At 70.9% G+C, this 57,671-nt stretch carries 48 protein-coding genes, 1 pseudogene and 1 riboswitch (1 of these 50 running past the window's edge); of the genes and pseudogenes, 29 read left to right on the top strand and 20 right to left on the bottom strand.

The window, feature by feature from the left end; genetic code table 11:
• The 3 genes from ACZ5XS_RS17480 to ACZ5XS_RS17470 all read right to left on the bottom strand — a co-directional run.
• On the bottom strand, positions 1–63 hold the beginning of the coding sequence (locus ACZ5XS_RS17480; RefSeq protein ID WP_468652146.1) for a helix-turn-helix transcriptional regulator. It extends 915 nt beyond the left edge of the window; only the first 63 of its 978 coding nucleotides appear in the window; its start codon is at positions 61–63; its stop codon lies beyond the left edge, outside the window.
• 84 nt (positions 64–147) lie between these two features.
• Entirely contained in the window at positions 148–2,859 is a 2,712-nt protein-coding gene (gene aceE, locus ACZ5XS_RS17475) for a pyruvate dehydrogenase (acetyl-transferring), homodimeric type (protein WP_468652144.1), read from the bottom strand.
• A 309-nt stretch (positions 2,860–3,168) separates the two neighbouring features.
• On the bottom strand, positions 3,169–3,792 hold the full coding sequence (locus ACZ5XS_RS17470) for a GntR family transcriptional regulator (protein WP_217237153.1): 624 nt from the start codon (positions 3,790–3,792) through the stop codon (positions 3,169–3,171).
• Positions 3,793–4,388: 596 nt separating this feature from the next.
• Between ACZ5XS_RS17470 and ACZ5XS_RS17465 the strand changes: the two genes are divergently transcribed.
• Positions 4,389–4,553: a hypothetical protein gene (locus ACZ5XS_RS17465; RefSeq protein ID WP_468652142.1), complete on the top strand. Its 165-nt coding sequence runs from the start codon at positions 4,389–4,391 to the stop codon at positions 4,551–4,553.
• 72 nt (positions 4,554–4,625) lie between these two features.
• On the opposite strand, the gene sucB is transcribed toward ACZ5XS_RS17465, so the two are convergent.
• From sucB to ACZ5XS_RS17445, 4 genes are all read right to left on the bottom strand, one after another.
• Entirely contained in the window at positions 4,626–6,428 is a 1,803-nt protein-coding gene (sucB, locus tag ACZ5XS_RS17460) for a 2-oxoglutarate dehydrogenase, E2 component, dihydrolipoamide succinyltransferase (RefSeq protein WP_468652140.1), read from the bottom strand.
• A 59-nt stretch (positions 6,429–6,487) separates the two neighbouring features.
• A complete protein-coding gene (gene lpdA / locus ACZ5XS_RS17455) occupies positions 6,488–7,876 on the bottom strand; it encodes a dihydrolipoyl dehydrogenase (RefSeq protein ID WP_468652138.1) in 1,389 nt (462 codons plus the stop codon).
• Between the two features lie 280 nt (positions 7,877–8,156).
• Positions 8,157–9,686 (bottom strand): leucyl aminopeptidase, encoded by a 1,530-nt coding sequence (locus tag ACZ5XS_RS17450; RefSeq protein ID WP_468652136.1) that lies wholly within the window; start codon positions 9,684–9,686, stop codon positions 8,157–8,159.
• Positions 9,687–9,995: 309 nt separating this feature from the next.
• Positions 9,996–10,787 (bottom strand): adenosylcobinamide-GDP ribazoletransferase, encoded by a 792-nt coding sequence (locus ACZ5XS_RS17445; RefSeq protein ID WP_468652414.1) that lies wholly within the window; start codon positions 10,785–10,787, stop codon positions 9,996–9,998.
• A gap of 66 nt (positions 10,788–10,853) precedes the next feature.
• On the opposite strand from ACZ5XS_RS17445, the gene ACZ5XS_RS17440 reads away from it, so the two are divergent.
• Positions 10,854–11,618 carry a hypothetical protein gene (locus tag ACZ5XS_RS17440; protein ID WP_468652134.1) on the top strand — a complete coding sequence of 255 codons (765 nt, stop codon included), beginning with the start codon at positions 10,854–10,856 and terminating at the stop codon, positions 11,616–11,618.
• Here ACZ5XS_RS17440 and ACZ5XS_RS17435 read toward each other — a convergent pair.
• Together ACZ5XS_RS17435 and cobT are read right to left on the bottom strand one after the other, a co-directional pair.
• A pseudogene (locus tag ACZ5XS_RS17435) lies at positions 11,558–12,189 on the bottom strand (hypothetical protein). The gene ACZ5XS_RS17440 and the pseudogene ACZ5XS_RS17435 overlap by 61 nt on opposite strands.
• A gap of 231 nt (positions 12,190–12,420) precedes the next feature.
• On the bottom strand, positions 12,421–13,710 hold the full coding sequence (cobT, locus tag ACZ5XS_RS17430) for a nicotinate-nucleotide--dimethylbenzimidazole phosphoribosyltransferase (RefSeq protein WP_468652133.1): 1,290 nt from the start codon (positions 13,708–13,710) through the stop codon (positions 12,421–12,423).
• A gap of 137 nt (positions 13,711–13,847) precedes the next feature.
• Between cobT and ACZ5XS_RS17425 the strand changes: the two genes are divergently transcribed.
• Positions 13,848–14,630, top strand: coding sequence for a class I SAM-dependent methyltransferase (locus ACZ5XS_RS17425; protein ID WP_468652131.1), 783 nt, complete (start codon positions 13,848–13,850; stop codon positions 14,628–14,630).
• Here ACZ5XS_RS17425 and ACZ5XS_RS17420 read toward each other — a convergent pair.
• The gene (locus ACZ5XS_RS17420) at positions 14,554–15,756 is read right to left on the bottom strand and encodes a bifunctional adenosylcobinamide kinase/adenosylcobinamide-phosphate guanylyltransferase (RefSeq protein ID WP_468652129.1); all 1,203 of its coding nucleotides are present in this window, start codon (positions 15,754–15,756) and stop codon (positions 14,554–14,556) included. The two genes, ACZ5XS_RS17425 and ACZ5XS_RS17420, sit on opposite strands and share 77 nt — an antisense overlap.
• Before the next feature lie 212 nt (positions 15,757–15,968).
• Here ACZ5XS_RS17420 and ACZ5XS_RS17415 point away from each other — a divergent pair, with 212 nt between their 5' ends.
• Positions 15,969–16,181, top strand: coding sequence for a hypothetical protein (locus ACZ5XS_RS17415; protein WP_217237162.1), 213 nt, complete (start codon positions 15,969–15,971; stop codon positions 16,179–16,181).
• 57 nt (positions 16,182–16,238) lie between these two features.
• Here ACZ5XS_RS17415 and ACZ5XS_RS17410 read toward each other — a convergent pair whose 3' ends face one another.
• Both ACZ5XS_RS17410 and ACZ5XS_RS17405 read right to left on the bottom strand, forming a co-directional pair.
• Positions 16,239–16,940, bottom strand: coding sequence for a methyltransferase domain-containing protein (locus tag ACZ5XS_RS17410; RefSeq protein WP_468652127.1), 702 nt, complete (start codon positions 16,938–16,940; stop codon positions 16,239–16,241).
• 80 nt (positions 16,941–17,020) lie between these two features.
• Entirely contained in the window at positions 17,021–17,650 is a 630-nt protein-coding gene (locus ACZ5XS_RS17405) for a DUF3043 domain-containing protein (RefSeq protein ID WP_217237164.1), read from the bottom strand.
• 283 nt (positions 17,651–17,933) lie between these two features.
• On the opposite strand from ACZ5XS_RS17405, the gene ACZ5XS_RS17400 reads away from it, so the two are divergent.
• The 6 genes from ACZ5XS_RS17400 to ACZ5XS_RS17375 all read left to right on the top strand — a co-directional run bounded on the left by ACZ5XS_RS17400 (position 17,934) and on the right by ACZ5XS_RS17375 (position 26,643).
• A complete protein-coding gene (locus ACZ5XS_RS17400; RefSeq protein WP_468652412.1) occupies positions 17,934–18,701 on the top strand; it encodes a PspA/IM30 family protein in 768 nt (255 codons plus the stop codon).
• A gap of 32 nt (positions 18,702–18,733) precedes the next feature.
• Positions 18,734–19,012 (top strand): PspA-associated protein PspAA, encoded by a 279-nt coding sequence (gene pspAA, locus ACZ5XS_RS17395; protein ID WP_217237166.1) that lies wholly within the window; start codon positions 18,734–18,736, stop codon positions 19,010–19,012.
• A gap of 66 nt (positions 19,013–19,078) precedes the next feature.
• On the top strand, positions 19,079–20,308 hold the full coding sequence (locus ACZ5XS_RS17390; RefSeq protein WP_468652124.1) for a sensor histidine kinase: 1,230 nt from the start codon (positions 19,079–19,081) through the stop codon (positions 20,306–20,308).
• Complete coding sequence (locus ACZ5XS_RS17385) at positions 20,305–20,988, top strand: response regulator (RefSeq protein WP_468652122.1); 684 nt, start codon at positions 20,305–20,307, stop codon at positions 20,986–20,988. Before ACZ5XS_RS17390 ends, ACZ5XS_RS17385 begins: the two co-directional genes overlap by 4 nt.
• Positions 20,989–21,150: 162 nt before the next feature.
• Positions 21,151–24,282, top strand: a complete 3,132-nt coding sequence (locus tag ACZ5XS_RS17380; protein WP_468652120.1) for an efflux RND transporter permease subunit — start codon at positions 21,151–21,153, stop codon at positions 24,280–24,282.
• A 111-nt stretch (positions 24,283–24,393) separates the two neighbouring features.
• Positions 24,394–26,643: a protein kinase domain-containing protein gene (locus tag ACZ5XS_RS17375; RefSeq protein WP_468652118.1), complete on the top strand. Its 2,250-nt coding sequence runs from the start codon at positions 24,394–24,396 to the stop codon at positions 26,641–26,643.
• Positions 26,644–26,661: 18 nt separating this feature from the next.
• On the opposite strand, the gene nadA is transcribed toward ACZ5XS_RS17375, so the two are convergent.
• A complete protein-coding gene (gene nadA, locus ACZ5XS_RS17370) occupies positions 26,662–27,846 on the bottom strand; it encodes a quinolinate synthase NadA (RefSeq protein ID WP_468652116.1) in 1,185 nt (394 codons plus the stop codon).
• A gap of 254 nt (positions 27,847–28,100) precedes the next feature.
• Between nadA and erpA the strand changes: the two genes are divergently transcribed.
• Positions 28,101–28,457, top strand: coding sequence for an iron-sulfur cluster insertion protein ErpA (gene erpA, locus ACZ5XS_RS17365; RefSeq protein WP_030039301.1), 357 nt, complete (start codon positions 28,101–28,103; stop codon positions 28,455–28,457).
• An 83-nt stretch (positions 28,458–28,540) separates the two neighbouring features.
• Here erpA and ACZ5XS_RS17360 read toward each other — a convergent pair whose 3' ends face one another.
• Entirely contained in the window at positions 28,541–30,469 is a 1,929-nt protein-coding gene (locus ACZ5XS_RS17360; RefSeq protein ID WP_468652114.1) for a hypothetical protein, read from the bottom strand.
• Positions 30,470–30,619: 150 nt separating this feature from the next.
• Complete coding sequence (locus ACZ5XS_RS17355; RefSeq protein ID WP_468652112.1) at positions 30,620–30,829, bottom strand: hypothetical protein; 210 nt, start codon at positions 30,827–30,829, stop codon at positions 30,620–30,622.
• A gap of 159 nt (positions 30,830–30,988) precedes the next feature.
• Here ACZ5XS_RS17355 and ACZ5XS_RS17350 point away from each other — a divergent pair, with 159 nt between their 5' ends.
• A complete protein-coding gene (locus ACZ5XS_RS17350; RefSeq protein WP_468652110.1) occupies positions 30,989–31,963 on the top strand; it encodes a carbohydrate kinase family protein in 975 nt (324 codons plus the stop codon).
• Between the two features lies 1 nt (position 31,964).
• On the opposite strand, the gene ACZ5XS_RS17345 is transcribed toward ACZ5XS_RS17350, so the two are convergent.
• A complete protein-coding gene (locus ACZ5XS_RS17345; protein WP_468652108.1) occupies positions 31,965–33,341 on the bottom strand; it encodes an aminotransferase class V-fold PLP-dependent enzyme in 1,377 nt (458 codons plus the stop codon).
• A 301-nt stretch (positions 33,342–33,642) separates the two neighbouring features.
• Here ACZ5XS_RS17345 and ctaC point away from each other — a divergent pair, with 301 nt between their 5' ends.
• From ctaC to ACZ5XS_RS17325, 4 genes are all read left to right on the top strand, one after another.
• Positions 33,643–34,602 carry an aa3-type cytochrome oxidase subunit II gene (gene ctaC, locus ACZ5XS_RS17340; protein WP_468652106.1) on the top strand — a complete coding sequence of 320 codons (960 nt, stop codon included), beginning with the start codon at positions 33,643–33,645 and terminating at the stop codon, positions 34,600–34,602.
• Complete coding sequence (gene ctaD, locus ACZ5XS_RS17335) at positions 34,599–36,341, top strand: aa3-type cytochrome oxidase subunit I (RefSeq protein WP_217237176.1); 1,743 nt, start codon at positions 34,599–34,601, stop codon at positions 36,339–36,341. Before ctaC ends, ctaD begins: the two co-directional genes overlap by 4 nt.
• The gene (locus tag ACZ5XS_RS17330; RefSeq protein WP_468652104.1) at positions 36,338–36,736 is read left to right on the top strand and encodes a cytochrome c oxidase subunit 4; all 399 of its coding nucleotides are present in this window, start codon (positions 36,338–36,340) and stop codon (positions 36,734–36,736) included. Before ctaD ends, ACZ5XS_RS17330 begins: the two co-directional genes overlap by 4 nt.
• Before the next feature lie 130 nt (positions 36,737–36,866).
• Positions 36,867–38,129 carry a L,D-transpeptidase gene (locus ACZ5XS_RS17325; RefSeq protein ID WP_468652102.1) on the top strand — a complete coding sequence of 421 codons (1,263 nt, stop codon included), beginning with the start codon at positions 36,867–36,869 and terminating at the stop codon, positions 38,127–38,129.
• An 11-nt stretch (positions 38,130–38,140) separates the two neighbouring features.
• On the opposite strand, the gene ACZ5XS_RS17320 is transcribed toward ACZ5XS_RS17325, so the two are convergent.
• Positions 38,141–38,542, bottom strand: coding sequence for a DNA-binding transcriptional response regulator (locus tag ACZ5XS_RS17320; RefSeq protein ID WP_217237179.1), 402 nt, complete (start codon positions 38,540–38,542; stop codon positions 38,141–38,143).
• A 178-nt stretch (positions 38,543–38,720) separates the two neighbouring features.
• Here ACZ5XS_RS17320 and ctaE point away from each other — a divergent pair, with 178 nt between their 5' ends.
• The 7 genes from ctaE (at position 38,721) to ACZ5XS_RS17285 (ending at position 48,058) form a co-directional block, all read left to right on the top strand.
• Positions 38,721–39,341: an aa3-type cytochrome oxidase subunit III gene (ctaE, locus tag ACZ5XS_RS17315; RefSeq protein WP_217237180.1), complete on the top strand. Its 621-nt coding sequence runs from the start codon at positions 38,721–38,723 to the stop codon at positions 39,339–39,341.
• Between the two features lie 63 nt (positions 39,342–39,404).
• Positions 39,405–40,214 carry a cytochrome bc1 complex diheme cytochrome c subunit gene (gene qcrC, locus ACZ5XS_RS17310; RefSeq protein ID WP_468652100.1) on the top strand — a complete coding sequence of 270 codons (810 nt, stop codon included), beginning with the start codon at positions 39,405–39,407 and terminating at the stop codon, positions 40,212–40,214.
• On the top strand, positions 40,211–41,269 hold the full coding sequence (gene qcrA, locus ACZ5XS_RS17305; RefSeq protein WP_468652098.1) for a cytochrome bc1 complex Rieske iron-sulfur subunit: 1,059 nt from the start codon (positions 40,211–40,213) through the stop codon (positions 41,267–41,269). Before qcrC ends, qcrA begins: the two co-directional genes overlap by 4 nt.
• Positions 41,266–42,906 (top strand): cytochrome bc1 complex cytochrome b subunit, encoded by a 1,641-nt coding sequence (gene qcrB / locus ACZ5XS_RS17300; RefSeq protein ID WP_468652096.1) that lies wholly within the window; start codon positions 41,266–41,268, stop codon positions 42,904–42,906. Before qcrA ends, qcrB begins: the two co-directional genes overlap by 4 nt.
• A gap of 135 nt (positions 42,907–43,041) precedes the next feature.
• Entirely contained in the window at positions 43,042–44,106 is a 1,065-nt protein-coding gene (gene trpD, locus ACZ5XS_RS17295) for an anthranilate phosphoribosyltransferase (RefSeq protein ID WP_468652094.1), read from the top strand.
• 86 nt (positions 44,107–44,192) lie between these two features.
• Positions 44,193–44,309, top strand: a riboswitch (SAM riboswitch).
• Between the two features lie 181 nt (positions 44,310–44,490).
• Positions 44,491–45,849 (top strand): aminotransferase class V-fold PLP-dependent enzyme, encoded by a 1,359-nt coding sequence (locus ACZ5XS_RS17290; RefSeq protein WP_468652092.1) that lies wholly within the window; start codon positions 44,491–44,493, stop codon positions 45,847–45,849.
• A 67-nt stretch (positions 45,850–45,916) separates the two neighbouring features.
• Positions 45,917–48,058: a protein kinase domain-containing protein gene (locus tag ACZ5XS_RS17285; RefSeq protein ID WP_468652090.1), complete on the top strand. Its 2,142-nt coding sequence runs from the start codon at positions 45,917–45,919 to the stop codon at positions 48,056–48,058.
• On the opposite strand, the gene ACZ5XS_RS17280 is transcribed toward ACZ5XS_RS17285, so the two are convergent.
• Positions 48,055–48,336, bottom strand: a complete 282-nt coding sequence (locus ACZ5XS_RS17280; RefSeq protein WP_217237187.1) for an Lrp/AsnC family transcriptional regulator — start codon at positions 48,334–48,336, stop codon at positions 48,055–48,057. The genes ACZ5XS_RS17285 and ACZ5XS_RS17280 overlap by 4 nt on opposite strands.
• Positions 48,333–49,076: a rhomboid family intramembrane serine protease gene (locus tag ACZ5XS_RS17275; protein WP_468652087.1), complete on the bottom strand. Its 744-nt coding sequence runs from the start codon at positions 49,074–49,076 to the stop codon at positions 48,333–48,335. The genes ACZ5XS_RS17280 and ACZ5XS_RS17275 overlap by 4 nt, the downstream gene beginning before the upstream one ends.
• A gap of 167 nt (positions 49,077–49,243) precedes the next feature.
• Between ACZ5XS_RS17275 and ACZ5XS_RS17270 the strand changes: the two genes are divergently transcribed.
• From ACZ5XS_RS17270 to ACZ5XS_RS17250, 5 genes are all read left to right on the top strand, one after another.
• A complete protein-coding gene (locus ACZ5XS_RS17270; RefSeq protein ID WP_030039328.1) occupies positions 49,244–49,483 on the top strand; it encodes a hypothetical protein in 240 nt (79 codons plus the stop codon).
• Between the two features lie 33 nt (positions 49,484–49,516).
• Positions 49,517–50,860, top strand: coding sequence for an NYN domain-containing protein (locus ACZ5XS_RS17265; RefSeq protein ID WP_468652086.1), 1,344 nt, complete (start codon positions 49,517–49,519; stop codon positions 50,858–50,860).
• 209 nt (positions 50,861–51,069) lie between these two features.
• Positions 51,070–52,104, top strand: coding sequence for a C40 family peptidase (locus tag ACZ5XS_RS17260; RefSeq protein ID WP_468652085.1), 1,035 nt, complete (start codon positions 51,070–51,072; stop codon positions 52,102–52,104).
• Positions 52,105–52,344: 240 nt separating this feature from the next.
• The gene (locus ACZ5XS_RS17255) at positions 52,345–53,367 is read left to right on the top strand and encodes a C40 family peptidase (protein ID WP_468652084.1); all 1,023 of its coding nucleotides are present in this window, start codon (positions 52,345–52,347) and stop codon (positions 53,365–53,367) included.
• 34 nt (positions 53,368–53,401) lie between these two features.
• Entirely contained in the window at positions 53,402–54,595 is a 1,194-nt protein-coding gene (locus tag ACZ5XS_RS17250) for a hypothetical protein (protein ID WP_468652083.1), read from the top strand.
• A gap of 387 nt (positions 54,596–54,982) precedes the next feature.
• On the opposite strand, the gene ACZ5XS_RS17245 is transcribed toward ACZ5XS_RS17250, so the two are convergent.
• Complete coding sequence (locus ACZ5XS_RS17245; RefSeq protein WP_468652081.1) at positions 54,983–56,221, bottom strand: glycosyltransferase 87 family protein; 1,239 nt, start codon at positions 56,219–56,221, stop codon at positions 54,983–54,985.
• A gap of 121 nt (positions 56,222–56,342) precedes the next feature.
• Here ACZ5XS_RS17245 and ACZ5XS_RS17240 point away from each other — a divergent pair, with 121 nt between their 5' ends.
• Entirely contained in the window at positions 56,343–57,485 is a 1,143-nt protein-coding gene (locus ACZ5XS_RS17240) for a glycosyltransferase family 4 protein (protein WP_468652079.1), read from the top strand.
• The last annotated feature ends 186 nt before the right edge of the window (positions 57,486–57,671 follow it).

Below are 57,671 nucleotides of genomic sequence, written 5' to 3'. Positions count from 1 at the left end.
GGCGGTCATGGACGGCCGGGACTGCAGCAACAGCACCATTTTGATCAGACGGGCAGCACGCATACGGCCATGATGCCGGGCCCCACCGACAACGAAGGGGCACGGCGGCAGCCGTACCCCTTCGTCGGTGTCATCTGACCTCAGGTCCTACAGGCCGTACTTCTCCCGCGCTTCCTTCACCGCGGTCGCCTTGACCTCGCCCCGCCTCGCGAGCTGGGCCAGGGCCGCGACGACGATCGACTCGGCGTCGACACCGAAGTGACGGCGGGCCGCCTCACGGGTGTCCGACAGGCCGAAGCCGTCGGCGCCCAGCGAGGAGTAGTCCTGCTCGACCCACTGCGCGATCTGGTCGGGGACCTGGCGCATGTAGTCGGAGACCGCGAGCACCGGGCCCTCGGCGCCGTGCAGCGCCTGACGGACGTACGGCACCCGCTCCTCGCCCTGCAGCAGGGCGGCGTCGGCCTCCAGCGCGTCGCGGCGCAGCTCGGTCCAGGAGGTCGCGGACCACACGTCGGCGGCCACGCCCCAGTCCTCCGCGAGCAGTTTCTGCGCCTTGATCGCCCAGTGGATGGCCGTGCCGGAGCCCAGCAGCTGAATGCGCGGGGCGTTGGCGACGGGGGACAGGCCCGCCGACTCCGCCGTGCTGAACCGGTACAGACCCTTGACGATGCCCTCGTCGATGCCGAGGCCCGACGGCTTCGCGGGCTGCGGCAGCGGCTCGTTGTAGACGGTCAGGTAGTAGAAGACGTTCGGGTCCTCACCCGGGGCCGCCTCGCCGTACATGCGGCGCAGACCGTCCTTGACGATCGCCGCCACCTCGTACGCGAACGCAGGGTCGTACGTCAGCGCGGCGGGGTTGGTCGCCGCGATCACCGGCGAGTGGCCGTCGGCGTGCTGCAGGCCCTCGCCCGTCAGGGTCGTGCGGCCCGCCGTGGCGCCGACGAGGAAACCGCGGCCGAGCTGGTCGCCGAGCTGCCACATCTGGTCGGCCGTGCGCTGCCAGCCGAACATCGAGTAGAAGATGTAGAACGGGATCATCGCTTCGCCGTGCGTGGAGTACGCGGTGGACGCGGCGATGAAGTCGGCCATCGAACCGGCCTCGGTGATCCCCTCGTTGAGGATCTGGCCGTTCTCGGCCTCCTTGTAGTACATCAGCTGGTCGCGGTCGACCGGCTCGTACGTCTGGCCCTTGGGCGAGTAGATGCCCAGAGAGGGGAACAGGCTCTCCATGCCGAAGGTGCGCGCCTCGTCGGGGACGATCGGCACCCAGCGCTTGCCGGACTCCTTGTCGCGGACCAGGTCCTTGACGAGCCGGACGAAGGCCATCGTGGTGGCCACGTTCTGCGTGCCGGAGCCCTTGTCGAAGGAGGCGAACGTCTTCTCCGCCGGGGCCGGCAGCGGGGCCAGCGGCTGCGTGCGGCGGGCCGGGGCCGGGCCGCCGAGGGCCGCGCGGCGCTCCTGGAGGTAGCGGACCTCGGGGGAGTCGGCGCCGGGGTGGCCGTAGGGCACGACCCCGTCGACGAACTGGCTGTCCGAGATCGGCAGCTCCAGCAGGTCGCGCATCGTCTTGAACTCGTCCACCGAGAGCTTCTTCATCTGGTGGTTGGCGTTCTTCGACGCGAAGCCCTCGCCGAGGGTGTGGCCCTTGACCGTCTGGGCCAGGATGACCGTCGGAGCGCCCTTGAACTCCACGGCAGCCTTGTAGGCCGCGTACACCTTGCGCGCCTCGTGGCCACCGCGGGAGAGGTGGAAACACTCGAGGATCTTGTCGTCGCTCAGCAGCTTCGCCATCTCGGCGAGCGCCGGGTCCTTGCCGAAGAAGTCCTCGCGGATGTAGGCGGCGCCACGGGTCTGGTACGTCTGCACCTGGGCGTCGGGTACCTCGCGCAGGCGGCGTACCAGCGCGCCCGTGGTGTCGAGCTGGAACAGCTCGTCCCAGGCGGTGCCCCACAGGGTCTTGATGACGTTCCAGCCGGCCCCTCTGAACTGGGCCTCCAGCTCCTGCACGATCTTGAAGTTCGCGCGGACCGGGCCGTCGAGGCGCTGCAGGTTGCAGTTGATGACGAAGGTCAGGTTGTCCAGACCCTCGCGGGAGGCCAGCCCGAGGGCGGCCGTCGACTCCGGCTCGTCCATCTCGCCGTCGCCCAGGAAGGCCCAGACGTGGGACGAGGAGACGTCCTTGATGCCGCGGTTGGTCAGATAGCGGTTGAAGCGCGCCTGGTAGATCGCCGACAGCGGGCCCAGGCCCATCGACACCGTCGGGAACTCCCACAGCCAGGGCAGGCGGCGGGGGTGCGGGTACGACGGGAGGCCGCCGCCGGCGGACTCGCGGCGGAAGTTGTCGAGGTGGTCCTCGCCGATCCGGCCGTCGAGGAAGGCGCGGGCGTAGATACCGGGGGAGGCGTGGCCCTGGATGTACAGCTGGTCGCCGGAGCCGGGCGATTCCTGGGATTCCTTGCCCTTGAAGAAGTGGTTGAAGCCGGTCTCGTACAGCCAGGCCGCGGAGGCGAAGGTGGCGATGTGCCCGCCGACGCCGTATTTGCTGCCCCGGCTGACCATCGCCGCCGCGTTCCAGCGGTTCCAGGCGGTGATCCGGGCTTCCATCGCCTCGTCACCGGGCGCGGACGGCTCGGCGGCGGTCGGGATGGTGTTGACGTAGTCGGTCTCGAGAAGCTTGGGCAGCGCGATGCCGGTGCCCTCGGCACGCTCCAGCGTGCGACGCATCAGGTACGCCGCGCGGTGCGGCCCGGCCGCCTTGGCGACCGCGTCCAGTGAGGCCTGCCATTCGGCCGTCTCCTCGGGGTCACGGTCCGGGAGCTGGTCGAGCGCGCTCGGCTGGATGGCTTCGGGGTCGGTCATGTCGCCGCCTTCCTCAGTCGAAGGGGGGTTCCCAATGAGGGTGTCAGGGGTGCCCTTGGTCTTTGGCAGGACAGGGCTGGGGCCTCGGTGGAAGCCCGTCGGCGACTCTAACTCCCTGATCGATGATCGATCAAAGGGTTGAGAGGCAAAACCTCTTGATCACGAGAAAATAGGCACGCGGTGCCTCCGGCAGCGGCACAGGGTGTCGTATCCGGCCGCGATTTTCGCAGGTCGGGCGGCGTTTGAGCGAGGGCTCGCTCCGGTGTACGGGGTGGGGGACCCGAGTGTTCCGCTCAGCGCGCCCGCGCCTCAGGGTCGCGGCGCGCACCCCAGCACATGGGCCTTCACGATGTCGGCGATGCGCGGGTCACGGCGGCGGAACGCGGCCACCAGCTCCTCGTGCTCCTCCGCGTACGACTGCTGGACCGTCCCCAGCCAGCGGATGGACAGCGCGGTGAAGACCTCGATGCCCAGGCCCTCCCAGGTGTGCAGCAGCACCGAGTTGCCAGCCGCCCGGACCAGCTCCCGGTGGAAACCCACCGTGTGCCGAACCTGCCCCGTCCCGTCCGACTCGCGGTCGGCCTCGTACAGCGCGGCGACATGCGGCTCCAGGGCCGAGCAGTCCTCCGCCAGCCGCGCCGCCGCCAGCTCCGCCGCGATCGCCTCCAGACCGGCCCGGACCGGGTAGCTCTCCTCCAGGTCGGCCGCGGTCAGGTTCCGCACCCGGACGCCTTTGTTCGGCGCCGACTCGATCAGCCGCAGCGACTCCAGCTCCCGCAGCGCCTCCCGCACCGGCGTCTGACTGACCTCCAGCTCGGTCGCGATCCGGCGCTCCACGATCCGCTCGCCCGGCTTCCAGCGCCCGCTGACGATCCCCTCCACGATGTGCTCGCGGATCTGCTCGCGCAGCGAGTGGACGACGGGCGCGGTCATGAGGGCTCCTTAAGGAGGGGCCGCCCATCGGCCCCGGGGGCGTTTGACGTTTAGACAATAAGGCCGCGGGCCCTTCGGGCAGGGGCGCACGGGGGCGCTTTCGCGCAGGTGAGACGAGGCTTACACGCTCTCAGTTCGGCGCCTTCTGTCAAGACACGGAACCCCGGAGGCTCGTTCGGTGTCGCGGTCGGCAGACGGGTTCCCGACCGGGGCACCCCTCGTCATGACGGAGGGCGGCATGGACATCGGGGATGGCGGTGGCCGCTGTACCGGATGGTCGCGGCGGCCGTGATCGGCTCGCTCGTCAGCGGGACGGGCCGCAGGCAGACGCCCACCGGGCGGAGGAATACCGGCCGGCATGGCTACGGAAGGGATCGCGGGCAGGGCGGGCGCGGCCCGGGGCGGGCGCGGCCCGGCGGCGCCCGCGCCTTCGTCGAGCCGGACGGGCGCAGCGCTTCGGCCACGTCGGCCGGGGCTTCCGCGTCACCGGTACCGATGGCCGGGTGTACGGCGCGGTCGAGAACGCGGGCGGCAGGCTGTAGACCCCGCCGGGCGGCGGCATCGGCGCCTGGCACGCGGAGGGGACGTACGCGCGCATGCTCACCGAGATGTCCCGGGACGCGGACCATCCGGGCAGGTCGGGGCGCCCGTACAGCCGTTACGGCTGCACCTCGTCCGCGACGGGTGACGTGCCGGCGGCCCGGACGATGAGCCCTGTCGTCGCCGAGCGGAGCCTCCTCGTGGGCGTCGACCCCGACTGACGCCCCGATGAGACACCGGTGCCCCCGTCCGGAAAGGTCCGGACGGGGGCACCGTACAAGCGGGAAGCCGGATTACAGGCCGAGCTCGACCTCGAACTCGCCCGCCTCCAGGATCGCCTTGACCGCGGTCAGGTAACGGGCCGCGTCGGCGCCGTCCACCAGACGGTGGTCGTAGGACAGGGTCAGGTACGTCATGTCACGGATACCGATGACCGTGCCCTCCTCCGTCTCGATGACGGCCGGACGCTTGACCGTGGCACCGATACCGAGGATCGCGACCTGGCCCGGCGGCACGATGATCGTGTCGAAGAGCGCGCCGCGCGACCCGGTGTTGCTGATGGTGAAGGTCGCGCCGGACAGTTCGTCCGGGGTGATCTTGTTGGCGCGGACCTTGCCCGCGAGCTCCGCCGTGGCCTTGGCGATACCGGCGAGGTTGAGGTCACCGGCGTGCTTGATGACCGGGGTCATCAGGCCCTTCTCGGAGTCCACCGCGATACCGATGCTCTCGGTGTCGAAGTAGGTGATCGTGCCCTCGGCCTCGTTGATCTTGGCGTTGACGGGCGCGTGGGCCTTCAGCGCCTGGGCCGCCGCCTTGACGAAGAACGGCATCGGGGAGAGCTTGACGCCCTCACGGGCCGCGAACGCGTCCTTGGCCCGGGCCCGCAGCTTCATCAGGCGGGTGACGTCGACCTCGACGACCGAGGACAGCTGGGCCTGCTCGTGCAGGGCCTTGACCATGTTGTCGCCGATGACCTTGCGGATGCGCGGCATCTTGACGGTCTGGCCACGCAGCGGGGAGGCCTCCAGGACGGGGGCCTTCCTCGCGGCGGCCGGAGCCGCGGCGGCAGGAGCCGCGGCCGGAGCGGCGGCGGCGGCCTTCGCGGCCTCGGCGGCGGCGGTGACGTCCTGCTTGCGGATACGACCGCCCACGCCGGTGCCCTTGACGGAGGCCAGGTCGACGCCGTTCTCGGCGGCGAGCTTGCGCACCAGCGGGGTCACGTAGGCGCCGTCGTCACCGGAGGTGGCGGCGGGCGCGGCGGCCGGGGTGACCGGAGCCGGGGCGGGCGCCGGAGCAGCCGGGGCCGGCTCGGGAGCCGGGGTGGTCTGCTGCTGCGGGGCCGGAGCCGTGGGCGCCTGCGGAGCCGGAGCCGGAGCGGCCGGAGCCGCGGGGGCGGGCGCCGGAGCCGGGGCCGGGGCCTCGGCGGCCGGGGCCGGGGCGGCGGGGGCCGGAGCAGCGGCCGGAGCCGCGCCCGGGGCGCCGATGACGGCCAGCTTGGCGCCGACCTCGGCGGTCTCGTCCTCGCCGACCGTGATCTCGAGCAGCACACCGGAGGTGGGCGCCGGGATCTCGGTGTCGACCTTGTCCGTGGAGACCTCGAGCAGCGGCTCGTCGGCCTCGACGGAGTCGCCGACCGACTTCAGCCAGCGGGTGACGGTGCCCTCGGTGACGGACTCGCCGAGCGCGGGCAGGACGACGTCCGTGCCCTCGGCGCTGCCGCCGCCGGAGGCGGCCTCGGCGGTCGGAGCAGGGGCCGGGGCGGCCTGCTCGGTGGACGGGGTGGCCTGCGGGGCCGGCTCGGGAGCGGGCTCGGGAGCGGGCTCTGCGGCCGGGGCCGGGGCGGCAGCGGGTGCGCCCGTGCCGTCGTCGATGACGGCCAGCTCGGCGCCGACCTCAACGGTCTCGTCCTCGGCGACCTTGATGGACGCCAGGACACCGGCTGCGGGCGAGGGGATCTCGGTGTCGACCTTGTCGGTCGACACCTCGAGCAGCGGCTCGTCGGCCTCGACGCGCTCTCCCTCGGCCTTCAGCCAGCGAGTGACAGTGCCCTCGGTGACGCTCTCGCCGAGCGCCGGAAGGGTTACGGAAACCGCCATGGTTTCGGTTGCTCCTTACAAGTGCGGAAGTCTGTGTCGTCGCGTTCGTCGACCGAGGGTCAGTCGTGCGAGTGGAGAGGCTTGCCGGCCAGGGCCAGGTGGGCCTCGCCGAGCGCTTCGCTCTGCGTCGGGTGGGCGTGGATGAGCTGCGCGACCTCGGCGGGCAGCGCCTCCCAGTTGTAGATCAGCTGGGCTTCGCCGACCTGCTCGCCCATGCGGTCGCCGACCATGTGGACGCCGACCACGGCACCGTCCTTGACCTGGACGAGCTTGATCTCGCCCGCGGTGTTCAGGATCTTGCTCTTGCCGTTGCCGGCGAGGTTGTACTTCAGGGCGACGACCTTGTCCGCACCGTAGATCTCCTTGGCCTTGGCCTCGGTGATGCCCACGGAGGCGACCTCGGGGTGGCAGTACGTCACCCGGGGGACACCGTCGTAGTCGATCGGAACGGTCTTCAGACCGGCCAGACGCTCCGCCACCAGGATGCCTTCGGCGAAGCCGACGTGCGCGAGCTGGAGCGTCGGGACCAGGTCACCGACGGCGGAGACGGTCGGGACGTTGGTGCGCATGTACTCGTCGACCAGGACGTAGCCGCGGTCCATGGCGACGCCCTGCTCCTCGTAGCCGAGACCGGCGGAGACGGGCCCACGGCCCACCGCGACCAGCAGCAGCTCGGCCTCGAACTCCTTGCCGTCGGCGAGGGTGACCTTGACACCGTCGGCCGTGTACTCGGCCTTGGAGAAGAAGGTGCCCAGGCTGAACTTGATGCCGCGCTTGCGGAACGCGCGCTCAAGAAGCTTGGAGGAGTTCTCGTCCTCGAGGGGCGCCAGGTGCTTGAGGCCCTCGATGATCGTGATGTCCGTACCGAAGGACTTCCACGCCGAGGCGAACTCGACGCCGATGACGCCGCCGCCCAGGACGATCGCCGACTTCGGCACGCGGTCCAGGACCAGGGCGTGGTCGGAGGAGATGATGCGGTTGCCGTCGATCTCCAGGCCCGGCAGCGACTTGGGCACGGAGCCGGTCGCGAGGAGCACGTGGCGGCCCTGGACGCGCTGGCCGTTCACGTCGACGGAGGTGGGGGAGGAAAGGCGGCCCTCACCCTCGATGTACGTCACCTTCCGGGAGGCGACAAGTCCCTGCAGGCCCTTGTACAGACCGGCGATGACGCCGTCCTTGTACTTGTGGACCCCGGCGATGTCGATGCCCTCGAAGGTGGTCTTCACACCGAACTGCTCGCTCTCGCGAGCCTGGTCGGCGATCTCGCCCGCGTGCAGCAGGGCCTTGGTGGGGATGCACCCCCGGTGCAGGCAGGTACCGCCGACCTTGTCCTTCTCGATCAGGGCGACGTCCAGGCCCAGCTGAGCCCCGCGCAGGGCCGCGGCGTAACCACCGCTACCACCGCCGAGGATCACTAGGTCGAAAACGGTGCTGGCGTCGTTCGCCACGTCACGTCCTCCATGCATGTGCGCCACGCCGGTCTGCGGTGACCGGTCGGCGGCTGGTGTCCGGCCGCTCGTACTTCGGCCCTTCGGTGGGGCCCTGTCCTGCCGAGCCCCATCTTCGCACTTGTCGTGGCAGGAAGAGACGCCGGGCCGGTGTGTGAGACGTCGCACTCATACGAGCAGCGACGAGTCGACCGCCCCGGCGGCGCGGGGAACTGCGCGACCAGCCCCCACGCCCCCGCGGCCGCCGGACGACGGAACGGACCGAGCTCCTAGGCGGACGTCATCCGAGATCACCCGCGGCCGTCAGCTCCGCCAGCCGCACCAGCGTCCGCACGGCCGTCCCGGTGCCGCCCTTGGGCGTGTACCCGAAGGGCCCGCCCTCGTTGAAGGCCGGTCCGGCGATGTCCAGGTGCGCCCAGGTGATCCCCTCGCCCACGAACTCGCGCAGGAAGAGCCCGGCGACCAGGCCGCCGCCCATCCGCTCGCCCATGTTCGCGATGTCGGCCGTGGAGGAGTCCATGCCCTTGCGCAGGTGCTCCGGCAGCGGCATCGGCCACGCCGGCTCTCCGACCTCCTCGGCGGCCTCGTGCAGGGCGGAGCGGAACGCGTCGTCGTTCGCCATGATCCCGAACGTCCGGTTGCCGAGCGCCAGCATCATCGCGCCGGTCAGCGTCGCCACGTCCACGATCGCGTCCGGCTTCTCCTCGGAGGCCGCCCACAGCGCGTCGGCGAGGACCAGCCGGCCCTCTGCGTCGGTGTTGAGCACCTCCACGGTCTTGCCGCTGTACATGCGCAGCACGTCACCGGGCCGGGTCGCGGAACCCGACGGCATGTTCTCGGCCAGCGCCAGCCAGCCGGTGACGTTGACCTCGAGCCCCAGACGCGCGGCGGCGACCACGGCGGCGAAGACCGCGGCCGCACCGCTCATGTCGCACTTCATCGTCTCGTTGTGGCCGGCCGGCTTGAGCGAGATGCCGCCCGAGTCGTAGGTGATGCCCTTGCCGACGAAGGCGAGGTGCTTGTCGGCCTTCGAGGAGGTGTACGACAGCTTCACCAGCCGCGGGCCCGCCGCCGACCCGGCGCCGACGCCGAGGATGCCGCCGTAGCCGCCCTTGACGAGGGCCTTCTCGTCCAGCACCTGCACCTTGATGCCGTGCTCCTTCGCCGCGGTCTGCGCGACGGCGGCGAACGCCTCGGGGTCGAGGTCGTTCGGCGGCATGTTGATCAGGTCGCGGGCGCGGTTGAGCTCCTCGGCCACGGCGGTGGCACGCTCGATCGCCGCCTTGTAGGCGCGGTCGCGGGGCTTGCCGCCGAGCAGCGCGGCCTCGGCGAGCGGCGCCTTGCCGTTCTTGGCCTTGGGGTTGCTCTGGCCGTTCTCCTTGTACGTGTCGAAGGAGTACGCCCCGAGCAGTACGCCCTCGGCGACCACACCCGCGTCCGCGGCGTCCGCGAGCGGCAGCGCGAACGCGGCCTTCTTGGAGCCGGAGAGGGTGCGGGCGGCCACGCCGGCGGCCCGGCGCAGCGCCTCGGAGCCGAAGCCGGAGTCCTTCTCCGGCTCGGCGCCCAGGCCCACCGCCACCACGAGCGGCGCCTTGAAGCCGGCCGGTGCGGGCAGCTTCGTCACCTCGCCCTCGGCACCGGAGGCACCGAGGGTTTCCAGGACACCGGCGAGCTTGCCGTCGTACGCCTTGTCCACGGCCTCGGCGCCCGGTGCGACGACCGGGCCCTCAGCGCCCTTGGCAACACCGATCACGATCGCGTCGACCCGCAGGCCGGGCGCCGCGGCGGTGCTGAGAGTGAGAGCAGTCACGGTGGTGAAATCTCGCTTCCATTGAAGTCTGGTGTGGCCGAACAGGGGTGGGTCGGCCGAGCCCGAAAACCGACCCTAGAACCCTCGTGCGGTCTGGTCTCTACCAGGGCAGGTAAACACCCGACATGAGCCTACGCTCGGGCTCGGTGTCGATCATTCCTCCGCGCATTCACCTGTCGGTGGCGTCCTGGCCACTTCTCGGCCCTCAACTCCGGTGAGCTGAGTCACATTTGCCTGGTTCCGGCGAGCGTACGCCTCGCGGCTCCGCGTCCTGCACGCAGATTGTCCTGCGGCCGCGGTCCCCACCGGCTAACGCCCCAGGCTCAGCACGACGAGCGCCGCCGTGGCCGCCGTCTCCGCGAGACCGCCGAACACGTCCCCGGTCACCCCGCCGAACCGCCGGACGCTGTGCCGCAGGAGGAGTTCGGCGACGGCGAGGGCGGCGAGGACCGCGAGGGCCGTGCGGGCGGCGTCGTACGGCTCGGACATCCCCCCGGCGACAGCCGACGCCAGCGTGACCGCGACGACGGTTATGGCCGCACCCCGCACCGGCACCACCCCCGCCACCGCGGCCCCCAGCCCCTCCGGCCGGGCGGCCGGCACCCCGGTGCGGGCGGCCAGGGTGAGGGCCGTGCGGGAGGCGGTCGCCGAGACGACGGCGGCGAGGGCGCCCCGGGCCCACGAGTCGGCGTAGAGCTGCGACAGTGCGGCCACCTGGGCGAACAGGACGAAGACGAGGGTGATGACGCCGAAGGGGCCGATGTCCGACTGCTTCATGATCCGCAGCGCGTCCTCGGCGGGCTTGCCGCTGCCCAGCCCGTCCGCGGTGTCCGCGAGTCCGTCCAGGTGGAGTCCGCGGGTGAGCGCGGCGGGTACGGCGGCGGAGGCGACGGCGGCGAGCAGCGGACTCGCGCCCAGGACCAGCAGGCACAAGCCGAGCGCGGCCGCACAGACGCCGACCGCCAGCCCGGCCGCGGGGGCGCACAGCATGCCGCCGCGGGCGGCCTCCCGGTCCCAGCGGGTCACCTTGACCGGGAGCGCGGTGAGGGTGCCGAAGGCGAAGCGGAGGCCGTCCGGCCAGGAGGGGGGCGAGGGGGTCATGGACACCGGCGCAGGTTACCCGGCGGTCGCGAGAGCACCCGGGGCACCAGTGGATAAAGTGCGCATATGGGACATTGGCTCGAGCGGAACATCATCGAACCGGGCAAGCTGCCGCTGCTCTGCGCCCTCACCGCGTTCGTGCTGACGTTCCTGATCACCCGCGTCGTCACCCGCATGATCCGGGCCGGCAAGGGGCCCTTCGGCAACGTCAGTGCCGGGGGAGTGCACGTCCACCACGTGGTCCCCGGCGTCGTCCTCACCGTCCTCGGCGGCTTCGGCGCGGTCGCCAGCACCCGGCACGGCTTCGGCGCGGCCGCGTTCGCGGTCGTCTTCGGCATCGGTGCGGGCCTGGTCCTGGACGAGTTCGCGCTGATCCTGCACCTCGACGACGTCTACTGGACCGAGGCGGGACGCAAGAGCGTCGAGGTCGTGGTGCTCACGGCGGCCCTGGTCGGCCTGGTCCTGTGCGGGTTCGTGCCCTTCGGGGTCAACGACCTCGATCAGGACGAACTCCAGAGCCGCGGCTCCGTCATCGTGAGCGTGACCGTGAACTTCCTCTTCTCCCTCCTCGCCCTGGCCAAGGGCAAGGCCCGCACCGCCATCTTCGGCGTGATCGTCCCCCTCATCGCCCTCGTCGGCACCATCCGGCTGGCCCGCCCCGGCTCCCCCTGGGCCAAGCGCTTCTATCGCCGGCGCCCGCGTGCCCGCGCCCGGTCCAGCCTGCGCGCCTACCACCACGACCGCCGCTGGGCGGGCCCCCGGCGCAGGATTCAGGACCTGATCGGCGGCAAGCCCGACCCGGAACCGGCCCGCGCCCTCGAACGCCGGTGACGCAGCGCCGACACCCAGCACAGCACCAGCACCGCCGCGATCGCCGCGCCCGCGGTGACGTACGCGCCGTAGCGCCATCCGACGAACACGGCGAGGCCCACCACGGCCGCCGACGGCCCGGTGTCCACGACGTGCGCGTCCGAGCCGGGCAGGCAACAGCGGGCTGTCGGGGCCCAGCCGGACGCCCACGCGCGCGTACAGCGTGCCGGCGGGTGTGGCGGTGTAGGCGAGGGCCAGCGTCCGCCACCGGCCCAGGCAGATCTCGGCGATCCCGAACACCAGCAGGATCTGCACCAGGGCACCCCAGACGGGCAGATCCAGGGCCGGCACGAACGGGACAGGGGAGTGCGCAGCAGGGCCGACCGGAGCGGGTCCTGGGCGCGCACGCCACCGACGTCCTGCACGAACGGCCGGCCCCACGACTGGTGGTGCACGAAGTGCAGGGCCGCCGTCAGGCAGACCGCCCCGAGCGTCATGGGAACCGCCCGCCACCCGCGCCGGAGCAGCGGCTCGCGCACGGAGACGTACAGCGGCCCCCTTCGGCGCGGGCCCGGCGGGCGAGCGTGTGCATCGGGCGGTCCTCATCCCCGTGCATCACATCCGAAGACCGACCGGGACAGGGCGAAGTTGAGAGAGACCTGAGTGATCCCGGTCTCGTGCGCCCGGCGCAGCAGGTCGACGACGACCACGAATGGCCCGCTTGCGCCGTCGCAGGTCCTGTCCCGGGAATCCCACACCAGGACGGTCACGAATGCGACGGCCGCACCTGGCAGACCGGCGGCCCGCCGACCGCCCCCGACGCCTACTCCTTCTCGGGCCCCTCGGAACCCGCCGGCTTCTCGGAACCCGCCGGCTTCTCGGAAACGAGCGGGTCCTCGGAAGCCAGCAAGTCCTCGGAACCCGCCGGCTTCTCGGAAGCCAGCAGGTCCTCGGAACCCGCCGGCTTCTCGGAAGCCAGCAGGTCCTCGGAACCCGCCGGCTTCTCGGAAGCCAGCAAGTCCTCGGAAACCAGCAAGTCCTCGGAAGCCGGCAGCTCCTCGGAAACCACCGGCTTCTCGGGCAGCTCGGCGGCCAGCGCCGCCGCGGCCTGCACCAGCGGCAGTGCCAGCAGCGCCCCCGCCCCTTCCCCGACCGTCATTCCATGGTCGAGCAGCGGCTCCAGCGCCATCCGGTCCAGTGCCTTCGCCTGTCCCGGCTCCCCGCTGTTCTGTCCGGCGAGCCACCAGTCCGGTGCCCGGAACGCGATCCGCTGCCCCACCAGGGCGCAGGCGGCCACCACGACCCCGTCCAGAATCACCGGCATCTTCCGCACCGCGCTCTGCAACAGGAAGCCGGTGAGCGCGGCGAGGTCGGCCCCGCCCACCGTCGCCAGCAGCATCAACTGGTCCCCGAGCACCGGCCGGGCCCGCCTGAGCGCGTCCCGGATCGCCGCGCACTTGCGCATCCACGCGAGGTCGTCGATCGCCTGCCCGCCCCGACCGGTCACGACGGACGCGTCGGTACCGCACAGCGCGGCGATCAGCGCACCCGCCGCCGTGGTCCCGCCCACGCTCACATCGCCGAGCACGACCAGATCCGTACCGGAGTCGGCCTCCTCGTCGGCGACGGCGACCCCGGCCCGGAAGGCTGCCTCCGCCTCCTCCAGCGTCAGCGCGTCCTCGATGTCGATCCGCCCGCTGCCGCGCCGCACCCGGTGTCCTGTCACATCCGCGGGCAGCGTCTGCGGATCGCAGTCCAGCGCCATGTCGACCACCCGCACCGGCACGCCGAGCCGCCGGGCGAGCACGGACGCGGGCCGGCCGCCCTCCACGACCTCGCGCACCAAGTCGGCCGCACTGCCCGCGGGCCGCCCCGAGACGCCCAGTTCCGCGATGCCGTGGTCACCGGCGAACAGAACGACCCGCGGCCGTTCGATCGGCCGCACCGGCACGGCCGACTGTGCCGCGGCCAGCCACTCACCCAGTTCGTCCAGCCGTCCCAGCGCTCCGGGCGGCACGATCTGACGCTCCCGGCGCGCCTCGGCGTCGCGGCGCACCCCGCCGTCGGGGCGCTCGATCAGATCGGTGAAGTCGTCGAGATTAAGCGAGCTCATTCGCCGAACAGTACCGGCCCTGATCGAACACGGCGGCGCCACATCGCCACGACGACCACGCGACGTCGTTGCACTCAAGATCGGCATCCCATACGTTCCGTTTTGCAGAGAAATGTCGTACGTCACCGGGAGCCGCCGTGTCAGCATCCCCCGCGCCCTCCGTACGGCGCCTTCGTTCCACCGCCCGGGCCATGCTGCGGTTCCCCGAACCGGAGAGCTGGCTGGACGTGGGCACGGGCGAGGCACTCTTCCCCGAGACGGCCAGGAAGGTCTTTCCCTACACGTCCTTCGACGGTCTGGACGCCACGCCCCGAGTCGAGTGGGCCCGCCGGGCGGAACGCGTCGAGGAGGCCCACCTGGGCCAGTTGACGGACCCTCGGATCACCGCCCGTCTCCGCGCCCGCTACGACGTGGTCAGCCTGCTCCACCACCTGCCGCACACCCCCGACCCGCGCGCGGAACTCCGCGCCGCCCTGGCCGTGCTCCGCCCCGGCGGTCACCTGCTCCTCGAACTGCCCGACCCGCACTGCGCGTTCGCGAGACTTCTGGGCAGGCGGTGGCACGCCCATCCCCGGCCGGGGGCCCCTCCCCCGACGGCCCTGGACGACCTCTGCGCACAACTGGAGGCCCAGGGCTGCACGATCGTCACGGCGGACCGCCGCGCGGCGCACGTCCCCCACGACCTGTCGTCCGCGCTGTCCCAGGCCCTGCCCAGGTCCCTGCCCCCGTGGGTGACCACGTCCCTGCTGGCCGCGGCCAGGGCGACGGACCACGCCCTGGCCCCGCTCCTCAGCCGCACCCGCTTTTCGAACACCTACCGCGTGATCGCCCGCAAGAACGAGCTCAGCCCCGTAGTACCAGCGCCTGTCCCGCCACCACCAGCAGAACCTGTTCGCACTCGGCCGCGAACGCCGCGTTGAGGCGTCCGAGCTCGTCCCGGTAGCGCCGTCCGGAGGCGGTGGCCGGGACGATGCCCGAGCCGACCTCGTTCGACACGGCGACGACGGTCCGGCGCGTGGTCCGCACCGCCTCCGTCACCTCCACCACGCGCGCCCGCAGCGCTCGCTCCCCGCCGTCGGCCCACTCCGCGTCGTCCCACGCCCCGACGGCGTCCATGGCGTCCGTCAGCCACAGGGACAGACAGTCGATGAGCAGCGGCGGCCCGTCGTCCTTCAGCAGGGGCACCAGGTCGCACGTCTCGGCCGTACGCCACGAGACAGGCCGCCGCTCCCGGTGCGTGGTGACCCGCGCGGCCCACTCGCCGTCCCCGTTCCGGGTCCCGCCGGTCGCGACGTACAGCACATCCGGAAAGGCCTCCAGGCGCCGTTCGGCCTCCACCGACTTCCCGGACCGCGCACCGCCCAGCACCAGCGTCCGCCGCGGCACATCCGGTACGTCCTCGTAGACGCCGACCGCCAGCGTGGTCCCGTCCGGCACCGCCCGCGCCCCGGCCGCGCCGAGCCGCCGCACCAGCTCGGGCCCCGGCGGCACGTCGTGGTCGAGATGGACGGCGACGACGTCCGTCGTCGGTCCGAGCGCCCCCACGGCCCGCAGCCTGGCGAGCGCGTCCGGCCGCCCCACGACGTCGGCGAGCACCATGTCGTACGCCTCGGCGGACCCGTGCTCCAGCCCGGCCGGCGCACCTGCGGGCGGCAGATACAGCAGCCGCTGCCCGTCAGGGCCGGTCACGGCGTATCCGGTCCCGGGCGCGTCCATCGCCACCGCCCGCACCCGATGCCCCGTCAGCAGGGTCAACTCCCGTCCGTCCGGCACTCGTGCGGGTTGCGGCAGCCCGGCCGGCACCTCGACCGCCGGCCCCTCGTGCGGATGCGACAGCAGCACCTGCCGTACGCCGCCCAGCGAATGCCCCGCCCGCGCCGCCGCGAACGCCGCCCCCGGGGTCAGGTCGAGCAGCAGCGTCCCGTCCACGAGCAGCGAGGTCGCCGCCCGGGCAGCCGCGCCGAGCGCGGTCGCGCAGGCGGCACAGGGACAGTCGGGGCGAGGGAGCCCCGCGGGGCCGCCGGTGCCGAGCAGAGTAACGTCCACAGCCCGATTCTCGCCGGTCACCGCTGGACCTGCGCGACCGGGACGTCCCTCAGGGGCGCGGGGCATTGCGCGACCGGCCACAAAGTACCCGCGCTGCGACCACGACCCGCACTCCGACGACAGCTCACCCAGCGGAGCGAATAGGCTGCGGGCAGGAGCCGGACCAAGATCCGGTTCCCGCTGTGCAATGTGCTCACATCAGGGAGGCGTACATGGCGGCATGGACGTGGCGGTTCGAGAAGTCCGACGGCAGCGAGGTACAGCCCGCGGTGGTGCCGGAGGAGTTCACCACGCAGGGGGACGCCGAGTCCTGGATCGGGGAGTTCTGGAAGGAACTCCTCGAAGGCGGCGCGGACCAGGTGCACCTGTTCGAGGACGGTACGAAGATCTACGGTCCGATGAGCCTGCACGCCCAGGAGGCGTAGCCGGAAGGGGCGGCCGGATCCCGGCCGCCCCTTCTCGTCATCCGTCCGACGTGTGGGTCAGCCCCGTACCCCGCACAGGTGCAGCAGCGCCGCGACACCCCGGTACGGGTCCGTACGCCCGGCCCGCTCCTCGACCGTCAGCAGCGTCTCGACGTCGCCCGGCATCTCCGCCCCGTCCGCCGCGGTGTCGGTGAAGACCCGGACGCCGTACCAGGCGTGCAGGGGTGCCCCGATGCCCGCGAGGGTCGCGGTCAGGGTCGCCAGGCGGTCGGCGCGTACGGCGAGGCCGAGACGGTTCGTGTACGCGGTGGTGTCGAAGGCGGCCAGCGCCCCCGCCCAGTCGCCCGCCAGCCCCGGCCGCATGGCCAGCGCGTCCGCGTTCCGCACGAGCAGCGACAGCAGCCCGCCCTGGGCGAGCATCCGGGCCAGCCCCGCCAGCAGCGGATCCGGCTCCTCGACGTACATCAGCACGCCGTGACACAGCACGACGTCGAAGCTGCCCGGCAGGAAGTGCACCCCGGTGTCCCGGCCGTCGCTCTGGACGAGCCGCACCCGCTCCCGGATCCCCTCCGGCTCGGCGGCCAGCGCCTCCCGGGCGGCGGAGATCATGGTGCTGTCCTGCTCGACGCCGGTGACCTGATGCCCGGCCCGGGCCAGCCGCAGTGCCTGCGTGCCCTGGCCCATTCCCACGTCGAGCACCCGCAGGCGCTGCCCCACCGGGAACCGCCCGACTATCTGCTCGTCGAGCTGCCGGGCCACCAGCTCCTGTCGTACGACGTCCCGCAGTCCGCCCAGCTTGTCCAGCCAAGCTCCCGCGCCCCCGGTGAACGGCGTAGTGCTCAGGGCCGCTCTCCGCGCTTGACCTGCGGCTTCGGCAGCCGGAGCCGGCGCATCTGGAGGGAGCGCATCAGCGCGTAGGCGACGGCGCCGCGCTTGTTGGCGTCCGGGAAGCGCTCGGCCAGCCGCTTCTTCAGGCGGACGCCGCTGAGGACCGAGTCGAGCACGATCAGGACGATCACGACCAGCCACAGCAGCAGCGCGATGCTCTGCAGCGCGCCCACCCGCACCATGCTCAGCACGAGGATGACCACGGCCATCGGCAGGAAGAACTCGGCGATGTTGAACCGCGAGTCGATGAAGTCGCGCGCGAACTTGCGCACCGGGCCCTTGTCACGCGCGGGGAGGTACCGCTCGTCACCGCCGGCGAGCGCCTGGCGCTGCTTCTCCATCTGCGCACGTCGCTCGTCGCGCTGACGCTTGGAGGCCTCCTTGCGCGACGTCGGCGTGGTGGCCACGCTGCGGCGCTGGGTCTGGGCCTCACTCCGCTTGGGAGTGGGGCGACCCTTCTTGGCCTGCGGGTCACGGGTCTGCTTGGAGTCGGTCAGCGGCGCCTTGTCGGCGGCCGGTGCCTTCTCATCCTTGGCGCGGCTACGGAACACAAAACCCAAGGGTACGGGGTGCGGGGGCATGGACCCCAGTCCGGTGGGGAACGATCCGGCAACACCGGTCGTCTCTAAGGGGACAGAAGGGGACGCGGACACCGGGTGAACCTCTGCTCACCCTGAAGGTCACCTACTCCTTACGCCGGAGCAGCGCCTTGGTCAGTCGTCCTTGGGGATGAGCGCATCAGTCCCCGAACAGTGCGGTAATGGATGCAGGGCCCGTACTGTGGGTTCTGTCGCAGAGCTGGAGCTGGAAGTCGTCAGAAGGGGGCGCGCGAAGCCCATGAGCGGTGTCATGAAGCGTATGGGGATGATCTTCCGCGCGAAGGCGAACAAGGCCCTGGACAGGGCCGAGGACCCGCGCGAAACCCTCGATTACTCGTACCAGAAGCAGCTGGAGCTGCTGCAGAAGGTGCGCCGCGGTGTCGCCGACGTGGCGACCTCGCGCAAGCGCCTCGAACTCCAGCTGAACCAGCTGCAGTCACAGTCCTCCAAGCTGGAGGACCAGGGCCGCAAGGCGCTCGCGCTGGGCCGTGAGGACCTCGCCCGCGAGGCGCTGTCCCGTCGCGCCGCCCTCCAGCAGCAGGTGACGGATCTGGAGACCCAGCACTCCACGCTCCAGGGCGAGGAGGAGAAGCTCACCCTGGCGGCCCAGCGGCTCCAGGCCAAGGTCGACGCCTTCCGCACCAAGAAGGAGACGATCAAGGCCACGTACACCGCGGCGCAGGCGCAGACCCGCATCGGCGAGGCGTTCTCCGGCATCTCCGAGGAGATGGGCGACGTCGGCCTGGCGATACAGCGTGCCGAGGACAAGACGGCCCAGCTCCAGGCGCGGGCCGGAGCCATCGACGAACTGCTCGCCTCCGGCGCGCTCGACGACCAGTCCGGCATGCACAAGGACGACATCCAGGCCGAGCTGGACCGGCTCTCCGGTGGTACGGATGTAGAGCTGGAGCTGCAGCGCATGAAGGCGGAGCTGGCCGGCGGTACCTCGTCCCAGCAGGCCCTCGAAGGTGGCACGAGCCAGCAGCAGTCGCAGCAGCAGCCGCAGGACACCCCGCGCTTCGACAAGCAGTAGAGCCGGCCGGGGCCCACGCCTAGGAGGGCGACGTGATCGTACGGATCATGGGAGAGGGGCAGGTGAGGCTGGCCGACGGCCACCTCACCGAGCTGAACAGGCTGGACGACGAGCTCCTGACCGAAATGGAGAACGGCGACGGGTCCGGCTTCCGCCGCACCCTGCAAGCCCTGCTGTCCAAGGTCCGCGAACTGGGCGAGCCCCTGCCCGACGACTCCCTGGAACCGTCCGAACTCATCCTCCCGTCGCCGGACGCGACGCTGGAGGAGGTACGGAAGATGCTGCGCGACGACGGTCTGATCCCGGGGTGAGGTGACGGGGAACGTACAGGTGGCCCCTGTTCCGCCGCCCGCGGGCCCCCCGTACCGTGGGCTGACGTGAGCACCATCGAGCGGGCCCGGCGTCACCTCAGAGCGCACCCCCTGGCGCTGGACGCGGCCCTGGCGGCCGGCGTACTCGCGTGCATGGTGGCCGGCTCGTTCGTGGACCCGCACGGTGAGCGCGACGTCAGCTGGGGCTTCCGTACGCCCGACCCCCTCGGCCTGGTCCTCATCGCCCTCGGCGCCGCCGCACTGGTGTTCCGCCGCCGCGCCCCCCTGACAGTCCTCGCCCTCACCGGCACCGTCTCCCTCGTCGCGGCCGTCGCCAGCGACCCCCGCGCCCCCGTCGCCATGTCCGCTGTCATCGCCCTCTACACCGTCGCCGCCTCCACCGACCGCCCCACCACCTGGCGGGTCGGCCTGCTCACCATGACCGTCCTCACCGGCGCCTCCATGCTCGCCGGCCCCCTGCCGTGGTACGCCCAGGAGAACCTCGCGATCTTCGCCTGGACCGGCATCGGCGCCACCGCGGGCGACGCCGTCCGCAGCCGCCGCGCCTTCATCCACGCCATCAGGGAGCGTGCCGAGCGGGCCGAGCGCACCCGCGAGGAGGAGGCCCGCCGCCGGGTCGCCGAAGAGCGCCTGCGCATCGCCCGCGACCTGCACGACGTCGTCGCCCACCACATCGCCCTGGTCAACGTCCAGGCCGGCGTCGCCGCCCATGTCATGGACAAGCGGCCCGACCAGGCCAAGGAGGCCCTGGGCCACGTACGGGAGGCAAGCCGCTCGGCGCTGAACGAACTGCGGGCCACCGTCGGGCTGCTGCGGCAGTCCGGCGACCCCGAGGCCCCGACCGAACCCGCCCCCGGCCTGGCCCGGCTCGACGAACTCGTCGGCACCTTCCGCAGCGCGGGACTGCACGTCGAGGTGGCCCGCGCGGACCAGGGCACCACCCTGCCCGCCGCCGTCGACCTGGCCGCCTACCGCGTCATCCAGGAAGCCCTCACCAACGTGCAGAAACACGCCGGAGCCGAGGTCAAGGCCGAGGTCAGCGTCGTACGCGTCGGACCGAACGTCGAGATCACCGTCCTCGACAACGGCGCCGGCGAGGAACCGGACCCCGAGACCGGCGGCGGCCACGGCCTGCTCGGCATGCGGGAGCGCGTCACCGCCCTGCGCGGCACCCTCACCACCGGTCCCCGCTACGGAGGCGGTTTCCGCGTCCATGCGATCCTGCCGATCAAGACCCGCACAGCAGTCACCGGAAAGCCGGGGGAATCCGTATGACCATCCGTGTCCTGCTCGCCGACGACCAGGCACTGCTGCGCAGCGCCTTCCGCGTGCTCGTCGACTCCGAGCCCGACATGGAGGTCGTGGGCGAGGCGTCCGACGGTGCGGAGGCGGTGCGGCTGACCAAGGAGGAGCAGGCCGACGTCGTCCTCATGGACATCCGGATGCCGGGCACCGACGGCCTGGCGGCCACCCGCCTGATCAGCGCCGACCCCTCGCTCACCCACGTCCGGGTGGTCATCCTGACGACGTTCGAGGTCGACGACTACGTCGTGCAGTCGCTGCGGGCGGGCGCGTCCGGGTTTCTCGGCAAGGGCTCCGAGCCGGAGGAACTGCTCAGCGCGATCCGGGTCGCGGCCGGCGGCGAGGCGCTGCTGTCCCCGGCCGCGACGAAGGGCCTCATCGCCCGGTTCCTCGCGCAGGGCGACGCGGGGGACGACGAGCGCGACCCCGCCCGCGCGCAGCGCCTCGCCGCGCTGACCGTGCGGGAGCGCGAGGTCCTGGTCCAGGTCGCGGGCGGCCACTCCAACGACGAGATCGCCGGGCGGCTGGAGGTCAGTCCGCTCACGGTGAAGACGCACGTCAACCGGGCCATGGCCAAGCTGGGCGCCCGGGACCGGGCACAGCTCGTGGTGATCGCGTACGAGTCGGGACTGGTACGTCCAAGGGTGGAGTGACCGCAGCCCTCCGTACTGCGGTCGGAGTAGGAACCGCATAAGGAAATGGACCTTGGGGCTACGGATCACCCGCCTCGCATGGCTCAGGGTGTAGGGGCGGGCGCTCATCTGTGCGGCCGTTCATGAACTTCTGGCCGCTCACAGAAGAGAGATCCCTGACCCATGTCCTGGCTGTCGAGATTCAGCCTCGCGCAACGGGCCCTGATAGGCCTGATGTCCCTCATCGCGCTCGCGTTCGGCGCGATCGCGATCCCGCAGCTGAAGCAGCAACTCCTGCCCACCATCGAACTGCCGGTCGTGTCGGTGATCGCGCCCTACCAGGGCGCCTCTCCCGACGTCGTCGAGAAGCAGGTCGTCGAGCCCATCGAGGACAACCTGGAGGCCGTGGACGCCATCAGCGGCGTCACCTCCACGGCGAGCGAGGGCAACGCCGTGATCATGGCGTCCTTCGACTACGGCAACGACACCGCGCAGCTCGTCGCCGACGTCCAGCAGGCCGTCAACCGGGCCCGCGTCCAGCTCCCGGACGACGTGGACCCGCAGGTCGTGGCCGGCTCGACGGACGACATCCCGACCGTCGTCCTCGCCGTCACCTCCGACCAGGACCAGCAGGCCCTGGCCGACCGGCTCGACCGGACCGTCGTACCGGACCTCAAGGGCATCGACGGTGTCGGCCAGGTCACCGTCGACGGCGTACGGGACCTCCAGGTCACCGTCACCCCCGACGACGCCAAGCTCGCCGAGGCGGGCCTGACCACGCAGGCCCTCGCCCAGGCGCTCCAGGCGGGCGGCGCGACCGTCCCGGCCGGTTCCTTCGACGAGGACGGCAGCAACCGCACCGTCCAGGTCGGCGGCGGCTACACCTCGCTGCAGCAGATCCAGGACCTGATGGTCGCCGGTGAGGGGACGTCGGCGAAGAAGCCGGTACGCCTCGCCGACGTGGCGGCCGTCGAGGAGCAGCAGGCCACGGCCGACTCCATCACCCGCACCGACGGCAGGCCGAGCCTCGCCGTCTCGGTCACCATGGACCACGACGGCAGCGCGGTCGCCATCTCCGACGCGGTCGAGGACAAGCTGTCCGACATGCGCAAGGACCTCGGCGCGGGCACGTCCGTCACCGTCGTCAGCGACCAGGGACCCGCGGTCTCCAAGGCCATCGAGGGCCTGACCACCGAGGGCGCCCTCGGCCTGCTCTTCGCGGTCCTCGTCATCCTGGTCTTCCTCGCGTCGATCCGCTCGACGCTGGTCACGGCGGTCAGCATCCCGCTCTCCGTCGTCCTCGCGCTGATCGTGCTGTGGACGCGCGACCTGTCCCTGAACATGCTCACGCTCGGCGCGCTGACCATCGCCATCGGCCGGGTCGTCGACGACTCGATCGTGGTCCTGGAGAACATCAAGCGGCACCTCGGCTACGGCGAGGAGCGCCAGGACGCCATCCTCAAGGCGGTCCGCGAGGTGTCCGGCGCGGTCACCTCCTCGACGCTCACCACGGTGGCCGTGTTCCTGCCGATCGGCCTGGTCGGCGGCATGGTCGGCGAGCTGTTCGGCTCCTTCAGCCTGACCGTGACGGCCGCCCTGCTGGCCTCGCTGCTGGTGTCGCTGACGGTCGTACCCGTCCTGTCGTACTGGTTCCTGCGCGCCCCGAAGGGCACCCCCTCGGACGCCGAGGAAGCCCGCCGCAAGGCCGAGGAGAAGGAGGCGAAGAGCAGGCTCCAGCGCCTCTACGTCCCCGTCCTGCGGTTCGCGACCCGCCGCCGTCTGACGAGCGTGGCGCTCGCGGCGGTGATCCTCGTCGGCACGTTCGGCATGGCCCCGCTCCTGAAGACGAACTTCTTCGACCAGGGCGAGCAGGAGGTCCTCACCGTCAAGCAGGAGCTCAAGCCGGGCACCAGCCTGGCGGCGACCGACGTACAGGCGAAGAAGGTCGAGAGGCTGCTGGCCGACACCGAGGGCGTCAAGGACTACCAGGTCACCATCGGCTCGTCCGGCTTCCTGGCGGCCTTCGGCGGCGGTACGGACTCCAACCAGGCGTCCTACCAGGTGATGCTGGAGGACTCGGCGTCGCACGAGGACGTCCAGGACAGCATCGAGGACGGCCTGCACCGGCTGTCCGGCATCGGCACCACGACCGTCGCCGCCGGTGACGGCTTCGGCAGCCAGGACCTCAGCGTGGTCGTGAAGTCCGCCGACGCGGACGTGCTGCGCGAGGCCGCGGAGGAGGTCCGCAAGGCCGTCGCCGGCCTGGACGACGTCACGGACGTCACCAGCGACCTGTCGCAGAGCGTGCCGCGCATCTCGGTCAAGGCCACCTCCGAGGCCGCGGCGGCCGGCTTCAACGACCAGACACTGGGCGCGGCCGTCGCCCAGGCCGTCCGCGGCACCACCGCGGCCAAGGCGATCCTGGACGACACCGAGCGGGACGTCGTCATCAAGTCGGCGAAGCCGGCCGAGACGCTGGCGGAGCTCAAGGCCCTTCGGCTCGGCCCGGTGAAGCTCGGCGACATCGCCACCGTGCGACTGGTCGACGGCCCCGTGTCCATGACCCGTATCGACGGTCAGCGCGCCGCCACCATCACCGCGAAGCCGACCGGCGAGAACACGGGCGCGGTCAGCGCCGACCTGACGTCGAAGCTCGACGCCCTGAAGCTGCCGACGGGTGCCACGGCCGAGATCGGCGGGGTCTCCCAGGACCAGGACGACGCGTTCAAGAACCTGGGCCTGGCGATGCTCGCGGCGATCGCGATCGTGTTCATGCTGCTGGTCGCGACCTTCCGCTCGCTGGCCCAGCCGCTGATCCTGCTCGTCTCCGTCCCGTTCGCCGCGACCGGCGCCATCGGCCTGCTGGTCATCACGGACACCCCGATGGGCGTCCCCGCGATGATCGGCATGCTGATGCTCATCGGCATCGTCGTGACGAACGCGATCGTCCTGATCGACCTCATCAACCAGTACAGGAAGCAGGGTTACGGCGTCGTCGAGGCGGTCGTCGAGGGCGGCCGCCACCGTCTGCGCCCGATCCTGATGACGGCCCTGGCGACGATCTTCGCGTTGCTCCCCATGGCCCTGGGCGTCACCGGCGAGGGCGGGTTCATCGCCCAGCCGCTCGCGGTCGTGGTGATCGGCGGCCTCATCACGTCGACCGCGCTGACCCTGCTGCTCGTTCCCACGCTGTACGCGATGCTGGAACTCCGCAAGGAGCGCCGGGCGGACAAGCGTGAGGCGAAGCGGGCGAAGAAGGCCGGGCCGCCGTCCCGGCAGGCGTCCTCGGACGAGCCGGAGCACGCGTCCGTGTGACCTTCCCGGGAGGCCGGGCGGCGAACCCCACGGTTCGCCGCCCGGCCTCCGCCGTGTCCCGGTACGTATCCTGTGCCCCGAACAGCTTTACGGGGGAAGGGAATCCGGACGGTGCCACTGCACAGGGACGACCCGAAGTCGATCGGCGGGTACAAACTGGTCGACCGCCTCGGCGCCGGCGGCATGGGGGCCGTCTACCGGGGCAGATCGCGGTCGGGCCGCGAGGTCGCCGTCAAGGTGGTGCACGCCCAGTACGCCGAGGACGCCGTCTTCCGCACCCGGTTCCGGCAGGAGATCGAGGCCGTCCGCAAGGTGAGCGGCGTCTTCACCGCACCGGTCGTGGACGCCGACCCGGAGGCGGCCCGGCCCTGGATGGCGACCCAGTACGTGCCCGGGCGCTCGCTCGCCCAGCGGATCCGCGACGGGGGCGCGCTCCGAGGCGGCGAACTGCGGCGGCTGGCGCTGGGGTTGGTGGAGGCCCTGCGGGACATCCACCGGGCCGGCGTGGTGCACCGGGACCTGAAGCCGGCGAACGTGCTGATGGCCGAGGACGGCCCTCGCGTCATCGACTTCGGCATCTCCCGCGCGGTGGAGAACCACAACACACTGACAGAGACCGGCCAGATGATCGGCACCCCGCCGTTCATGTCGCCGGAGCAGCTCACCGACGCCCGCACGGTCGGCCCGGCCTCCGACGTCTTCTCCCTCGGGGCGCTCCTGGTCTACGCGACGACCGGGCGGGGCCCCTTCGACGCCGACAGCCCCTATCTGACGGCCTACCGGGTGGTCCACGACGACCCGGTGCTGGACGGGGTCGGCCGGCCGCTGCGCGGGATCCTGGAGCGCTGCCTGGCCAAGGAGGCCGCGGACCGGCCCGGACTCGACGAGCTGGCCCGGGAGTTCGCCACCGCCCTGCCCGAGCCCGGCGCGGGCGACCTGGCCACCGTGTCGCTGCGCCTGGGGGAGCTGCCGGCCACGCCGGACACCCGCCCCGGGACCCTCGCCGACCCGGCCGCAACCACCCGCCCCGGCCGCCGAAACCGCCGTCTCGGCCCGCTACTGGCAGCGACCGGCACGGTCGGCGCCGTCGTCCTCGGGCTCACGGCCTACCTGCTGCTCGACCCGGGCTGGGCGGACAGCGGCGACGGCGCGACCCCGACGCCGTCCGCGACGTCGCGGTGGACGGCACTGCCCAGCGGCTGGAAGCCGTGGGAGACGACGGTCTACAAGACCGCCGCACGCGGTGTGAAGAAGGCGCCGGAGGCGGGCGGCGGCGGGATGCGGGGCGGGCCGGACTGCCAGATGTACGAGGGCGCCGCCTACTGCACCGGTGACGGCATCCTTCCCGTACGCCTGGACGGGCTGACCGGCGAGACCGTCTGGCGGGCCGCCGCGGCGCCGTCCGGCGGCGTCGAAGGGACGTACACCTTCACGCTTCTCGGCGTCCGGGACGACGCGGTGCTGGTCCAGCAGCTCTTCCAACCGGACGAAGCCGACGAGGACACGACCAGTGTCCTCGCCCTCGACGTCGAGACCGGTGACCGGCTGTGGCACCGCACGGTGAACGACGACTGGGTCGATGTGATCGCCTCCGGCGACCTCGTCCTGACACCGGACGCCGACGGCCGCTCGCTGACCGCCCGCTCGCCGCGCACCGGTGCCGAGCGCTGGACGGCACCCCTGCCCGCCGAGCACATCTGCGGCTTCACGCAGGCCGAGGAGCGTCTGTACCTGCAGTGCGTCCTCGACTCGATGGAAACGCAGGACCTGGTGGTCACGGAACTGGACCGGGCAGACGGTTCGGCCCGCCGGCTGAAGGGAACGAGCGACGCCGCTCTCCTCGGGGTCTTCGACGGCCGGCTGCTCTTCCTGGAGTCGCCCCGGGACGAGGAGGGAAACATGCAGATCGGCGAGGACGCCCCGTACGCCCGGATCCGGCTGGTGGACCCGGACACCGGCGCGGGCAGCACCACGAAGCTGGCCGAACAGTACGCGGGGGAAGTGACGCTGGCGGGCGGCACTCTCTGGTTCGCCACCTCCACCGGACAGGTGACCGCCGTGTCGGCCCGCACGGGCAAACCGCTGTGGCAGACCGCGACCAGCCTGGAACAACCGGGCCCGGCCACGTACGACCCGCGGACCCGCACCCTGTACCTGGGCAGTTCCAGCGGCCGGGTGGGGGCGCTCGACGCGCGGAAGGGCACGGTGTTGTGGGAGACCCTGCCGCGGGCCGAACGGTTCGACTCCGGCTGGACGGTCAAGGTGCGTCTGTACGAAGGGGCCCTGGTCGTCGCCACCCCCGACGGCACCGTCTTCAGCCTCGACCCCGCCCACCCCGAGCGGAAACCCGCCGCGGAGTGAACGGGGCCGGGAGCAGGGCTACGGCAGCGCCAGCATCCGCTCCAGCGCCAGCTTCGCGAACGCCTCGGTCTCCTTGTCGACCTCGATGCGGTTGACCAGGTTGCCCTCGGCGAGGGACTCCAGGGTCCACACCAGGTGGGGGAGGTCGATGCGGTTCATCGTCGAGCAGAAGCAGACCGTCTTGTCGAGGAAGACGATCTCCTTGCCCTCGGGAGCGAAACGGTTCGCCAGGCGCCGTACGAGGTTCAGCTCGGTCCCGATGGCCCACTTGGAACCGGCCGGGGCGGCCTCCAGCGCCTTGATGATGTACTCGGTCGAGCCGACGTAGTCCGCCGCCGCCACGACCTCGTTCTTGCACTCGGGGTGGACGAGGACGTTGACGCCGGGGATACGCTCGCGCACATCGCGCACCGAATCCAGGCTGAAGCGGCCGTGCACCGAGCAGTGGCCCCGCCACAGGATCATCTTCGCGTCGCGCAGCTGCTCGGCGGTCAGGCCGCCGTTCGGCTTGTGCGGGTTGTAGAGGACGCAGTCCTCCAGCGTCATGCCCATGTCCCGCACGGCGGTGTTGCGGCCGAGGTGCTGGTCGGGCAGGAAGAGGACCTTGTCGCCCTGCTCGAAGGCCCACTCCAGGGCCTTCTTGGCGTTGGACGAGGTGCAGATCGTGCCGCCGTGCTTGCCGGTGAACGCCTTGATGTCCGCGGAGGAGTTCATGTACGAGACGGGCACGACCTGCTCGGCTATGCCGGCCTCGGTCAGCACGTCCCAGCACTCCGCGACCTGCTCGGCCGTCGCCATGTCGGCCATCGAGCAGCCGGCGGCGAGGTCGGGCAGGACCACCTTCTGGTCGTCGGACGTCAGGATGTCGGCCGACTCCGCCATGAAGTGCACACCGCAGAACACGATGTACTCGGCCTCCGGGCGTGCGGCCGCGTCCCGGGCCAGCTTGAAGGAGTCACCCGTGACGTCGGCGAACTGGATGACCTCGTCGCGCTGGTAGTGGTGGCCGAGGACGAACACCTTGTCGCCGAGCTTCTCCTTGGCCGCGCGGGCGCGCTCGACCAGGTCGGGGTCGGAGGGCGAAGGCAGGTCGCCGGGACACTCGACGCCCCGCTCGCTCTTCGGGTCGGCCTCACGGCCGAGCAGCAACAGGGCGAGCGGAGTCGGCTGTACGTCGAGCTCCGTGGTCTGGGCGGTGGTCACGACACGCACCCTTTCTACTTTTCGTCGAACTGACGTTATCTATCATAACCCGCTTCACGTCACTTTGACGATGGTCATAGCGTCGATGTGACATGAATCCCGCAGGCGGCCCGGCGGCCGCTGTTCGCTTCAGCGCGGGTGTGCGAGCATGAAGAGGGAAGAGACAAGACACGCCCTCGGCCCGGAATGAATCCGCGGCCCCGTCGGTTGCAACCGTCGGCAAGCAGTCTCCGTACAACCCGGGAGAGATGTAGATGTCCGTATCGGACGAGACCAGCACCGTCACCGACGGCATCATCCTGTCCGACGCCGCCGCGGCGAAGGTCAAGGCCCTGCTCGACCAGGAAGGCCGTGAGGACCTGGCCCTGCGCGTCGCCGTTCAGCCCGGCGGCTGCTCCGGCCTGCGCTACCAGCTCTTCTTCGACGAGCGTTCCCTCGACGGCGACGTGGTCAAGGACTTCGACGGTGTCAAGGTCGTCACCGACCGCATGAGCGCCCCGTACCTGGGCGGCGCGTCCATCGACTTCGTCGACACCATCGAGAAGCAGGGCTTCACGATCGACAACCCGAACGCGACGGGCTCCTGCGCCTGCGGCGACTCCTTCAGCTAAGCCCCACGCCGGAATACCGAGCGACGAGAAGGCGGCGGCCCCCTACGACAGGGCCGCCGCCTTCGCGCATGTCCGAGGCCGTCCTACCGCGCCCCGGACGTCTCCGGGAGCCGTGCCCCCGCCTTCTCCAGGGGGACCTCCTTGCCGTCCGCGCCCACGACCTTGCGGTCGCCGAGCGGCTCGTCCAGTGGCACGGTCTGGTGGTACACCTTGGCGATCATGATGCAGATCTTGTCCGGCCAGGGCGTCTCGGTCACCGTGACCGTCACCTCGTCCGTGCCCTCGATCGCCGTCGCCTTGTAGTCGGCGCACACCCCGCCCGTGAAGCTCACGGTCAGCTCCGTCCCCTCGGCCGTGTAGCCCTCCACCTGGACGTCCTTCGTGGCCGGCGCGGCGGTCGGCTCGTCGTCCGGCGCGCTCGGCGGCGCTGAGGGCGCGCTCGGCCGCGCGGGGGGAGCGGCCGAGGTCAGGTACGCCGGGTCGACCGCCGGATGCGTCACCGTGTACGCGTCCCGCGCGCCCGCCGCCCGCACCTCGAACAGCCAGGACGGCACCAGCGTCTGCCGTCCCTCCACCAGATGCGGCGCCAGCCCGAACACGGCCTTCTCGACCGTGATCGTCTCCTTCTTCCCCGCCTTCGGTACCTCGGTGGACTCCCCGCACGGAGCCTCCAGCCGGTCCTTCAGCGGTTCGGGGCTCGCGCAGCCGCCGATGCCCATGCGGTGACCGGTCCCCGGCGCCGCGTTCAGCAGGCCCAGCGTCTTCTCCGCGCTCAGCACGGGGTACGTGTCCCCCTTCACCGGCGCCTTCATCTGTCCGTTGGCGCCCACCACTTCGCCCTGTGCGCCGACGGTGACGCCGGTCGTCCAGCCGTGGGTGGGCATCCCGCCGACCTCGGGATCGGCGTTCACGACCCGCTGGGCGCCCGCGACCAGGCTTGCGTCCAGCTTCGCGTCGTCCTGACCCACCGCCTTCAGGACCGGCGCGGCCGCCTTCTTCGCGGCCGCCTCGCTCACCGGGTCGACGGACGGGGCGACCGGGTCGCTCGCACACACGGTCTCGCTCTGGCAGGCATCAGTGCCGGGCACGTACCGGTGGAACGTCCAGCTGCCCGGCGCCTGCCTGTTCACCTGCAGACTCGGCCCCGAACCGTCCTTCGCCCCGACCCGCCAGGCCTGCCCCTGGAGCGCCGGCTTCCCCTCGACGCCCAGCGCCTTCGCCAGCGCGGCCACCTGCTCCGCGGTGACGGTGCCGCCCGACCGGTACACGGGCGCGGTGCCGGGACCCTCGGGAAGCGTGCCGTCGGCGCGATAGGTGACGCCGTACGGGTTGGGCTCACCGGGCGCGATGCCGTTCGGACCGCCGCCCTCGGAGTAGCCGTCGAGGGCGAGCGGCGGGGGAGTACCGTCGCCGCCGGCCCCGGACGCCGTACGGTCCTCGGAACCCCCGGAGGCGGAGGTGGCGAGGTACGCCCCACCACCCCCGACCAGCAGTACGGCGGCGGCGACGGAGGCGGCGACCAGTGCGGGGCGGCGGCGGGGCCGGCCGCCACCGGCGGGGACCTCACTCGCGGACGCCTCGGCACCCGCAGCGGGGGACACGTCGGTGTCGGGAGAGGGGGACGTGTCCGGGCCGGGGGCGGCGGCCGCGTCGGTCTCGGAGGCACCCGCCGAGGCCTCCTGCTCCGAGGCACGCTCATCGGCTTCCGGGGCTTCCGGGGCCTCCGGGGCCTCCTGAGCTTCCGCCTGCTCCGAGGGGGCCTCGGGGGCCTTCTCGCGCTCCGAGCCGGCCTGCGGGGCCTGGGTCTCCTCCGCGGCCGGCTCAACGGTTTCGGCACCATCCGCCGGCTCCGCGGCCGGCTCCCCGGCACCGGCCTCCGGGGCCTCGCTCCGCCCGGAGGCACCCTCCGCCGCAGCGGGCCCGGTGGTGTCATCGGCGTCCCGCGGCGTACCGGCCTTCTCGGCGCCGTCCTCCGGGCCGACGTCGTCGTTGTCGGGTCGCTCGCTGTTCACCGCATCGCTCCTTCGGCTGTGCTTCCGTCCCATGACCCTGACCCGACCCTGTCAAAGTGGTCGGCTCACGGGTCGTATCCCGCATCCCCTGTACGGGGGACGCCGATGGGACGCAGCGGGGGAGCGCGCGGTTCCCTGAAAGGCGCTGCCTCAGTCGCCGTACTCCGACATCGCGTCCAGCAGCCGCGCCGACGCCGGGGGCACGGTCACGCCGTGGATGAGTGACGGGGAGACGGGGCGGGCGGTGATCCGGTCGGGAACCGCCCAGTGGGGAGCCATCCGCGCGCAGTCCCCGCGCAGCGACGCCAGGTCGCCGTCCAGGTCGGCCGCGGCGGGAGCATGGAGCTCGATGTTCGTCATAGCGGCACCGTAGGCACGGCCGACACCGCGAAGAAAGATCTACTATCGGGTAGTTTTGGCCGCTCCAGCGTCTCCAGCGTCTCCGCGCGCCTCGCAGAGCCCCGCGCCGACCAGATAGCGTGAACCGTCAATCTGTCTCCCCACAGGAGAGTCAACGCCGTGCGCATCGCAGTCACCGGCTCCATCGCCACCGACCACCTCATGACCTTCCCCGGCCGCTTCGCCGACCAGTTCGTCGCGGACCAACTGCACACGGTCTCGCTCTCCTTCCTGGTCGACAACCTCGACGTCCGCCGGGGCGGCGTCGGCGCCAACATCGCCTTCGGCATGGGCCAGCTGGGCACCAAGCCGATCCTGGTCGGAGCCGCGGGCTTCGACTTCGACGAGTACCGCGCCTGGCTGGACCGGCACGGCGTCGACACCGCCTCGGTGCGCATCTCCGAGACGCTGCACACCGCCCGCTTCGTGTGCACCACGGACGCCGACCACAACCAGATCGGCTCCTTCTACACCGGCGCCATGAGCGAGGCCCGCCAGATCGAGCTCAAGACGGTCGCCGACCGGGTCGACGGCCTCGACCTGGTGCTGATCGGCGCCGACGACCCGGAGGCGATGCTCCGCCACACCGAGGAGTGCCGCTCCCGGTCCATCCCCTTCGCCGCCGACTTCTCCCAGCAGATCGCCCGCATGGGGGGCGACGAGATCCGGATACTGCTGGACGGAGCGACGTACCTCTTCTCGAACGAGTACGAGAAGGGCCTCATCGAGTCCAAGACGGGCTGGACCGACGAGGAGATCCTGTCGAAGGTCGGCCACCGCGTCACCACGCTCGGCGCGCAGGGCGTCCGCATCGAGCGCGTCGGCGAGAAGCCGATCGTCGTCGGCTGCCCGGAGGAGGACCGCAAGGCCGACCCCACCGGCGTGGGCGACGCCTTCCGCGCCGGCTTCCTCTCCGGCCTCGCCTGGGGGGTGTCCCTGGAGCGCGCCGCCCAGGTCGGCTGCATGCTCGCCACGCTCGTCATCGAGACGGTCGGCACCCAGGAGTACCAGCTGCGCCGCGCCCACTTCATGGACCGCTTCACCAAGGCGTACGGCCATGAGGCCGCCGCCGAGGTCCAGGCGCACCTGGGCTGAGTCAGGAGAGCCGGCGGACCACGTAGGCCGAACCCCGGTCCGCCGGCTCCTCACCGACGTACTCCTGGCCCCGCATCTCGCACCACGCCGGAATGTCCAGCCGTGCGGCCTCGTCGTCAGAGAGCACCCGGACGACGCCGCCCACCGGCACCTCGCCGATGACCTTCGCCAGCTCGATGACCGGAATCGGGCAGCGCTTGCCCAGGGAGTCGACGACCAGGACGTCGTCCCGCACGACCGCCTCGGCGACCGGCGCTCCCAGCTTCTCCCGTACCGCCGCCACCGCTCCCGGCAGCACGTCGAGGAACCGCTCGACATCCTCCTCCGGCGTCCCGGGCGGCAGCGAGATCCGCACGTTTCCCTCACTCAGCACCCCCATCGCCCTCAGCACATGGCTGGGTGTCAGCGTGCTGCTCGTGCAGGAGGATCCGGACGAGACGGAGAAACCGGCACGATCCAGCTCGTGCAGCAGGGTCTCCCCGTCGACATAGAGACAGGAGAAGGTGACGACACCGGGCAGCCGCCGCTCCGGATCGCCGACCACCTCCACGTCCGGCACCAGTCGCGGCACCCGTGCCCGGATCCGCTCCGTCAGCTCCCGCAGCCGCAGAGCCTCCTGCGCCGCCTCGGCCCGCACCGCCCGCAGTGAGGCCGCAGCCGCCACGATCGCCGGAATGTTCTCGAACCCGGCCGCCCGCCCCGACTCCCGCTCGTCCACGGGCCCTTGAGGGGCATACCGCACGCCCTTGCGCACCACGAGCACGCCGACCCCCGAAGGCCCGCCCCACTTGTGTGCGCTCGCCGTCAGCAGCGACCAGCCACCCTCGACCCGCCCCCACCCGAGCGACTGCGCCGCGTCCACCAGCAACGGCACCCCGGCCGCCCGGCACACCTCGGCGACCTCCGCCACCGGCTGCCCGGTCCCCACCTCGTGGTTGGCCGATTGCAGACACGCCAGCGCGGTGTCGGGACGCAGAGCCTTCTCGTACGACTCCACGGTCACCACCCCCGACCGCAGCACCGGTACCTCGGTCACCGATCCGCCGTCCGCCTCGAACACCCCCGCCGAATGCAGTATCGAAGAGTGTTCGACCGCCGACACGATCAGGTGGCGTCCCACGCGACGGCGCCCCGCCAGCGTCCCGGCGACCCCGGAATGCACCGCGCGCGTGCCGGAGGAGGTGAACACCAGCTCGTCCGGCCGGCACCCCACGGCCTCGGCCGTCGCCTCCCGCGCCGCGTCCAGCAGCATCCGGGCCCGCCGCCCCTCCCGGTACAGGCGCGCGGGATCCGCCCACCCCTCGTCGAGGGACGCCTGCAGCGCCTGACGGGCGACGGGATGCAAAGGAGCTGACGAAGCAGCATCGAAGTAGGCCACACGGCAACGCTAAGACGTCCGGCGAGGGAAGCGCCCCGGAGGGGCGCGGGGAACTGCGCGATCAACCCCAACGCACCTGCACCCGCACAACATCCGGCATTCCCGAGCTATCAGGCGCCCCCTCCCACCCCTTCGGGGTGACCCGCGGCGCGTATGCCCCCCTCCCCGCGACCCCCCGGAGGGCGTCGGCTAGGGTTTGGTCCGCATAAACATCCAAACCCCTGCCCGACGCAGGGCGGCGACCGACCAGCGAGAAGGCCGCAGCTCAACCGCGCGGGCGAGACTCTCGGGAAGGCGCTACGTGAGTCCCAACGGCTCCGACCGCTCGCCGCGGCGCCCGATGCGGCGGAAGCTGCTGCAGGCAATGACCGCCGGCCTGGTCCTGGCGACCGCGACCGGTTGCACATACAAGGACTTCCCACGCCTTGGTATGCCCACCCCCACCACGGAAGAGGCTCCGCGGATCCTCTCCCTGTGGCAGGGCTCCTGGGCTGCCGCGCTCGCCGTCGGCGTGCTGGTGTGGGGCCTGATCCTCTGGAGTGCGTTCTTCCACCGGCGCACCCGCACCAAGGTCGAGGTCCCTCCGCAGACCCGGTACAACATGCCCATCGAGGCGCTGTACACGGTGGTCCCGCTCATCATCGTCTCGGTCCTCTTCTACTTCACGGCCCGCGACGAGTCGAAGCTCCTCAGCCTCAAGAAGCAGCCCGACGTCACGATCAACGTCGTCGGCTTCCAGTGGAGCTGGGGCTTCAACTACGTCGTGCCCGTCGAAGGTTCCACGGGTGACGCGAAGACCGACAAGAACCTGGACGCGATTCCGGACCGGTTCAAGGAGGACTTCCCGGCCGACGCCGGCGGTGTCTACGACGTCGGCACGCCCAAGACGCGGAACCCGCAGACCGGCAACCCCGGCCCGACCCTCTGGCTCCCCAAGGGCAAGACGGTCCGCTTCGTCCTCACCTCGCGTGATGTCATCCACTCCTTCTGGGTGGTGCCGTTCCTCATGAAGCAGGACGTCATCCCGGGCCACACCAACGCCTTCGAGGTGACCCCCAACAAGGAGGGCACCTTCCTGGGCAAGTGCGCCGAGCTGTGCGGCGTCGACCACTCCCGGATGCTGTTCAACGTGAAGGTCGTCTCCCCCGAGCGCTACGAGCAGCACCTCAAGGACCTCGCCAAGAAGGGGCAGACCGGTTACATTCCCGCCGGCATCGCTCAGACGAGCCACGAGAAGAACCGGGAGACGAACAACCTGTGAGCATCCTCAACGAACCTCAGGGTGCCGCGGCAGCAGGCTCTCACTACGAGGACGAGCTGCCGGTCCGGCGCCAGCGCCGTGGCGAAGTCGTCATCAAGTGGCTCACCACCACTGACCACAAGACGATCGGCACGCTGTACCTGGTCACGTCGTTCGCGTTCTTCATGATCGGCGGCGTGATGGCGCTGTTCATGCGCGCCGAGCTGGCCCGTCCGGGCCTGCAGATCATGTCGAACGAGCAGTTCAACCAGGCGTTCACGATGCACGGCACGATCATGCTGCTGATGTTCGCGACGCCACTGTTCGCCGGTTTCACGAACTGGATCATGCCGCTGCAGATCGGCGCGCCCGACGTGGCGTTCCCGCGGCTGAACATGTTCGCCTACTGGCTGTACCTGTTCGGCTCGACGATCGCGGTCGGCGGCTTCCTCACCCCGCAGGGCGCGGCCGACTTCGGCTGGTTCGCCTACACCCCGCTGTCCGACGCGATCCGCTCCCCGGGCATCGGCGCCGACATGTGGATCATGGGTCTGGCCTTCTCCGGCTTCGGCACCATCCTCGGCGCGGTCAACTTCATCACGACCATCATCTGCATGCGCGCCCCCGGCATGACGATGTTCCGCATGCCGATCTTCACCTGGAACGTGCTGCTGACCGCCGTCCTGGTCCTGCTCGCCTTCCCCGTCCTCGCGGCCGCGCTGTTCGCGCTGGAGGCGGATCGGAAGTTCGGCGCACACATCTTCGATCCGGCCAACGGCGGCGCGTTGCTGTGGCAACACCTCTTCTGGTTCTTCGGCCATCCAGAGGTGTACATCATCGCCTTGCCGTTCTTCGGGATCATCTCCGAAGTGATCCCGGTGTTCTCCCGCAAGCCGATGTTCGGCTACATGGGCCTGATCGCGGCGACCATCTCCATCGCGGGCCTGTCCGTGACGGTGTGGGCGCACCACATGTACGTCACCGGCGGTGTGCTGCTGCCGTTCTTCTCCTTCATGACGTTCCTCATCGCCGTGCCCACGGGTGTGAAGTTCTTCAACTGGATCGGAACGATGTGGAAGGGGTCCCTGAGTTTCGAGACCCCGATGCTGTGGGCGACCGGCTTCCTGATCACCTTCACCTTCGGTGGTCTGACCGGTGTCATCCTGGCCTCGCCGCCGATGGACTTCCACGTCTCCGACTCGTACTTCGTGGTGGCGCACTTCCACTACGTCGTCTTCGGCACCGTCGTCTTCGCGATGTTCTCCGGCTTCCACTTCTGGTGGCCGAAGTTCACCGGCAAGATGCTCGACGAGCGCCTCGGCAAGATCACGTTCTGGACGCTGTTCATCGGCTTCCACGGAACCTTCCTGGTCCAGCACTGGCTGGGTGCCGAGGGCATGCCTCGTCGTTACGCGGACTACCTCGCGGCCGACGGCTTCACCGCCCTGAACACGATCTCGACGATCAGCTCCTTCCTGCTCGGCCTGTCGATCCTGCCGTTCCTCTACAACGTGTGGAAGACGGCCAAGTACGGCAAGCCGGTCGGCGTCGACGACCCGTGGGGCTACGGCCGCTCGCTGGAGTGGGCGACCTCGTGCCCGCCCCCGCGGCACAACTTCCTCACCCTGCCGCGGATCCGCAGCGAATCCCCGGCGTTCGACCTGCACCACCCCGAGGTCGCCGCTCTCGACCAGCTCGAGAACGCGCCTCACGGTGACAAGGCTCTGGCCGGCAACGGCGGCAAGGAGGCCGGCAAGTGAAGATCCAGGGCAGGATGTTCATCTGGCTGAGCGTCTTCATCCTCGCCATGGCGATCGTCTATGGCGTGTGGTCGAAGGAGCCGGCCGGCACCACGGCCCTCTTCCTGGCCTTCGGTCTGTCCATCATGATCGGCTTCTACCTGGGCTTCACGGCCCGGCGGGTCGACGCGGGCGCGCAGGACAACAAGGAAGCGGACGTCGCGGACGACGCCGGCGAGGTCGGGTTCTTCAGCCCGCACAGCTGGCAGCCGCTCTCCCTCGCGATCGGCGGCGCCCTCGCGTTCCTGTCGGTCGCGATCGGCTGGTGGCTGATGTACTTCTCGGCGCCGCTGATCATGATCGGTCTGTGGGGCTGGGTCTTCGAGTACTACCGTGGTGAGAACCGCACTCAGTAGCACGAGCTGAGCTCCCAGGAGCCCGGACACTCCGTCAGGAGCGTCCGGGCTCCTGCTTTTGCCGCAATGCGTGTCACTCGTACGAGTCACCCGGCGCGCCGCCCTTGACGGATCTCCCTAGCGTGAAGTCATGAGCCACGTACCCCGCACCCGTACCGTCGTCGGCTGCACGCTGCTGGTGATCGCCCTCGGCGCGGGCGTCACCGCCTGCGGCAGCGACGACAACCCGTTGTCCGCCACGCCGTACGACGCGGCGGACCTGATCTCCTTCAAGGGCCTCACCGGCAACGGCAAGAAGGTCGACCCCGACAAACCCCTGGAAGTCACCGCCGAGGACGACGACGGCCGTATCACCGACGTCACGGCCATAGACGCGGCGGGGCGGTACCTGGCCGGTGAACTCTCCGCCGACGGCGGACGCTGGCACAGCACCACCCCGCTGGCCGCCAACGCCCACTACACGGTCCGGGTGAGCACCGAGGACGAGGACGGGGCGCCCGGCCGCCGCGTCCTCAGCTTCGACACCGGCAAGCCCCACGGCAAGAAGCGCCTGAAGGTGACCTTCGGGCCCAAGGCGGGCACGTACGGCGTCGGCCAGCCCATCACCGCCGAGCTGAGCATGCCCGTCAAGGACAAGGCCCAGCGGGCGGTCATCGAGAGCGCCCTCCGGGTCGACTCGATGCCCGCCGCGTCCGGGGCCTGGCACTGGGTGGACGACAAGGAGCTCCACTACCGCCCCAGGGAGTACTGGCCCTCCCACGCCACCATCCAGGTCCGCAGCAACCTGGACGGCATCAAGATCGGCGACCGGCTGTGGGGCGGCAAGGTCAAGCCGCTGAAGATCAGCACGGGCGACCGCGTCATCGCGGTGACCGACGCCTCCTCGCACTCGATGGCGGTGCACAAGAACGGCGAGGTCATCAAGCAGATCCCGGTCACCACCGGCAAGCCCGGCTTCGAGACCCGCAACGGGGTCAAGGTCGTCCTGGGCAAGGAGTACTTCGTACGCATGCGCGGCACCAGCATCGGCATCGCCGAGGGCTCCGCGGAGTCGTACGACCTCCCGGTCTACTACGCGACCCGCGTCACCTGGAGCGGCGAGTACGTGCACGCCGCCCCCTGGTCCGTCGGCTCCCAGGGCTCTGCCAACGTCAGCCACGGCTGCACCGGCATGAGCACCGACAACGCGGCCTGGTTCTTCAAGACGGTCCGCGAGGGCGACGTCGTCGAGGTCGTCAACTCACAAGGTCACACGATGGAGAGCTTCGGCAACGGCTTCGGCGACTGGAACCTCGGCTGGGACAAGTGGCGCATGGGCAGCGCCCTCGCCGCGGGCACGCCGAACGCCCCCCTTGCGGAGGAGCGGGCGCGACTGCGTCCCCAGTCGGTCTGAGAGAAGCCCTGTCAGGCGCTCAGGGCGCTCTGCCGCCGCAACAGCGAGGCAAGCGCCGCCGCGAACTCCACCGGGTCCACCGGCAGCGTCACAGCCGCCTCCGCACGGCTCCACGTGGCGAGCCACGCGTCCTGCGGCCGGCCGATCAGCAGCAGCACCGGCGGGCAGTTGAAGATCTCGTCCTTGATCTGACGGCACAGACCCATGCCACCCATGGGCGCGGCCTCACCGTCCAGGACGCAGACGTCGATGCCGCCCCTGTCCAGTTCCTTGATCACGGCAGCCGGGGTCGCGCACTCGATGAACTCCACCACCGGGACATCGGGAGCGGGCCTGCGCCCGGTGGCCAACCGCACCTGCTCGCGGGTGTTGGAGTCGTCGCTGTAGACCAGCACCGTGGCAGTCGGCTGCATGCTTCCTCCGGGACGTCAGCGTCGTACGGACAGGACCGATGCGGCGGATGCTACTCCTTTGACACCCTCGTCAACACCTGTGGGGACACCGCTCCCCTGGGCCATACGGGCAGTCCACGCGCTACGAACACTCCGAACGGCACCCCCGGGAGTGAGGGCGGGATAAGCGACCGACATAATGTCGGTCGTGGCGACAGCAACGACAGTAGAAACCGGGCACGCGCACCCGTCGGTCAACCGGCCGAACCTCACCAGCGTCGGAACCATCATCTGGCTGAGTTCCGAGCTGATGTTCTTCGCGGCCCTCTTCGCGATGTACTTCACCCTGCGATCGGTGACGGGTCCTGATCACTGGAAGGAGATGGCGCACAGTCTGAACTTCCCGTTCTCTGCGACCAACACCACGATCCTGGTGCTCTCCTCCCTCACCTGTCAGCTCGGCGTGTTCGCTGCCGAGCGCGGTGATGTGAAGAAGCTCCGGATGTGGTTCATCGTCACCTTCATCATGGGTGCGATCTTCATCGGCGGTCAGGTGTACGAGTACACCGAGCTGGTCAAGAAGGACGGGCTCTCGCTCTCCTCGGACCCGTACGGCTCGGTGTTCTACCTGACCACCGGCTTCCACGGCATGCACGTGACGGGCGGCCTCATCGCCTTCCTGTTCGTCCTCGGCCGCACCTACGCGGCGAAGAGGTTCACGCACGAGCAGGCGACCGCGGCCATTGTCGTGTCCTACTACTGGCACTTCGTCGATGTCGTCTGGATCGGCCTCTTCGCCACGATCTACATGATCAAGTAGTCGGGCCCGCTCCCGCACATTCCAGAAGCATCGACGCAGAAGATCCTGACACCGGAGTAATCCGTGAAAAAGCTCTCCGCACGACGACGCCATCCGTTGGCGGCGGTCGTCGTCCTACTCCTCGCGCTGGCATGCACCGGGGGGCTGTACGTCCTGCTCGCACCCACGAGCGAGGCGAAGGCAGACACAACCGCCCAGTCCCTGGCCATCGACGAGGGCAAGAAGCTCTACGCCGTCGGCTGCGCCAGCTGCCACGGCACCGGTGGTCAGGGCACCACTGACGGTCCGAGCCTCGTGGGCGTGGGCGCCGCGGCCGTCGACTTCCAGGTCGGCACCGGCCGTATGCCGGCCCAGCAGCCGGGCGCGCAGGTCCCGAAGAAGAGGAACATCTACTCGCAGGCCGAGATCGACCAGCTCGCGGCGTTCATCTCCTCGCTGGGTGCCGGTCCGAACGTCCCGACCGAGGCGCAGGTCAACCCCGAGGGCGCCGACATCGCCAAGGGCGGCGAACTGTTCCGCACCAACTGCGCGCAGTGCCACAACTTCACCGGCAAGGGCGGCGCGCTGACGCACGGCAAGTTCGCACCCGACCTCGAGGGCGTCTCCCCGAAGCACATCTACGAGGCCATGCAGACCGGCCCGCAGAACATGCCCTCCTTCCCCGACACCACGCTGTCGGAGCAGAACAAGAAGGACATCATCGCGTACCTCGACGCGGTCAACGGTGACGACACCGAGAGCCCCGGCGGCCTTGAGCTGGGCGGACTCGGTCCCGTCAGCGAGGGCCTGTTCGCCTGGATCTTCGGACTCGGCGGGCTGATCGCGGTCGCCGTCTGGGTCGCCGCTCGGACCGCAAAGGCCAAGAAGTCATGAGTAGCCAAGACATTCCCGAAGAGAACCTGCCCGCTGAGCAGGACCACGCGCACGGCGCGGTAGGCGTCGCGGACGAGAAGAACCCGTTCGCCGACCCCGGACTGCCGCCCCACGAGCACCGCATCCAGGACATCGACGAACGGGCCGCCAAGCGGTCCGAGCGCACGGTCGCCATGATGTTCGTGCTGTCGATGCTGGCCACCGTCGGCTTCATCGTCTCGTACGTGACGATCCCGCACGACAAGACGATCTACGTCTTCACGATCGGGCACATCAACGCGCTGAACTTCGCGCTGGGCCTGACCCTGGGCGCGGCGCTCTTCCTGATCGGCGCGGGCGCGGTCCACTGGGCCCGCACGCTGATGTCCGACGAGGAGATCGCCGACGAGCGCCACCCGATCGAGGCGGCGCCCGAAGTCAAGGCCAAGGTCATGGCCGACTTCAAGCAGGGCGCCAAGGAGTCCGCGCTCGGCCGTCGCAAGCTGATCCGCAACACGATGTTCGGCGCGCTGGCCCTGTTCCCGCTCTCCGGCGTGATGCTGCTGCGCGACCTCGGTCCGCTGCCCGGCACCAAGCTGCGCCACACCCTGTGGTCCAAGGGCAAGCTGCTCGTCAACATGAACACCAACGAGCCGCTGCGTCCCTCGGACGTCGCGGTGGGTTCGCTGACGTTCGCCAAGCCCGAGGGCCTGGAGGAGCACGACCACGAGTTCCAGACCGAGATCGCCAAGGCCGCCCTGATGATCGTCCGGATCCAGCCGGACAACATCAAGGACAAGCGCGAGCTCGAGTGGTCGCACGAGGGCATCGTGGCGTACTCGAAGATCTGCACCCACGTCGGTTGCCCGATCTCCCTGTACGAGCAGCAGACGCACCACGTGCTGTGCCCCTGCCACCAGTCCACCTTCGACCTCTCCGACGGTGCCCGGGTGATCTTCGGCCCCGCCGGTCACGCCCTGCCGCAGTTGCGGATCGGCGTGAACGACGAGGGCTACCTCGAGGCGCTCGGCGACTTCGATGAGCCCGTCGGTCCTGCTTTCTGGGAGCGCGGATGAGCACTGAGACCACCACCAAGGACTCGCGCTCGCGCGAGAAGGCACCCGCCGGCGAGCGGGTAGCCGACTGGGCCGACGGCCGCCTGGGGATCTACTCCCTGGCCAAGGCCAACATGCGCAAGATCTTCCCCGACCACTGGTCGTTCATGCTGGGTGAGATCTGCCTCTACAGCTTCATCATCATCATCCTCACGGGTGTGTACCTGACGCTGTTCTTCCACCCGTCGATGAACGAGGTGGAGTACCACGGCAGCTACGTCCCGCTGCAGGGCCAGCTGATGTCCGAGGCGTTCAACTCGACCATGCACATCTCCTTCGAGGTGCGCGGTGGCCTGCTGATCCGGCAGATCCACCACTGGGCGGCGCTGATCTTCCTCGCCGGCATGTTCGTGCACATGATGCGCGTGTTCTTCACGGGTGCGTTCCGCAAGCCGCGTGAGGTCAACTGGCTGTTCGGCTTCCTGCTGTTCGTCCTGGGCATGTTCACCGGGTTCACCGGCTACTCGCTCCCGGACGACCTGCTCTCCGGCACCGGTGTCCGCTTCATGGAGGGCGCGGTCCTGTCCGTGCCGATCGTCGGCACGTACCTGTCGTTCTTCCTCTTCGGCGGGGAGTTCCCGGGCGGCGACTTCGTGGCCCGCTTCTACTCGGTCCACGTGCTGCTGCTGCCGGGCATCATGCTCGGCCTGGTCGTCGCCCACCTGATCCTGGTCTTCTACCACAAGCACACGCAGTTCGCGGGCCCCGGCAAGACGAACAAGAACGTCGTCGGCATGCCGCTGCTCCCGGTCTACATGGCCAAGGCCGGAGGCTTCTTCTTCCTGGTCTTCGGTGTCATCGCGGCCATCTCGGCGATCGCCTCGATCAACCCGATCTGGACCATGGGCCCCTACCGCCCGGACCAGGTGTCCACCGGCGCCCAGCCCGACTGGTACATGGGCTTCTCCGAGGGCCTGATCCGTGTCATGCCGGGCTGGGAGATCAACTTCTGGGGCCACACGCTCGTCCTGGGCGTGTTCATCCCGCTGATGATCTTCCCGCTGGTCCTGGTCGCGATCGCGGTCTACCCGTTCATCGAGTCCTGGGTCACCGGCGACAAGCGCGAGCACCACATCCTGGACCGCCCGCGCAACGTGCCGACGCGCACGGCCTTCGGCGTCGCGTGGATCACCTGGTACATGGTGCTGCTGATCGGTGGTGGAAACGACCTGTTCGCCACCCACTTCCACCTGTCGATCAACGCGATCACCTGGTTCGTCCGCATCGCGTTCTTCGTCGCGCCGGTCATCGCGTTCGTCGTCACCAAGCGGATCTGCCTCGGCCTCCAGCGCCGCGACAAGGACAAGGTGCTGCACGGCCGCGAGTCGGGCATCATCAAGCGCCTGCCGCACGGTGAGTTCATCGAGGTGCACGAGCCGCTCAGCCAGGAGCAGCTGCACACGCTCACGGCGCACGAGCAGTACGTGCCGGCGCAGATCGGCCCGACGGTCGACGAGAACGGCGTCGAGCGCAAGGTGAAGGGCTCCGAGAGGCTGCGCGCCAAGCTCAGCGAGGCGTACTACGGCGAAGAGGCCCAGATCCCCAAGCCGACCGTCGAGGAGTACAAGGAGATCACGAGCGGCCACGGCCACCACTGATCGCTGCGCTCGCCACGCGCGGGAAGGGCCCCGTCCGCAGACCGGACGGGGCCCTTTGCCGTGCCCCTCGGCTGGATAGGGTGGGACACCTCGAGACTCGCGTCCCGCCGTGCGGGACTGATCCAGGAGCGGCTTATGAGCGCTGTGACCCCCGCTGGAGGCGACACCGCGGCGGACCGTTCCTGGCCCGAGGTACTGGGCGCACTGCTCGGCGGGCAGGACCTGAGCGCCACGGACACGGCGTGGGCGATGGACCGCTTCATGAGCGGCGAGGCCACGGACGCGCAGATCGCGGGCTTCATGGTGGCGCTGCGGGCCAAGGGCGAGACGGTCGAGGAGATCAACGGCCTCGTCGAGGCGATGTACTCGCACGCGCAGCCGCTGCACATCCCGGGTCCGGCCGTCGACATCGTCGGTACCGGCGGAGACCGGGCCAAGACGGTCAACATCTCGACGATGTCCGCCATCGTGATCGCGGGCACCGGGGCGAAGGTCGTCAAGCACGGCAACCGGGCGTCGTCCTCGGCGAGCGGCTCGTCCGACGTGCTGGAGAAGCTCGGCATCAACCTGGACCTGTCGCCCGAGGGCGTGGCGCGCGTGGTGGAGGAGGCCGGGATCACCTTCTGCTTCGCGGCCAAGTTCCACCCCTCGATGCGGTTCGTCGGCGCGGTCCGGCGGGACCTGGGCATCCCGACCTCGTTCAACCTGCTCGGTCCGCTGACCAACCCCGCCAAGGTCACCGCCTCGGCGATCGGCTGCTTCGACACCCGGATGGCGGGGCTCATCGCCGGCGTACTGGCCGAGCGCGGCTCCTCCGCGCTGGTGTTCCGCGGTGACGACGGCCTCGACGAGCTGACGACCACGGCCACCTCCCGGGTGTGGATCGTCGCTGACGGCAAGGTCACCGAGGAGGCCTTCGACCCGCGGGACGTCGGCCTCGAACTGGTGCCGGTGGAGGCGCTGCGCGGCGCGGACTCCTCGTACAACGCGGAGGTCGCACGACGGCTGCTGGACGGCGAGGCGGGCCCGGTGCGGGACGCCGTGCTCCTGAACTCGGCCGCGGCGCTGGTGGCCCTGGAGCCCACCGGAGCGCCGCTGGCCGTGCAGCTGCGCGCCGGGATGGACAAGGCGGCGGCGGCGATCGACTCCGGCGCGGCCAAGCGGACGCTGGAGCGCTGGGTGGCGGCCAGCAACGCGTAGCGCCCCTGGGGCGATGATGTGGTGATGTCCCGCGATCCGGACTCGGGTTGCGGGACCACGATCGCTTCGCGTACGTTTCTGAACCAGGTCATGAGTGACAGTCATGAGGCCCCGGCCGACTGTCCGGCAACCCTCCGTCCGTGGCGGGGTGCCCCGGGTGAAGACCAGGTCGTAGGCAGCAAGGCCTGCGGCAAGCGCGGACCCCTCGTCGCTCTGCAACGAGCGCAGTACCAGGGGTCCTGGTCGTCGAGGGAGCTTTCCGTGAGCAAGCGAATGCGATAGGGCCGCAGAGCCCCACCTCCGCATCCCCCCTTTTCCCTTCACCCGCGCTCGAGCACCGTCCGCTCGCGTGGTGATGTCGCCTGCCTCTCACGGGAGTTCGCCATGTCTGTCCCCACCGCTGCCGCCGCCCGGTCCGTCTGCGCCCCGCTGCCCGTTCTCGGCCGGGACGTCACCGTCCCGCTCGTCACCGGCGGCGAGGTCACCTACGCCGCGCTCGACTACGCGGCCAGCGCGCCGGCCCTGCAGCGGGTCTGGGACGACGTGGCGGCGTACGCGCCCTACTACGGCAGCGTCCACCGCGGCGCCGGCTACCTCTCCCAGCTGTCCACCGACCTCTTCGAGAGCGCCCGCGAGACGGTCGCCGAGTTCCTCGACTGCCGGGCCGAGGACCAGGTGGTCTTCACCCGGTCCACCACAGACTCCCTGAACCTCCTGGCCGCCGCGCTCCCGGCCGACTGCCAGGTCTTCGTCTTCGAGACCGAGCACCACGCCTCGCTGCTGCCCTGGCAGAACGCCCGCGTCAGCTACCTCGACGCCCCGCGCACCCCGCTTCAGGCGGTGGCGACCCTGGAGCGCGCCCTCGCCGACCGTGACCCGGGCCCGGCGCTGGTCTGCGTGACCGGCGCCTCCAACGTCACCGGCGAGCTGTGGCCGGTACGGGAGCTGGCCGCCGCCGCGCACGCGCACGGTGCCCGGATCGTCCTGGACGCCGCCCAGTTGGCCCCGCACCACCCGGTGTCGCTGCGGGACCTCGACGTCGACTGGGTCGCCTTCTCCGGGCACAAGCTGTACGCGCCCTTCGGCACCGGCGTGCTGGCCGGCCGGGCCGACTGGCTGCGCGCGGCGGAGCCGTACCTCGCGGGCGGCGGCGCCAGCCGCAAGGTCACGCGTCGCAGGGACGGGGGAGTGGACGTGGAGTGGCACGAGAGCGCCGCCCGGCACGAGGCCGGTTCCCCGAACGTCATCGGCGCCTACTCCGTGGCCTCCGCCTGCAAGGCCCTCACGGAGGCCGGCTTCGACACGCTGGTCGCCCGCGAGCAGTACCTGATCGGCACGGTCCGCGCGGGCCTCGCCGAGGTGCCCGAGGTCAGGGTCCTCTCCCTGTTCGGCGACGACGCCCCGCGGGTCGGCGTGATCTCCTTCGTCGTCGAGGGCTGGAACAGCTCCCACTTCGCCGCCGCGCTCTCCGCCGAGTACGGCATCGGCGTCCGCGACGGCCTGTTCTGCGCCCACCCGCTGGTCCGCACCCTGCTCGGCAGCGACCCGCAGACGCAGGGCGAGTGCGGCGCCCCCGAGGCCGCGCCCGGCGAGAAGTCCCTCAACGCCATCCGGGTGAGCTTCGGCGCGGGCACCCCCGACGAGCACGTGGAGCGGTTCGTGAACGCGGTGAAGGAACTCGTCCGGGACGGCGCGAAGTGGAACTACCGCACCGAGGACGGGCGCTGCGTCCCGGCGGTCTGAGGGACTGACGTCCGGCAGCACGTATACGCTCCCTCTCGGCAGCCGTACGACGTAGGGGGAGCACGGGGTGCAGGAGCTGCGCGAGACGGATCCTCGGGTCATCGGCCCCTACGAGGTTCTGGGCAGGCTCGGGTCCGGCGGCATGGGCGAGGTGTATCTCGCCGAGGCGCGGCGCGGGCCGCGGCTGGCCGTGAAGGTGGTGCGGGCCGAGCAGGCGGAGGACCGCACCTTCCGGGCACGGTTCCGGCACGAGGTGCGGGCCGCGCAGACCGTCGGCGGGGCGGGGACGTACACCGCGCGGGTCGTGGACGCGGACACCGAGGCCCCACGGCCGTGGATGGCCACCGAGTTCGTCGACGGGCCGAACCTGCGGGACGCGGTGCTCGACGGCGGCCCCCTGACGGGCGACGCGGTACGGCTGCTGGCGGCCGCGCTCGCCGAGGCGCTCGCCGCGATCCACGCCAAGGCGCTGGTGCACCGGGACCTCAAGCCGTCCAACATCCTGCTGGCTCAGGACGGTCCCCGGGTGATCGACTTCGGGATCGTCCGGGCCCTGGAAGGGACGGCGCTGACCCGGACCGGGGTGGTCGTCGGTTCGGTCGGCTACGTCTCGCCCGAGCAGATCCGCAACGGTGCCCAGGTGGGGCCGGCCAGTGACGTGTTCTCGCTGGGCGCGGTGCTCGCCTACGCGTCCGGCGGTGAGGAGCCGTTCGGCGAGGGGCAGGATTCGGTCGTCCTGCTGCGGATCCTGACCGGGGACGTCGACCTGTCGGCCGTACCGAAGGACCATCTGCCGCTGGTGGAGGCGTGTCTGCGGGACGATCCGGGCGCCCGGCCGACGCCCGCGGACGTGGTCGCGGCGACCGGGCACACCGCGCGTTCGCTGCGCGAGGGCCTGCGGCCGGGGTGGTACGCGGCCGGTGCCCCCGCAGGGGCCGAGTCCGTCGGGGGCGGTGAGCGCTGGATCCCGGAGCACGGGTCGGGGGAGCGGGAGAGCCGGGTCGAGTACGTGGCGCCCGTGACGGTCAGGGACTTACCGGCGGTCGCCAAGGCACCGCCGCGGCCGCCCTCGCGGCGACGGCTGCTGGGGGCGCTGACCGGTGGCGCGGGGGTGGTGGCGGCCGGGGGCCTCGGCGGATGGCTGCTGCTGCGGGACTCGTCGGACGGCAGGCAAGGGGCCGCGGGCGGATCCTCCGCGACGGGAACGCCTCTCGTGGGCTGGCAGTACAAGGTCGCGGGACTGGGCGGAAGACACGGGCCCTGTGCCTCGCTGTCGCCCGACGGCAGGCGGGTGTACGTCGGCGGCTCGGACGGCTCCCTGCACGCGGTGGACCTGAACGGCCTGAGTGTCTGGCACACCGCACTGGGCGGCGAGGTCATGTCCCCGCTGGCCACTGCCCACGGCGTGTACTGCCTGCTCTTCGACGGGCAGGAGGGCGCGTCCAAGCTGTGCGCGCTCGGCCGGGACGGCACCGTGCGCTGGACCCGGCCGGTCGCCTCGAACGGCCAGGTCCCGGTGGCCGCGGGCGGACTGGTTCTGGTTTCCTACGCCTCTTCGTCGGACGAGGGCGGGGTGCGGGCGTACGCGCCCGACGGCAGCGTGCGCTGGAGCACACCGACAGGGGCGGCGCCCACCGGCGAACCCATGGTGGCGGACTCAGTGGTGTACGTCGGCACCTTCGGGGACGAGATGCAGGCCCTGGACGCGAAGACCGGGAAGCGGCTGTGGGCGACGAGGGTGGGAGCGGACACCGGGCGACCCACGCTGGTCGGAGACACGCTGCTGGTCGGGTCGGGAGGTGAGCAGTCGCTGCACGGTGTCAGCAGGTCCGGAAAGACCTTGTGGCACAAGGCCGACGAGATGCTGTACGGCAGCCGCTACCTCAGCTGTGTCGCCTTCGGCGGTCTCGGCGTCACCGCGACCGACTACGAACTCGTCGCGCTGAACCCGGCCGACGGGTCCCGGGCGTGGACCTTCCGGTTCACCGACGAGGGGATCCAGTACAGCGATCCGGCCGTCGCGGGGGACACGCTCTACGCGCGCCAGGGCGCGACGCTCTACGGCTTCGACCGCCAGGGCAGGCGGACCTGGCGGAAGCGGGTGGAGGGGGGAGCGTCCGTCGGCACCCAGAGCCCGGTCGTCCGCGACGGACGCGTCTACGCCGCGACCGCCGACGGAATCACCGTCCTCGCGCTCAAGAAGCCCTAGCTGTCCAGGCCGATCGCGAACGCCGCCTCCAGGTCGTGCTGGGAGTACGTCCGGAACGCCACGTGGGTGTCCGTTCCCTCCACGCCGGGGATCTTGCTGATCCGGCCGGGGATGACCTCCGCCAGGTCCTCGTGCCGCTTCACTCGGACCATGGCGATCAGGTCGTACGTCCCGGTCACGGAGAAGACCTCGCTGACGTTCTCCAGCGCCGCGATCGACTCGGCGATCTCGGGGATCCGGTCCACGCTGGTCTTGATCAGGACGATCGCGGTGATCACGGCTGGTTCTCTCCCTCGGGGGCCGGAGCTGGGGCGGGCTTCACTCTAGTCCCACGCCCGAAGCGCACCCACGCGAAGGCGAGGCCCAGGCCGAAGCCCACCAGATGGGCCAGGTAGGCCACACCGGGGCCCTGGCCGGCCCGGCCCGCGGCCAGCCACTGGAGGGCCGCCCAGAAGGGGAGGACGACCCAGGCGGGGAAGCGCAGGGGGAGGAAGAAGAGGAACGGCAGGAGACTGGTGACGCGGGCTCGGGGGAACAGGTACAGGAACGCGCCGAGGACCGCCGAGATCGCCCCGGACGCACCGACCAGGGACTGCTCGGAGTCCGCGTTCGCGGCCGCGTAGCCCAGCAGGGCCAGGTAGCCGCAGCCCAGGTAGAAGAGGGTGAACTGGACGCGGCCCATCCGTTCCTCGGTCAGCACGCCGAAGACGTAGAGGAAGAGCATGTTGCCCAGCAGGTGGACCCAGCTGCCGTGCACGAAGAGGGCGGTCGCGGGGGTGAGCGCGGCCCGCCCCGACCCCTCGAACAGTTCGGCGGGGATGACACCCCAGCGGTGGAAGTAGGTGCGCTGCGCGGCGAGCAGCGCGTCGCCCGAGCCGTACGTCGGATTGAACCCCGATGCCGGGCCGACCAGGAAGAGAAGACCGCACCCGGCGATCAGCCCGTACGTCACCGGTGCCGACGGCCACCGGACCGCCCCGACCGCTCTGCCGACCGTCCCGCTCCTGTTGCTGATCATGGACACAGAGCATGACGTAAGGGGACCGAACGACACAGACCGCCTCGCCGCCGTGGACGGCGGAGCGGTGAGTACCCGCCAGGCCGTAGGGTAACGAGCCACACGCACCGGGGTGCCCGGCGCGTCACGGACACTAGAAGGAACAAGAAGGAAGGCGAACAGCCACGATGACGGTTCCCCTGCCGACTGCCTCGACGCGGTGGCGCTGCACCCTCTGCGGCAACCTCACCCGCTTCGACGTGACCCGCTCGTCGAAGGTGGTCGAGTACGTCCACCTCGACCTGGCCGGTGAGCCGAAGGTCGAGGAGCGCGACGTGGTCAGTGAGACCATCGAGTCGGTGCGCTGCCGCTGGTGCAACGCCGTGGATCAGGTGGAACTCGTGGACAGGCCGGGCGCCGGCTCCTGAGGGAGCGGGCCCCGCACAGGCGATGGGGTGAGGATGGTGGAGACCGCAGGCGGGGGGCCGGGCGACGGCGCCGCTGAGGTGCTCGACCGTCCGCTGCCCGACGGCGTGCGCCGCAGGGTCGTACAGATCGTCTCGGACGGGTTCGGCGGGCTGACCGTCGGTGAACTGCCCGCTCAGCTACGACAGTACGCCCGGTTCGCGCCCAACAGGCGGGCCAAGTTCGCCGGCAACGCCATGGCGGCCGCCCTGGAGACCGATCCACTGTTCCGGCAGCGCATCGGGGAGAAGTTCAGAGAGGCGCAGCCGGAGCTCTCCGGCGCCCTCGACTCCGGCTCGCCGCCCCCGGCCGCGGACCCGCTCGACGTGGCGGCCGCGGCCTACGTACTGCGGCCCACCGACTGGGTGAAGCTCGTGACCGCGGCCGGCGAGGAGGCCCAGCGGGCCGATGCCGAGCGCGCCGACGAGGAGAGCCGGGCCGAACTGGAGCGGCTGCGCGAGGAGCTCGACCGGGCCCGTGAGCACACCCGCACCGAGACCGAGCGGCTGCGCACCGAGCTGGACTCGGCCAAGAAGGAAGCGGATTCTCTGCACCGCAAGTTGCGCGCCGCCCTCAGCGACGTCAAGCGCGGCGAGGCGGCCCTGCGCAAATTGAACGCCGAGATGGAGACCGTACGCACGGAGGGGCACGCCCAGCTGTCCGCCGCCGAGAGCGAGTCCCGGCGGCTCAAGGCACGGCTCGGCGAGGCGGAGGCGGCCCTGGAGGCCACCCGCAAGGCGGCCCGCGAGGGCCGCAGTGTCGAGGACATGCGGGTACGGCTGCTGCTCGACACCCTGCTCGACGCGACCCAGGGACTGCGCCGGGAACTCGCCTTGCCGCCGGTCTCCGTGCGGCCGGCCGAGACCGTGGACGCGGTCGAACCGGGACGTATGACTCCCAAGGACATCGCGGCGCGGGCGTTGTCCGAGAACGACCCCGCGATCCTCGACCAGCTCCTCGCTCTGCCGCAGGCCCATCTGGTGGTCGACGGCTACAACGTCACCAAGACCGGCTATCCCCAAATGCCCCTGGAGAAGCAGCGGTTGAGGCTCCTCGGCCAGCTCTCGCAGCTCGCCGCGCAGACCGGCGCGGAGGTGACGTGTGTCTTCGACGGGGCCGAACTGGCCGCGCCGGTGCTGCTGGCGCCGCCGCGCGGGGTCCGGGTGCTCTTCTCCAAGGCGGGCGTCACCGCCGACGAGTTGATCCGCCAGCTGGTGCGCGCCGAGCCGCCGGGCCGTCCGCTCATCGTCGCCTCGACCGACCGCGAGGTCGCCGACGGGGTGGCCCGGGCGGGGGCGCGCCCGATCGCTTCCGCGATGCTTCTCAAGCGATTGTCCTGAAGGTCAACCTCCGGGCCCTATGCCCGAATTGACGGAACTGTCACGCGACGTAGCGTCGAGCAGACATCACTGCATGTGAGTAGAGTGTAAAGAATGCAGGGTGAGACGAGATTTTCCTCGTGAGGATTTGAACTGATCACAAGAAGGTCACTAGGGTCTGGCCTCGAACCTCCGAGCGGGTGATCACTCAAAAGAAGGAGTTCACCTCCGTGGCGTCCCACCGTCGACCCAAGCAGCCGAGCCGTGCACGCGTGACCGTGCTGACCACCGCAGCCGCCGCTGCCGTCGCCCTGAGCTCGCAGGCCGCGAATGCCGCGCCGAGCGAGAAGCCCAGCAAGGACGAGGTCAAGGCCAAGGTCGACAAGCTCTACGAAGAGGCCGAGCAGGCCACCGAGAAGCTCAACGGGGCCACGGAGAAGCAGGAGAAGCTCCAGAAGGAGATCTCCACGATCCAGGACAACGTCGCCCGCGGCCAGGAAGAGCTCAACGGGCTGCGCGACTCCATAGGCCTGGCGGCCGCAGCCCAGTACCGCACGGGCTCGATCGACTCCTCGGTCCAGCTGTTCCTCTCCTCGGACCCGGACGACTACCTGGACAAGGCGTCGACCATGGACCAGCTGAGCGGTCAGCAGGTCGAGGCGCTGAAGAAGATCCAGGAGAAGCAGCGCGAGCTCGCCCAGGACCGCTCCGAGGCCTCCGAGAAGCTCCAGGACCTCGCGAGCACCCGCACCGAACTGGGCAAGAAGAAGAAGGAAGTCCAGAGCAAGCTCGCCTCGGCGCAGAAGCTCCTCAACACGCTGACGGCCGCCGAGAAGGCCGCCCTCGCCGCCGAGGACGCCCGCGCCAGCCGCGACGCCGGCGAGCGCGTGGACCTCGGTGACGCCCCCGCCGGCTCCGGCCGGGCGATGGCCGCCTTCCAGGCCGCCCAGACCCAGATCGGCAAGCCGTACGTCTACGGCGCCACCGGCACCGCCTCCTACGACTGCTCGGGCCTGACCTCCTGGGCCTACGCCCAGGCCGGCGTCGGCATCCCGCGCACCTCGCAGGCCCAGGCCAGCGCCGGTACGCGCATCTTCTCGCAGAGCCAGCTCAAGGTCGGCGACCTCGTCATCTTCTACGGCGACCTCCACCACGTCGGTCTCTACGCGGGCAACGGCCAGGTGCTGCACGCCCCGCGCACCGGCACGGTCGTCCGCTACGAGTCGATCAACAACATGCCGTTCCAGTTCGGCGTCCGGATCTGAGGACCGGCAGACGGATCTGATCGTCTTCGGGACGGATCCGGCCACCACCAAGATCGGGACACCGCACCGCCCGTTCGGGCGAATCACGGCAACATGAACTGACCTCGCGCCCCGCCCATGACCTGCGTCTTGGGCGGGGCGTCACTTTGTGTGCCCACGAAGGTCGTTGGTGGGACCCCCTGCCCGGGGCTACTGTCTGCCGCGTTTCCCTGTCCGCCAGCGGAAGGAGTGCGGCTTCCCGTGGGGTCCCATCGCCGCCATGCACCGTCCGGGTTCGACCGGGGCGCCAGTGCAGCGCTCTGTGTCATGTCAGCCGTCGCCGCGGCCATCGGCGTCCTGCCGGCCACGTCGGCCGTCGCCGCGCCGCACGACGACACCCGTGCGGAGGTGGACCGCCTCTACGAGGAGGCGGAGCAGGCGACCGAGGCCTACAACAAGGCCGACGAGCGCGCCGACGACCTCCGTGAGGAGGTCGGCACCGCACAGGACGGCATCGCCCGGCAGCAGGAGCGCATCAACCGCATGCGGGAGGCGCTGGGTTCACTCGCCGGCGCCCAGTACCGCTCCGGCGGCCTCGACCCCTCCCTCGCGCTGCTGTTCTCCGACGACCCGGACGACTACCTCGACAAGGCCTCCGCCCTCGACCGGATCACCACGCACCATGCGGGCGAGCTCAAGAACCTCCAGGAGGCCATGCGCGTGCTCACCCAGGACCGCTCCGAGGCGGCGAGCAAGCTCGGCGAACTGGAGCAGAGCCGCAAGGCCGTCGCCTCCCACAAGCGGACCATCGAGAAGAAGCTCGCGAAGGCGCGCGCTCTCGTCAACGCCCTGCCGTCCGGCGAGCGCGACGCCTACGACCGGTCCTCCCGCTCCTCCCGCTCCGACATGCCCGACCTCGGCGGTGTCGTCCCGCCGTCCGCCCGTGCGGCCGCCGCGATCGACGCCGCCCGCTCCGCGCTCGGCAAGCCGTACGTGTGGGGCGCCAACGGCCCCTCGGGCTTCGACTGTTCGGGCCTGATGCAGTGGTCGTACGCGCAGGCCGGTGTCTCCCTGCCGCGCACCTCGCAGGGCCAGCGCTACGCGGGCCGTCAGGTCCCGCTCTCCCAGGCCCAGCCCGGCGACCTGGTCACCTACCGGTCGGACGCCAGCCATGTGGCGATGTACATGGGCAACGGCCAGGTGATCCACGCGCCTTATCCCGGGGCGCCCGTGCGCTACGACCCGGTGGGCATGATCCCGGGTGCGACCGTCACCAGGGTCTGACCAAGGGCCCGCGGGTCACCGTACGATCGGGAACGTGGCTGGTCGAGGGCGGGCGTCGGGACGCGGAGTCGTCACGCTGTGTCTGTTGTTGCTCGTCGGCCTCGTGGGCTGCGGGGGGAAACCCGCCACCGATCGTGCGCAGGCCGACGTGCAGCGGGTCCTGGACCGGCGGGCGAGGGCGGTTCTGGACCGCGACCGGGCGGCGTTCGTGCGGACGGGCGCGCAGAGCTGGTTCACGAACCTCACCGCGGTGCCGCTCGCCGACTGGTCCTACCGCGTCACCGCCGTGCACCGCAGGGGCGGTTCCGCCACCGCGGACGCCGAGCTGCGGTACCGCGTCCAGGGCTACGACCGGGCCCCCGTCACCGTCGGCCGCACCCTCACCCTGAGCCTGGACGCGGGCGGACAGTGGTACGTGGACGCCGAGCAGCCCGCGAAGAAGTCCGCCCAGCAACTGTGGGACCAGGGCGAGGTCCTGGCCGTACGGGGTGAGCACAGCCTGGTCCTCGGGGTCGGGCAGTCCGGCGAGCAACTGCACTCCTACGCCGACCTGGCGGACCGCGCGGTGCCGGCCGTGTCGGACGCGTGGGGCACCGGCTGGTCCCGGCAGGTCGTCGTGCTCGTGCCGAAGTCGCTTCAGGGCATGGCGGGGCTGCTGGGCTCACCCGCCTCCTCCTACCGCGGGATCGCGGCGGTCACCACCGGCGAGACGGGCGCTCCGGCGCAGGCGCCCGCGGACCGGATCATCGTCAACCCCGACGCGTACGGCGTCCTAGGCGTCGTCGGCAAGCAGGTCGTGCTCACCCACGAGACGACCCATGTCGCCACCCGCTCCGACACCACTCCCGCGACGCCCCTGTGGCTGTCCGAGGGGTACGCCGACTGGGTCGGTTACCGCGGCAGCGGGCGGACGCCGGTCCAGGCCGCGCCCGAGCTGTGGGACGCCGTGACCGAGGGCAGGCCGCCGGCCGCGCTGCCGACCGACCGGGACTTCGGCTTCAGCGGCGACGCGGCCGGGCTCGCACGGGCCTACGAGGGCGGCTGGATGGCCTGCCGGATGATCGCCGAGCGCTGGGGCGAGGCGCGGCTGAAGGAGTTCTACAAGGCCGTGGGCGGGCACGAGAAGCGGGCGGGGGCGGTCGAGGACGCGATGAAGGAAGTCCTCGACACGACACCGGGGGAGTTCACCGGGCAGTGGCGGCAGTATCTGCGGGATCAGCTGGGCTGATCGAGCTGTGCGAGGCTCCTTGAGCCAGGCAGCTCGCGGGCGTCTCCGGGAGCTCCGGACGGCGACGCAGCGCCGCGGCCTGCTCCGCCGGTCGGGCAGGTGCCGTGGGAACGCCAGGAGCGTGTGGAAGCGCACCTGGGCCGTGATCTCCGCCTGCCCGGGGTGCCGCCCCTGCGTGGGGTGCCGCGGCCGCTCCAGCAGATCGTCGCGTCCGGTGCCGGCCGGGGACGGCATCCGGCGGGGGGCCGCGCTGATGCCCGGCTTGGTGTCGGTCGAGTGTGCTCACCGTGACCAGGCGGGTGATCGCCGGGTGGAGGGCGCCGTCGCCGACCGGGCGGACAGGGCCGCTGAGGGCGGCGCAGCGGTGCTGTCGCTGAGGGGCCGGGGTCACGAGGAGGCGGACGTCTCCTTGGGACGGGCGGTGTGATCGTCGAGGGCCTCGGCCGGGACGGGCTTCGGCACCGTCGAGCGCCACAGCCGGCGGGCGGCGATGACGGCGGCGAGCACCAGCAGGCCGTTGCGGACGACCAGCAGGGTGATACCGAGCGGGGTGCTCGTGACCACGTCCGCGAAGCGGAACGGGAACTCCAGGACCGTCATGAAGCACGCCACCAGCACCAGGCTCGCCGGCACGCCCATCCGGCCGGCGCGGAAGCACAGGCAGACGGCCGCGACGCCGACCAGCCACACCATGTACTGCGGGCTGATGACCCGGCTGGTCACGGTGAACATCAGCACCCCCACGAACGCCGCGTCGGCCGCCGTGTGCGCCTCGAACCGGGTCGCCACCAGCCGCCACAGCAGCAGCCAGCCGAAGGTCATGCCGGTCAGGGCCAGCGCGGCCGTGCTCACCACGTTCACCCACGGGCCGAGGAACTCGACCGAGCCGTAGTTGAGCAGCACCTGGCCGTCCCAGCCGTAGTGCCGGGCCACGTGGAAGACCAGGGCGCCCAGGGACTCGACCTCGGTGCCCCGGTCGCGCTGGAAGGTCAGGAAGGCGAAGGCGCCGGGCATTGTGACGGCGAACAGCGCGGCGAGCAGGGCGACGGCCGCCACCGCCGACGTCCAGGCGCTGCGCCCCCGGACGCCCAGGAGCAGCAGCGCAGGCCACACCTTCAACATCGCCGCGAAGCCCGCGAGGGCGCCCATCAGCCGGGGGTGCCGGGCGCCCGCGAGCAGGGCGGCGACCGCGACCGCGGTGACCATCACGTCGTAGCGGGCGTAGACGGTGGGGCCGAGCAGCGGTACGCCGATCACCCACACCCAGGCACCACGCAGCCACCTGCCCGGACGCACGCCCGCGTACAGCAGCAGTGACAGGGCGACCAGGTCGGCGAGGAAGGCGAGGACGAAGAAGGCGGACGCGTAGTCGAGGAAGGGGAGCAGGCCGGGGGAGAGGATCGCGAGGGCCGCGGCGGGCGGGTACTGCCACGTGACGTCGTCCAGCGGAAACGTTCCGGTGCGCAGCACCTCGAACCAGCCCTGGTAGATGACGGAGACGTCACTGGTGACGTCCGGGCCCGGGAAGACGTACACCTTGAAGACGAAGAGCAGCAGCAACAGCCTGGTCAGACCCCAGGTCGCCAGCAGCCACGGCAGAGACCGCCTTGTGCCCGTCGTCTCCACGTGATCCCCTGCTCGTTCGATTTCCCGCCGTGAGGGGAACATGATGTCGTCCCCTCCTGTGAGCGTGCCACAAGGTGGCCGCGGACGGCTGTGAGCAGCCGGTTCGGTAGGGTCTGCGGCGATGCACAAGACCCTGATCGTCACGAACGACTTCCCGCCGCGGCCGGGCGGCATCCAGGCGTTCCTGCACAACATGGCCCTCCGGCTCGACCCCGAGCGGCTCGTCGTCCACGCCTCCACCTGGAAGCGCGGCAGGGAGGGCGCCGAGGCGAGTGCCGCCTTCGACGCCGAGCAGCCCTTCACCGTCGTACGGGACTCCACGACGATGCTGCTGCCGACGCCCGCGGCGACCCGGCGGGCCGTCGGTCTGCTGCGCGAGCACGGGTGTACCTCGGTGTGGTTCGGGGCGGCGGCGCCGCTCGGGCTGATGGCGCCGGCGCTGCGGAAGGCGGGCGCCGAGCGGCTGGTGGCCACGACCCACGGGCACGAGGCCGGGTGGGCCCAGCTGCCCGCCGCGCGGCAGCTCCTGCGCCGGATCGGGGAGTCCACGGACACCATCACCTACCTCGGCGAGTACACGCGCTCGCGGATCGCCGCCGCGCTGACGCCGGCCGCGGCCGAGCGGATGGTGCAGCTGCCGCCCGGGGTCGACGAGAAGACCTTCCACCCCGCCTCGGGCGGTGCCGAGGTCCGGGCCCGGCTCGGGCTGACCGAGCGGCCGGTGATCGTGTGCGTCTCGCGGCTCGTGCCGCGCAAGGGGCAGGACACGCTGATCCTCGCCATGCCCCGGATCCTGGCCGCCGAGCCGGACGCCGTGCTGCTGATCGTGGGCGGCGGGCCCTACGAGAAGGAGCTGCGCAGGCTCGCGCGGGAGACCCGGGTCGCCGGCTCGGTCCGCTTCACCGGCGCGGTGCCCTGGGCCGAGCTGCCCGCGCACTACGGCGCCGGTGACGTGTTCGCGATGCCGTGCCGGACCCGGCGGGGCGGACTCGACGTCGAGGGGCTCGGGATCGTCTACCTGGAGGCCTCCGCGACCGGGCTGCCCGTCGTCGCCGGTGACTCCGGCGGCGCCCCGGACGCCGTCCTCGACGGCGAGACCGGCTGGGTCGTGCGCGGCGGCTCCACCGAGGAGGCCGCCGAGCGGATCCTCGTCCTCCTCCAGGACGCCGAGCTGCGCCGCCGGATGGGGGAGCGGGGGCGGGCGTGGGTCGAGGAGAGGTGGCGGTGGGACCTGCTGGCGGAGAAGCTGAGGACGTTGCTCTAGTGTCCTGCGCCAGTAGTTGATCGTTAGTTGTGGTGTGACTTCTGCTGCTGGTGCGTCAGTTCCTCGTCGGGGCCCGAAGCTGGAGCCGTTGCTGCTGTCCGCGGATGAGCGGGCAGTGTTGGAACGGTGGACGCGTCGGGCGACATCGGCCCAGGCCCTGGCCCTGCGTGCGCGGGTTGTGCTGGC

This window comes from Streptomyces sp. NPDC033131 (assembly GCF_055578365.1).
The sequence above is the reverse complement of the archived record's forward strand: the minus strand, read 5'-3'. Positions and strand labels throughout refer to the sequence as shown.

Bases quoted from the DNA above. Each gene is read 5' to 3' on its own strand.
- aceE (WP_468652144.1), bottom strand. From the start codon at position 2,859: ATGACCGACCCCGAAGCCATCCAGCCGAGCGCGCTCGACCAGCTCCCG.
- ACZ5XS_RS17470 (WP_217237153.1), bottom strand. From the start codon at position 3,792: ATGACCGCGCCCGTCGTCCACTCGCTGCGCGAGCAGATCCGCGAGCAC.
- ACZ5XS_RS17465 (WP_468652142.1), top strand. From the start codon at position 4,389: ATGCTCACCGAGATGTCCCGGGACGCGGACCATCCGGGCAGGTCGGGG.
- sucB (WP_468652140.1), bottom strand. From the start codon at position 6,428: ATGGCGGTTTCCGTAACCCTTCCGGCGCTCGGCGAGAGCGTCACCGAG.
- ACZ5XS_RS17445 (WP_468652414.1), bottom strand. From the start codon at position 10,787: ATGACCCCCTCGCCCCCCTCCTGGCCGGACGGCCTCCGCTTCGCCTTC.
- ACZ5XS_RS17440 (WP_468652134.1), top strand. From the start codon at position 10,854: ATGGGACATTGGCTCGAGCGGAACATCATCGAACCGGGCAAGCTGCCG.
- cobT (WP_468652133.1), bottom strand. From the start codon at position 13,710: ATGAGCTCGCTTAATCTCGACGACTTCACCGATCTGATCGAGCGCCCC.
- ACZ5XS_RS17415 (WP_217237162.1), top strand. From the start codon at position 15,969: ATGGCGGCATGGACGTGGCGGTTCGAGAAGTCCGACGGCAGCGAGGTA.
- ACZ5XS_RS17405 (WP_217237164.1), bottom strand. From the start codon at position 17,650: ATGCCCCCGCACCCCGTACCCTTGGGTTTTGTGTTCCGTAGCCGCGCC.
- ACZ5XS_RS17400 (WP_468652412.1), top strand. From the start codon at position 17,934: ATGATCTTCCGCGCGAAGGCGAACAAGGCCCTGGACAGGGCCGAGGAC.
- ACZ5XS_RS17385 (WP_468652122.1), top strand. From the start codon at position 20,305: ATGACCATCCGTGTCCTGCTCGCCGACGACCAGGCACTGCTGCGCAGC.
- ACZ5XS_RS17380 (WP_468652120.1), top strand. From the start codon at position 21,151: ATGTCCTGGCTGTCGAGATTCAGCCTCGCGCAACGGGCCCTGATAGGC.
- erpA (WP_030039301.1), top strand. From the start codon at position 28,101: ATGTCCGTATCGGACGAGACCAGCACCGTCACCGACGGCATCATCCTG.
- ACZ5XS_RS17355 (WP_468652112.1), bottom strand. From the start codon at position 30,829: ATGACGAACATCGAGCTCCATGCTCCCGCCGCGGCCGACCTGGACGGC.
- ACZ5XS_RS17325 (WP_468652102.1), top strand. From the start codon at position 36,867: ATGAGCCACGTACCCCGCACCCGTACCGTCGTCGGCTGCACGCTGCTG.
- ACZ5XS_RS17320 (WP_217237179.1), bottom strand. From the start codon at position 38,542: ATGCAGCCGACTGCCACGGTGCTGGTCTACAGCGACGACTCCAACACC.
- ctaE (WP_217237180.1), top strand. From the start codon at position 38,721: ATGTCGGTCGTGGCGACAGCAACGACAGTAGAAACCGGGCACGCGCAC.
- qcrA (WP_468652098.1), top strand. From the start codon at position 40,211: ATGAGTAGCCAAGACATTCCCGAAGAGAACCTGCCCGCTGAGCAGGAC.
- qcrB (WP_468652096.1), top strand. From the start codon at position 41,266: ATGAGCACTGAGACCACCACCAAGGACTCGCGCTCGCGCGAGAAGGCA.
- trpD (WP_468652094.1), top strand. From the start codon at position 43,042: ATGAGCGCTGTGACCCCCGCTGGAGGCGACACCGCGGCGGACCGTTCC.
- ACZ5XS_RS17290 (WP_468652092.1), top strand. From the start codon at position 44,491: ATGTCTGTCCCCACCGCTGCCGCCGCCCGGTCCGTCTGCGCCCCGCTG.
- ACZ5XS_RS17275 (WP_468652087.1), bottom strand. From the start codon at position 49,076: ATGATCAGCAACAGGAGCGGGACGGTCGGCAGAGCGGTCGGGGCGGTC.
- ACZ5XS_RS17270 (WP_030039328.1), top strand. From the start codon at position 49,244: ATGACGGTTCCCCTGCCGACTGCCTCGACGCGGTGGCGCTGCACCCTC.
- ACZ5XS_RS17265 (WP_468652086.1), top strand. From the start codon at position 49,517: ATGGTGGAGACCGCAGGCGGGGGGCCGGGCGACGGCGCCGCTGAGGTG.
- ACZ5XS_RS17240 (WP_468652079.1), top strand. From the start codon at position 56,343: ATGCACAAGACCCTGATCGTCACGAACGACTTCCCGCCGCGGCCGGGC.